50 protein-coding genes, 2 pseudogenes and 1 riboswitch (1 of these 53 running past the window's edge) are annotated in these 56363 nt (G+C 73.7%); of the genes and pseudogenes, 27 read left to right on the top strand and 25 right to left on the bottom strand.

The genetic code is table 11. The annotated features are described in order from the left end of the window. Positions 1-805 carry the 3' portion of a formate dehydrogenase accessory sulfurtransferase FdhD gene (gene fdhD, locus AC6CKD_RS35085; RefSeq protein ID WP_498333044.1) on the top strand. It extends 29 nt beyond the left edge of the window, so the window shows 805 of its 834 coding nt (coding positions 30-834); the start codon falls outside the window, past its left edge; its stop codon occupies positions 803-805. Between the two features lie 147 nt (positions 806-952). Here fdhD and AC6CKD_RS35080 read toward each other — a convergent pair whose 3' ends face one another. After that, positions 953-1384, bottom strand: coding sequence for a (2Fe-2S) ferredoxin domain-containing protein (locus AC6CKD_RS35080; protein ID WP_498333042.1), 432 nt, complete (start codon positions 1382-1384; stop codon positions 953-955). A 9-nt stretch (positions 1385-1393) separates the two neighbouring features. Continuing rightward, complete coding sequence (locus AC6CKD_RS35075; RefSeq protein ID WP_498333039.1) at positions 1394-2491, bottom strand: bile acid:sodium symporter family protein; 1098 nt, start codon at positions 2489-2491, stop codon at positions 1394-1396. A 172-nt stretch (positions 2492-2663) separates the two neighbouring features. On the opposite strand from AC6CKD_RS35075, the gene AC6CKD_RS35070 reads away from it, so the two are divergent. The 8 genes and pseudogenes from AC6CKD_RS35070 to AC6CKD_RS35035 all read left to right on the top strand — a co-directional run bounded on the left by AC6CKD_RS35070 (position 2664) and on the right by AC6CKD_RS35035 (position 12205). Further along, complete coding sequence (locus AC6CKD_RS35070; RefSeq protein ID WP_498333036.1) at positions 2664-3515, top strand: LysR substrate-binding domain-containing protein; 852 nt, start codon at positions 2664-2666, stop codon at positions 3513-3515. A gap of 321 nt (positions 3516-3836) precedes the next feature. After that, entirely contained in the window at positions 3837-5660 is a 1824-nt protein-coding gene (locus AC6CKD_RS35065) for an AMP-dependent synthetase/ligase (RefSeq protein WP_498333034.1), read from the top strand. 135 nt (positions 5661-5795) lie between these two features. After that, the gene (locus tag AC6CKD_RS35060; protein WP_498333032.1) at positions 5796-7058 is read left to right on the top strand and encodes an ABC transporter substrate-binding protein; all 1263 of its coding nucleotides are present in this window, start codon (positions 5796-5798) and stop codon (positions 7056-7058) included. Positions 7059-7074: 16 nt separating this feature from the next. Next, positions 7075-9987, top strand: coding sequence for an ABC transporter permease subunit (locus tag AC6CKD_RS35055; protein WP_498333031.1), 2913 nt, complete (start codon positions 7075-7077; stop codon positions 9985-9987). Beyond that, a pseudogene (locus AC6CKD_RS35050) lies at positions 9984-10523 on the top strand (ATP-binding cassette domain-containing protein); the annotation flags it as partial. The gene AC6CKD_RS35055 and the pseudogene AC6CKD_RS35050, both read left to right, overlap by 4 nt. A gap of 18 nt (positions 10524-10541) precedes the next feature. Beyond that, a complete protein-coding gene (locus AC6CKD_RS35045; protein WP_498333074.1) occupies positions 10542-10757 on the top strand; it encodes an ABC transporter ATP-binding protein C-terminal domain-containing protein in 216 nt (71 codons plus the stop codon). 163 nt (positions 10758-10920) lie between these two features. After that, positions 10921-11769, top strand: a complete 849-nt coding sequence (locus AC6CKD_RS35040) for an aldo/keto reductase (protein ID WP_498333029.1) — start codon at positions 10921-10923, stop codon at positions 11767-11769. A gap of 7 nt (positions 11770-11776) precedes the next feature. Then, complete coding sequence (locus AC6CKD_RS35035; protein ID WP_498333028.1) at positions 11777-12205, top strand: RICIN domain-containing protein; 429 nt, start codon at positions 11777-11779, stop codon at positions 12203-12205. A gap of 92 nt (positions 12206-12297) precedes the next feature. On the opposite strand, the gene AC6CKD_RS35030 is transcribed toward AC6CKD_RS35035, so the two are convergent. Together AC6CKD_RS35030 and AC6CKD_RS35025 are read right to left on the bottom strand one after the other, a co-directional pair. Continuing rightward, positions 12298-13062: a class I SAM-dependent methyltransferase gene (locus tag AC6CKD_RS35030; RefSeq protein WP_498333026.1), complete on the bottom strand. Its 765-nt coding sequence runs from the start codon at positions 13060-13062 to the stop codon at positions 12298-12300. A 17-nt stretch (positions 13063-13079) separates the two neighbouring features. Then, positions 13080-13385, bottom strand: a complete 306-nt coding sequence (locus AC6CKD_RS35025) for a 4a-hydroxytetrahydrobiopterin dehydratase (protein WP_498333025.1) — start codon at positions 13383-13385, stop codon at positions 13080-13082. Between the two features lie 254 nt (positions 13386-13639). Between AC6CKD_RS35025 and AC6CKD_RS35020 the strand changes: the two genes are divergently transcribed. Together AC6CKD_RS35020 and AC6CKD_RS35015 are read left to right on the top strand one after the other, a co-directional pair. Further along, positions 13640-15436 carry a hydroxysqualene dehydroxylase gene (locus tag AC6CKD_RS35020; RefSeq protein ID WP_498333023.1) on the top strand — a complete coding sequence of 599 codons (1797 nt, stop codon included), beginning with the start codon at positions 13640-13642 and terminating at the stop codon, positions 15434-15436. 35 nt (positions 15437-15471) lie between these two features. Continuing rightward, entirely contained in the window at positions 15472-16278 is an 807-nt protein-coding gene (locus tag AC6CKD_RS35015) for a helix-turn-helix domain-containing protein (protein WP_498333022.1), read from the top strand. On the opposite strand, the gene AC6CKD_RS35010 is transcribed toward AC6CKD_RS35015, so the two are convergent. Next, positions 16264-16686 carry a hypothetical protein gene (locus tag AC6CKD_RS35010; protein ID WP_498333020.1) on the bottom strand — a complete coding sequence of 141 codons (423 nt, stop codon included), beginning with the start codon at positions 16684-16686 and terminating at the stop codon, positions 16264-16266. The two genes, AC6CKD_RS35015 and AC6CKD_RS35010, sit on opposite strands and share 15 nt — an antisense overlap. Positions 16687-16993: 307 nt before the next feature. Here AC6CKD_RS35010 and AC6CKD_RS35005 point away from each other — a divergent pair, with 307 nt between their 5' ends. From AC6CKD_RS35005 to AC6CKD_RS34990, 4 genes are all read left to right on the top strand, one after another. Beyond that, positions 16994-18034, top strand: a complete 1041-nt coding sequence (locus AC6CKD_RS35005) for a hypothetical protein (RefSeq protein WP_498333018.1) — start codon at positions 16994-16996, stop codon at positions 18032-18034. Then, positions 18031-18591 (top strand): toxin-antitoxin system, toxin component, encoded by a 561-nt coding sequence (locus AC6CKD_RS35000; protein ID WP_498333016.1) that lies wholly within the window; start codon positions 18031-18033, stop codon positions 18589-18591. The genes AC6CKD_RS35005 and AC6CKD_RS35000 overlap by 4 nt, the downstream gene beginning before the upstream one ends. Before the next feature lie 104 nt (positions 18592-18695). Next, positions 18696-20117 carry an NAD(P)/FAD-dependent oxidoreductase gene (locus tag AC6CKD_RS34995; protein WP_498333014.1) on the top strand — a complete coding sequence of 474 codons (1422 nt, stop codon included), beginning with the start codon at positions 18696-18698 and terminating at the stop codon, positions 20115-20117. Between the two features lie 7 nt (positions 20118-20124). After that, positions 20125-21303 (top strand): MAB_1171c family putative transporter, encoded by a 1179-nt coding sequence (locus AC6CKD_RS34990; protein ID WP_498333013.1) that lies wholly within the window; start codon positions 20125-20127, stop codon positions 21301-21303. 18 nt (positions 21304-21321) lie between these two features. On the opposite strand, the gene AC6CKD_RS34985 is transcribed toward AC6CKD_RS34990, so the two are convergent. Together AC6CKD_RS34985 and AC6CKD_RS34980 are read right to left on the bottom strand one after the other, a co-directional pair. Beyond that, the gene (locus AC6CKD_RS34985) at positions 21322-22848 is read right to left on the bottom strand and encodes a peptide MFS transporter (RefSeq protein ID WP_498333011.1); all 1527 of its coding nucleotides are present in this window, start codon (positions 22846-22848) and stop codon (positions 21322-21324) included. A gap of 136 nt (positions 22849-22984) precedes the next feature. Then, on the bottom strand, positions 22985-23830 hold the full coding sequence (locus AC6CKD_RS34980; RefSeq protein ID WP_498333072.1) for a bifunctional 5,10-methylenetetrahydrofolate dehydrogenase/5,10-methenyltetrahydrofolate cyclohydrolase: 846 nt from the start codon (positions 23828-23830) through the stop codon (positions 22985-22987). A gap of 109 nt (positions 23831-23939) precedes the next feature. Further along, positions 23940-24039, bottom strand: a riboswitch (ZMP/ZTP riboswitch). A gap of 101 nt (positions 24040-24140) precedes the next feature. Between AC6CKD_RS34980 and AC6CKD_RS34975 the strand changes: the two genes are divergently transcribed. Next, entirely contained in the window at positions 24141-24902 is a 762-nt protein-coding gene (locus AC6CKD_RS34975) for a class I SAM-dependent methyltransferase (RefSeq protein WP_498333009.1), read from the top strand. Between the two features lie 213 nt (positions 24903-25115). Continuing rightward, positions 25116-26690, top strand: coding sequence for an RNA polymerase sigma factor (locus tag AC6CKD_RS34970; protein ID WP_498333008.1), 1575 nt, complete (start codon positions 25116-25118; stop codon positions 26688-26690). Between the two features lie 19 nt (positions 26691-26709). Here AC6CKD_RS34970 and AC6CKD_RS34965 read toward each other — a convergent pair whose 3' ends face one another. From AC6CKD_RS34965 to AC6CKD_RS34945, 5 genes are all read right to left on the bottom strand, one after another. Then, the gene (locus AC6CKD_RS34965; RefSeq protein WP_498333006.1) at positions 26710-28494 is read right to left on the bottom strand and encodes a vWA domain-containing protein; all 1785 of its coding nucleotides are present in this window, start codon (positions 28492-28494) and stop codon (positions 26710-26712) included. Continuing rightward, complete coding sequence (locus AC6CKD_RS34960; RefSeq protein ID WP_498333004.1) at positions 28491-29552, bottom strand: ATP-binding protein; 1062 nt, start codon at positions 29550-29552, stop codon at positions 28491-28493. Before AC6CKD_RS34960 ends, AC6CKD_RS34965 begins: the two co-directional genes overlap by 4 nt. Before the next feature lie 118 nt (positions 29553-29670). Further along, positions 29671-30120, bottom strand: a complete 450-nt coding sequence (locus AC6CKD_RS34955; protein ID WP_498333002.1) for an SRPBCC family protein — start codon at positions 30118-30120, stop codon at positions 29671-29673. Positions 30121-30264: 144 nt separating this feature from the next. Continuing rightward, positions 30265-32355: a phage holin family protein gene (locus AC6CKD_RS34950; protein ID WP_498333001.1), complete on the bottom strand. Its 2091-nt coding sequence runs from the start codon at positions 32353-32355 to the stop codon at positions 30265-30267. 192 nt (positions 32356-32547) lie between these two features. Then, a complete protein-coding gene (locus AC6CKD_RS34945; protein ID WP_498332999.1) occupies positions 32548-32952 on the bottom strand; it encodes a hypothetical protein in 405 nt (134 codons plus the stop codon). A gap of 142 nt (positions 32953-33094) precedes the next feature. Between AC6CKD_RS34945 and AC6CKD_RS34940 the strand changes: the two genes are divergently transcribed. After that, positions 33095-33865, top strand: a complete 771-nt coding sequence (locus AC6CKD_RS34940) for an MBL fold metallo-hydrolase (RefSeq protein WP_498332997.1) — start codon at positions 33095-33097, stop codon at positions 33863-33865. Continuing rightward, entirely contained in the window at positions 33862-34488 is a 627-nt protein-coding gene (locus AC6CKD_RS34935) for a DedA family protein (RefSeq protein WP_498332995.1), read from the top strand. Before AC6CKD_RS34940 ends, AC6CKD_RS34935 begins: the two co-directional genes overlap by 4 nt. Positions 34489-34555: 67 nt before the next feature. Here the strand turns inward: AC6CKD_RS34935 and AC6CKD_RS34930 are convergent, their stop codons facing one another. The 3 genes from AC6CKD_RS34930 to AC6CKD_RS34920 all read right to left on the bottom strand — a co-directional run bounded on the left by AC6CKD_RS34930 (position 34556) and on the right by AC6CKD_RS34920 (position 37824). Continuing rightward, positions 34556-35623 (bottom strand): MBL fold metallo-hydrolase, encoded by a 1068-nt coding sequence (locus AC6CKD_RS34930; protein ID WP_498332994.1) that lies wholly within the window; start codon positions 35621-35623, stop codon positions 34556-34558. Between the two features lie 179 nt (positions 35624-35802). Continuing rightward, positions 35803-37092, bottom strand: a complete 1290-nt coding sequence (locus tag AC6CKD_RS34925; protein ID WP_498333071.1) for an aminotransferase class I/II-fold pyridoxal phosphate-dependent enzyme — start codon at positions 37090-37092, stop codon at positions 35803-35805. Positions 37093-37251: 159 nt separating this feature from the next. Next, a complete protein-coding gene (locus tag AC6CKD_RS34920; protein ID WP_498332992.1) occupies positions 37252-37824 on the bottom strand; it encodes a TIGR03086 family metal-binding protein in 573 nt (190 codons plus the stop codon). Positions 37825-38017: 193 nt separating this feature from the next. On the opposite strand from AC6CKD_RS34920, the gene AC6CKD_RS34915 reads away from it, so the two are divergent. Beyond that, on the top strand, positions 38018-38854 hold the full coding sequence (locus AC6CKD_RS34915) for a class I SAM-dependent methyltransferase (protein WP_498332990.1): 837 nt from the start codon (positions 38018-38020) through the stop codon (positions 38852-38854). Between the two features lie 20 nt (positions 38855-38874). On the opposite strand, the gene AC6CKD_RS34910 is transcribed toward AC6CKD_RS34915, so the two are convergent. Both AC6CKD_RS34910 and AC6CKD_RS34905 read right to left on the bottom strand, forming a co-directional pair. Then, positions 38875-39672, bottom strand: coding sequence for an SGNH/GDSL hydrolase family protein (locus AC6CKD_RS34910; protein ID WP_498332989.1), 798 nt, complete (start codon positions 39670-39672; stop codon positions 38875-38877). Continuing rightward, entirely contained in the window at positions 39659-40228 is a 570-nt protein-coding gene (locus AC6CKD_RS34905) for a PadR family transcriptional regulator (protein ID WP_498332987.1), read from the bottom strand. Before AC6CKD_RS34905 ends, AC6CKD_RS34910 begins: the two co-directional genes overlap by 14 nt. Before the next feature lie 106 nt (positions 40229-40334). Here AC6CKD_RS34905 and AC6CKD_RS34900 point away from each other — a divergent pair, with 106 nt between their 5' ends. From AC6CKD_RS34900 to AC6CKD_RS34890, 3 genes are all read left to right on the top strand, one after another. Next, positions 40335-40790, top strand: coding sequence for a nuclear transport factor 2 family protein (locus tag AC6CKD_RS34900; protein ID WP_498332986.1), 456 nt, complete (start codon positions 40335-40337; stop codon positions 40788-40790). A gap of 72 nt (positions 40791-40862) precedes the next feature. Continuing rightward, entirely contained in the window at positions 40863-41660 is a 798-nt protein-coding gene (locus AC6CKD_RS34895; protein ID WP_498332984.1) for a thymidylate synthase, read from the top strand. Positions 41661-41722: 62 nt separating this feature from the next. Next, positions 41723-42247 carry a dihydrofolate reductase gene (locus AC6CKD_RS34890; protein WP_498333069.1) on the top strand — a complete coding sequence of 175 codons (525 nt, stop codon included), beginning with the start codon at positions 41723-41725 and terminating at the stop codon, positions 42245-42247. A 22-nt stretch (positions 42248-42269) separates the two neighbouring features. On the opposite strand, the gene AC6CKD_RS34885 is transcribed toward AC6CKD_RS34890, so the two are convergent. Beyond that, positions 42270-44240: a DUF5107 domain-containing protein gene (locus tag AC6CKD_RS34885; protein WP_498332983.1), complete on the bottom strand. Its 1971-nt coding sequence runs from the start codon at positions 44238-44240 to the stop codon at positions 42270-42272. 113 nt (positions 44241-44353) lie between these two features. On the opposite strand from AC6CKD_RS34885, the gene AC6CKD_RS34880 reads away from it, so the two are divergent. Then, positions 44354-44905, top strand: coding sequence for a DinB family protein (locus AC6CKD_RS34880; RefSeq protein ID WP_498332981.1), 552 nt, complete (start codon positions 44354-44356; stop codon positions 44903-44905). 96 nt (positions 44906-45001) lie between these two features. Here the strand turns inward: AC6CKD_RS34880 and AC6CKD_RS34875 are convergent, their stop codons facing one another. Both AC6CKD_RS34875 and AC6CKD_RS34870 read right to left on the bottom strand, forming a co-directional pair. After that, positions 45002-45901 (bottom strand): arginase family protein, encoded by a 900-nt coding sequence (locus tag AC6CKD_RS34875; RefSeq protein WP_498332979.1) that lies wholly within the window; start codon positions 45899-45901, stop codon positions 45002-45004. Positions 45902-45905: 4 nt separating this feature from the next. Continuing rightward, positions 45906-46374, bottom strand: a pseudogene (locus AC6CKD_RS34870) (GNAT family N-acetyltransferase). Positions 46375-46383: 9 nt separating this feature from the next. On the opposite strand from AC6CKD_RS34870, the gene AC6CKD_RS34865 reads away from it, so the two are divergent. Further along, positions 46384-47127 carry a hypothetical protein gene (locus AC6CKD_RS34865; protein WP_498332977.1) on the top strand — a complete coding sequence of 248 codons (744 nt, stop codon included), beginning with the start codon at positions 46384-46386 and terminating at the stop codon, positions 47125-47127. 27 nt (positions 47128-47154) lie between these two features. Here the strand turns inward: AC6CKD_RS34865 and AC6CKD_RS34860 are convergent, their stop codons facing one another. The 5 genes from AC6CKD_RS34860 to AC6CKD_RS34840 form a co-directional block, all read right to left on the bottom strand. Then, on the bottom strand, positions 47155-47388 hold the full coding sequence (locus tag AC6CKD_RS34860) for a LapA family protein (protein WP_498332976.1): 234 nt from the start codon (positions 47386-47388) through the stop codon (positions 47155-47157). A gap of 33 nt (positions 47389-47421) precedes the next feature. Then, positions 47422-49491, bottom strand: coding sequence for a prolyl oligopeptidase family serine peptidase (locus tag AC6CKD_RS34855; protein WP_498332974.1), 2070 nt, complete (start codon positions 49489-49491; stop codon positions 47422-47424). Beyond that, the gene (locus AC6CKD_RS34850; protein WP_498333067.1) at positions 49488-50858 is read right to left on the bottom strand and encodes a M20/M25/M40 family metallo-hydrolase; all 1371 of its coding nucleotides are present in this window, start codon (positions 50856-50858) and stop codon (positions 49488-49490) included. Before AC6CKD_RS34850 ends, AC6CKD_RS34855 begins: the two co-directional genes overlap by 4 nt. A gap of 1 nt (position 50859) precedes the next feature. Beyond that, entirely contained in the window at positions 50860-51693 is an 834-nt protein-coding gene (locus tag AC6CKD_RS34845; protein ID WP_478685400.1) for a M55 family metallopeptidase, read from the bottom strand. A 172-nt stretch (positions 51694-51865) separates the two neighbouring features. Continuing rightward, positions 51866-52309, bottom strand: a complete 444-nt coding sequence (locus tag AC6CKD_RS34840; protein WP_478685399.1) for an SRPBCC family protein — start codon at positions 52307-52309, stop codon at positions 51866-51868. Between the two features lie 291 nt (positions 52310-52600). On the opposite strand from AC6CKD_RS34840, the gene AC6CKD_RS34835 reads away from it, so the two are divergent. Beyond that, entirely contained in the window at positions 52601-54862 is a 2262-nt protein-coding gene (locus AC6CKD_RS34835; protein WP_498332971.1) for an MMPL family transporter, read from the top strand. Between the two features lie 94 nt (positions 54863-54956). Continuing rightward, the coding region (locus AC6CKD_RS34830; protein WP_498332970.1) for a beta-ketoacyl [acyl carrier protein] synthase domain-containing protein at positions 54957-56363 on the top strand (1407 nt) is incomplete at its 3' end.

The following is a 56363-nucleotide window of genomic DNA, read 5'->3' as shown; positions in this document are numbered from 1 at the left end:
CGTCCGGATCCGGAACGGCGTCGTGGGGGCCCGGGCGGACACGCTTGTGGCCGAAGAACCGCTGGAGATACGGCTGAACGGCAAGCCGCTGGCCATCACGATGCGCACCCCGGGTGACGATTTCGCGCTGGCCGTGGGCTTCCTGGCCAGCGAGGGAGTGCTCGCCTCGGCGTCGGACGTCCGGGCCGTGACCTACTGCGAGGGCGCCGCCGAGGACGGAACGAACACCTACAACGTAGTGAACGTGCAGCTCGCCGCGGGAGTTCCGGTGCCGGACATCACGCTGGAGCGGAACGTCTACACCACCTCCTCGTGCGGCCTGTGCGGGAAGGCCAGCCTGGACGCGGTCCGCACGGCGACCCGGTTCCCGGGGCTCGCGGACCATCCCGTACGGGTGAGCGCGCGGCTCCTCGGAGAGCTGCCGGACAGGCTGCGCGCGGAGCAGAAGGTCTTCGAGCGCACGGGCGCCCTGCACGGCGCCGGGCTGTTCTCGGCGGGGGGCGAGCTGATCGACGTACGGGAGGACGTGGGCCGGCACAACGCGGTGGACAAGATCGTCGGGCGGGCGCTGCAAGCCGGGCGGCTGCCGCTGGCCGGCGCGGTCCTGCTGGTGTCGGGGCGGGCTTCCTTCGAGCTGGCGCAGAAGGCCGTGATGGCGGGCATCCCCGTGCTGGCGGCCGTATCCGCTCCGTCCTCGCTCGCGGTGGACCTGGCGCTGGAGTCGGGGCTGACCCTGGTCGGGTTCCTGCGGGGCGGGGACATGAACATCTACGCGGGCGAGGAGCGGATCGATCTGACGGCGTGAGCCGCGGGGCGTGAACCGCCGTCCGGCAGCCGCGGGAGGGGCGGGGGCCGTGGTGCGGGTCCCCGCCCCTCCCCCGCACGGGTCACTCGTCGGCCATGACCGCGGCGCCGGTGTGCTCGGTGCCCGGCGGGGCTTCGATGGCCCCGATCAGCGCTTGCGGCGGCCGCGGCGGGAGACGGGCTCGGCCGGCTTCGGCTCCGGGGGGTCGATGCGGTGCAGGTCGAGCGTCGCCGGGAGCGGGGTGGCCCCGGGGCCGCCCTCTTCGGCCCAGGCGATGACCTCGTCGGTGGCGGTGTCGTCCAGGGCCCAGCCGAACCAGACTGCTCGGGCGCCCCGGCGGCGGGCCTCCGTGGTGGGCTGGACCACGATGACGTTGGCCTGCGCGCACGGGCCGAGGCAGTCGCTCGTACGGACGGCCAGGCGCCCGCCGGAGGCCGCCGCGGCCTCGCGCAGCCGGGCCAGCTGTCCCGCGTGGTCGGTGCCGGGGTTCTTGCGGGGGTCGCCGCAACAGCAGCCCCGGCAGACCACCAGGGTGCAGGGGCGCGGGGCATGGGCGGAGAGCGGGCGTATCCAGGTCACCGCCGCACGTTACCGGGCCTGCGGGACCGGGTGTTGGGGGGTGTGCGAGACCTCCGCCACATGCCCGGCGGCGAGTTCCGGCTGCTCCGTGGCCTGCGGGGCGTGCGGGGCGTGCGGGGCGTGCTGGTCCTGGGGAGCCTGCGGGTCCCGCGCGCGGCGGCGCGCCAGTACCGCGCAGACCATCAGCTGCATCTGGTGGAAGAGCATCAGCGGCAGCACGGCGAGGCTCGCCTGGGCACCGAACAGCACGCTGGCCATGGGGAGTCCGGCGGCCAGGCTCTTCTTCGACCCGGCGAACTGGATGGCGATCCGGTCCTCGCGGGTGAAGCCGAGGCGCTTGGCCCCGTACCAGGTGGCCGCCAGCATCAGCGCGAGGACGACCGCCTCCACGGCCATCAGACCGCCGAGGCGCGGGAGGCTGACCTGGCGCCAGATCCCGGCGACCATGCCCGCGCTGAAGGCGGTGTAGACGACGAGCAGGATCGAGCCGCGGTCGACGCGGCCGAGGACCTTCTTGTTGCGGACGAGGAAGCCGCCGGCCCAGGGGCGCAGGGCCTGGCCGAGGACGAAGGGCAGGAGGAGCTGCAGGACGATCTTCACCAGCGAGTCGGGGGAGAAGCCGCCCGCGCTGTTGCCGAGCAGGCCGGCCGCGAGGAGGGGGGTCAGGAAGATGCCGACGAGGCTGGAGAAGGAGCCCGCGCAGATCGCGGCGGGGACGTTGCCGCGGGCGATCGAGGTGAAGGCGATGGAGGACTGGATGGTGGAGGGGACCAGGCAGAGGAAGAGCAGGCCGCTGTAGAGGGGCGGCGTGAGGACGGTCGGGACCAGCGCGTGCGCGGCGAAGCCCAGGAGGGGGAAGAGCAGGAAGGTGGCGGCGAGCACGGTGAGGTGGAGCCGCCAGTGGCGCATGCCGTCGAGGGCCTCGCGGGTGGAGAGCCGGGCGCCGTAGAGGAAGAAGAGCAGGGCCACTGCCGCGGTGGAGGCGGCCTCGGCCACGGAGGCGGCCGCGCCGCGGGCGGGCAGCAGGGCGGCGAGGCCGACGGTGGCGAGCAGACCCATGATGAACGGGTCCACCGGGAGCCGGGCGGGGAGGTGCGGGCGGCGCATGGGGTGCTCACTTGCCGGGTCGGCGGGAGGCAGGGCGGGAGGGGGCGAGGCCTGACGGGATGGGACGGATTTCCCTTCATTTTGATTCTCGGGGGCGGGGCGGTGATCGGGAAACCCGCACACCGCTCTGACTGTCATCACGGAATGTGATGACAGGGGTAGGCTGGGCGGTGTGTACGACCCCGTTCAGCTGCGCACCTTCCTCACCGTCGCCCAGACCCTGAGCTTCACGCAGGCCGCCGCCCGGCTCGGCGTCCGCCAGTCCACGGTCAGCCAGCACGTGCGCCGGCTGGAGGAGGCCACCGGCCGGCCCCTCTTCCTCCGCGACACGCACAGCGTGGAACTCACGGAGGACGGTGAGGCGCTGCTCGGCTTCGCCCGCTCGATCCTGGAGGCGCACGAGCGCGCGACGGCCTTCTTCGCGGGGCCCCGGATCCGGGGCCGGCTGCGCTTCGGCGCCTCGGAGGACTTCGTGCTGACCCGGCTGCCGGAGATCCTGGAGGCGTTCCGGCACGAGCACCCCGAAGTGGAACTGGAGCTGTCCGTGGAGCTCTCGGGGACCCTGCACGAACGGCTGGACGCGGGACGGCTGGACCTCGTACTCGCCAAACGGCGCGGGGACGGGGACGAACGGGGCCGGCTGGTGTGGCGGGACCGGATGGTGTGGATCGGGGCGGAGGGGCTGCGGGTGGACCCGGACCGGCCCGTTCCGCTGATCGTCTTCCCGCCGCCGGGGATCACGCGGGCGCGGGCGCTCGACGTGTTGCAGGCGGACGGGCGGCCGTGGCGGATCGCCTGTACGAGCGGCAGCCTGAGCGGTCTGATCGCGGCGGCGCGGGCGGGGCTGGGCGTGATGGCCCATACCCGGGGGCTGATCCCGCCGGGACTGGTCCGGGTGGGCGGCCTGCCGGAGCTCGGGACGGTGGAGTTCGCGCTGTTGCGGGGATCCCGCGGTTCCGCTGCCGCGGAGGCACTGGCCGCGGCGATCCTCTCGGGGGCGGACCGGCTGACGCGGGCCGCGTAGCCGTAGTACGGGCCCGCTCCCCGCTCCCCCGCTCCCCCGCCGGGCCGCCTCGCCAGGTGGCCGCGGCTCGCCTCCCGCTCGCGCTCCGCCCCGGGAGCGGCTGCGGGATGCCGCTGCGGGGTGCCGCCGCGCGGGCGGAGCCCCCTGCCCGTCCTTCCGCCGTTCCCCGAGCGCGGCCCGGACCCGGTCCCCTCACCCCGGACGGCTGAAACGGTCGGCCCGGACACGCCGCTGGGGAGGTCTTGTGGAGGTCTCCCTTCCGTGATCACGTGCGGGGAGGGTTGGGATAGCGTCTCCGCGCCGTACGGAGAGGAGCGGGCCTTGCACGAGATCACCGTCGCACCGGTCGTCACGGGCTCACCCGTCGGAGGTCTGGCCGACGCCGTCTTCCTGCACGCACGCGAGGACCCAGGCCGGGTCGTGCTCGGCCGCAAGTCGGGCGGGGTCTGGGGGGACGTGACCTCCGGCGAGCTGGCCTCCGAGGTGCTGGGGCTGGCCAAGGGCCTGCTGGCGCAGGGCATCCGCTTCGGGGACCGGGTCGCGATCATGTCCCGTACCCGGTACGAGTGGACGCTCTTCGACTTCGCCCTGTGGGCGATCGGCGCCCAGCCGGTTCCCGTCTACCCCTCGTCCTCCGCCGAGCAGGTGCACTGGATCCTCTACGACTCCGAGTGCACGGCCTGCGTGGTGGAGGACGAGGACCAGGCCATGACCGTCGGGTCGGTGATCGAGCGGCTGCCGAGGCTGCGCCTGCTGTGGCAGCTGGACGCGGGCGCCGTGGACGGGCTCGTGCGGGACGGCCTCCGGGTCGCCGAGGACGTCGTGCACCGCCACCGCAGCGCCGTGACGCCCGACGCGACGGCCACCGTCATCTACACCTCGGGGACCACCGGCCGCCCCAAGGGCTGTGTGCTGACCCACGGCAATTTCATGTTCGAGGCCGACACGATGGTGACCCGCTGGGAGCCCGTCTTCCGGGCCGGGCCCGGCGAGCAGCCCTCGACCCTGCTGTTCCTGCCGCTCGCCCACGTCTTCGGGCGGATGGTGGAGGTGGCGGCCGTCCGCGCCCGGGTCAAGCTCGGGCACCAGCCGGTGCTGGCGGCGGCCGAACTGCTCCCGGACCTCGCCGCGTTCCGGCCGACGTTCGTGCTCGGGGTGCCGTACGTCTTCGAGAAGGTCTTCGCCGCCGCCCGCCGCAAGGCGGAGACCGAGGGCCGGTCGGGGCCCTTCGACCGGGCGGTGGAAACGGCCGTACGGTACGCGGAGGCGCGCGAGGAGAAGGCGTTCGGTACCGGGCCGGGACCCTCGGCGAAGCTGCGCGTGGAGCACCAGCTCTTCGAGAAGCTGGTGTACGGGAAGGTCCGCGAGGCGCTGGGCGGCCGGGTGCGGTACGCCATGTCGGGCGGCTCCGCGATGTCGCGCCGGCTGGGGCTGTTCTTCGACGGCGCCGGGGTCACGGTCTTCGAGGGCTACGGGCTCACCGAGTCCTGCGCGGCGGCCACCGCGAACCCGCCCGGGGCCACCAAGTACGGCACCGTCGGGCGGCCGATCCCGGGCGGTACGGTGCACATCGCCGAGGACGGGGAGATCTGGCTGTACGGCGCCCACGTCTTCTCCGGGTACCTGAACGATGCGCCGGCCACCGAGGCCGTCCTGCGGGACGGCTGGCTGGCGACGGGGGACCTCGGGCGCCTCGACCCGGACGGGTACCTCACGCTCACCGGGCGCAAGAAGGAGATCCTGGTGACCTCCAACGGCAAGAGCGTCGCCCCGGCCGCCCTGGAGGAGCGGGTCCGCTCGCACCCGCTCGTCTCGCAGTGCGTCCTGGTGGGCAACGACCGGCCGTACATCGCGGCCCTGCTCACCCTGGACCCCGAGGGGGTCGCGCACTGGATGGCGATGCGCGGCCGGCCACAGCTCCCGGCGTCGGACCTGGTGCTCGATCCCGATCTGACGGCGGAGGTCCGGCGGGCGGTGGTGGCGGCCAACACCCTGGTCTCGCAGGCCGAGTCGATCCGCACGTTCCGCGTCCTGGCCGAGCAGTTCACCGAGGAGCGGGGGCTGCTGACGCCTTCGCTGAAGCTGAAGCGGCGGGCCATAGAGAAGGCCTACGCCAAGGAGGTGGCAGACCTCTACCCGTCCTGACGGGCGCGCTGCGCCGCGATCGCATCAACGGTCCGAACCGTTACCTGACGGGCCGTCACTTTACTTGTCGTCGATATTGACGATGCGTCAGGTCGCGCACAGAATGCGGGGATTCCGACCGGAGGGGATCCACACATGTTGCGACCGATCCGCACCCTGGCCGCCGCGGCGGCGGCGCTCGCGCTCGTCTCCGCCTGCAACTCCGCCTCCAACAGCGCCTCCCCCGACAAGCCGGGAACCGCCGGCAACTCCCGCGGGGTGAGCGCCGACTCGATCAAGGTCGGCGGCATCGTGTCGATGACCAGCGCCAGCGGCTACAGCAAGAAGGCCACCGACCTCGGGGCGAAGGCCCGCTACCTGAGAGCCAACGCCGAGGGCGGGATCAACGGGCGCAAGATCGACTACATCGGTGCCGAGGACGACGGGCAGGACCCCGCCAAGAACCTGGCCGCCGCCCGCAAACTCGTCCAGCAGGACAAGGTCTTCGCGGTCTCCCCCATGAGCTCGGTCACCTTCACCGGCGCCGACTTCCTGGAGCAGGAGAAGGTGCCCACCTTCGGCTGGGGCACGCTGCCCTCCTTCTGCGGACCCAAGTACATCTACGGGTTCAACGGCTGCCTCGTCCCCACCCCCGGCGGCACCATCAACCAGACCTGGCCCGAAGGCATCGGCCAGATCCTCGGCGGCGCCGCGGGCAAGTCGGTCGCGATCATCGCCAACGACAGCGACGCCGGAAAGTTCGGTGTGCGCACCTTCCAGCAGGGCTTCACCAGCGCCGGGTTCAAGGTCGCCTACGCCAAGGCCTCGGTGCCCGGCACCGCCGTACCGAGCGACTGGTCGGCGTACGTCAAGGAGATCCTGGAGAGCAACGGCGGCAAGGCCCCGGACGCGGTCGTCTCCGTCATGCAGACCCCCAACAACATCGGGCTGTTCACCTCGCTCAAGCGCAGCGGGTACAAGGGGCTGCTCTCCGACCCGACCGACTACGACCCGGGTCTGCTCGCCCAGGACGCCACCAAGCAGGCCCTCGACGGCGTGCACGTCCTGCTGCAGTTCGAGCCGTTCGAGTCGACGAACCCGAAGATGGCCCAGTTCAAGGCCGACATCAAGACCGCGTCGGGCGGGCTGGAGGTGCCGCTCAACATGCACATGTTGACCGGGTACATGTCGGCCGACCTGTTCGTGTCCATCGCGCAGAAGGCCGGCAAGGACCTGACCGTCGAGTCCTTCCAGGCCGCCGCGCAGGGCTTCTCCGACACCGACACCCTCGTCGGCAACCGCGCGGAGCCCAAGGGGCAGAAGGACAGCTTCGGCTGCGGGGCGCTCGTCCAGCTGAAGAACGGCGCGTACGAGGTCTCCGTACCGTTCAAGTGCTACGAGCCCATCCCCTTCAAGTAGGGGTGCGGGAAACAGCATGGGAGATCTGCTCGCCTTCGTACTGAGCGGTCTGGTGTCCGGCGCCCTGTACGCACTGCTCGCCACCGGGCTGGTGCTGTCGTACTCGGCGTCCGGGCTGTTCAACTTCGCGCACGGGGCCACCGCCTACCTGTCCGCGCTCACCTTCTACGAACTGCACTCCGGGCTCGGCTGGCCGGCCGTCCCGGCGGCGCTGCTGGTGGTGCTCGTCCTCGCGCCCGGGCTCGGCTGGGCGCTGGACCGGCTGATGTTCAGGCGGCTCGCGCAGGTCGGCGAGACGGCGCAGATCGTGGCCACCATCGGGCTGCTGGTGGCCCTGCCGGCGGCCGGGCTGTGGACGGTGGAGCTCCTGACGGACGCGGGAGCACCGCTCAAGCCGGCGGAGAACCAGTTCGGGCTGCCGGGGGTCGGCCCGAGCCCCGCGACGTCCTGGCAGCTCACCGCCGACGTGGGCATCGACTCCGACCAGTTGATCACCTGGGTGGCCACGGCCCTGGTCGCGGTGGCCCTGTGGGTGCTGATGCGGCACACGCGGCTGGGGCTGCGGCTGCGGGCCGCCGTCGACAACCGCTCGCTCACCGAGCTGCGCGGGATCGACGCCGACCGGCTGTCCTCGGTGGCGTGGATGATCGCCTCCGGGCTGGCCGGGCTGGCGGGGGTGCTGGCCACTCCGCTGCTGGGGCTGTCCGCGCACGATTTCACCCTGTTCCTCTTCGTGTCGGCCACCGCGGCCGTGATCGGGCGGTTCGCCTCCGTGCCGCTGGCCTTCGCGGGCGGGCTGGGGCTCGGGGTACTGCAGAACCTCGTCGTCGGCTACGCGTCCTTCGCCGACTCCATCACCGGGTTCAGGACGGCCGTGCCCTTCCTGATCCTCTTCGGCGGGCTGCTCGTGCTCACCCGACGGGCCCGGGCCGCCGGGACCGCCGCCGTCGACGTGGCCTCGCCGGACCATCTGGCCGGGGCCGCGTGGGGAAGGCGGTGGGGCGTGTGGGCCGCGGGCTCGGTTCTGCTGGGCACGGCCTTCTACACCGTGACCACCCCCTTCTGGAGCGGGCTCCTCGCCCAAGGGCTCGCGCTGGCCCTGGTCTTCATGTCCTTCACCGTGGTCACCGGGCTCGGCGCGATGGTGTCCCTGGCCCAGGGCACCTTCGTGACCGGGGCCGCGCTGGTGGCCGGACTGCTGATGAGCCGCGGGTGGCCGTTCTTCGCGGCGCTGGTGGTCGGCACGTGCGCGGCCGCCGTCCTGGGAGCCCTGGTCGCCCTGCCCGCGCTACGGCTCGGCGGGCGCTCCCTGGCCCTGGCGACGCTGGCCCTGGCCTTCCTGGCGGACCAGGTGCTCTTCCAGATGCGGTGGCTGCGCAACGGGGACTCGGGGTGGTCGATCCCGCGTCCGGTCGTCGGGCCGGTGGACCTCTCCGACGACCGGGCGCTGGGGGTGGCACTGGTCGTCCTGGTCGCGGCGGTCGCCGCCGGGCTGAGCGCCCTGCGGAACTCCCCCTCGGGCCGGGCGATGCTCGCCGTACGGTCGGCTCCCGCGGCCGCGATGGCCTCCGGGGTGTCCGTGCTGCGGACGAAACTGCTGCTGTTCACACTGTCGGCGGGGCTGGCCGGCTTCGGGGGCGTGATGTACGCCTCCTACAACACCCGCATCACCGCTACGGACTTCACGGCGATGACCGGGCTGGTGTGGCTGGCGGTGGTCGTGGCGGCGGGTGTGCGGCGGCCGCAGTACGCGGTGGTGGCGGGGCTGGTCTTCGCGGTCGCTCCGCGGCTGATGGCGGACTACGTGACGGAGTCGGCGCACCTGCCGGTGATCCTGTTCGGCCTGGCGGGATTGGCCTTGGCCAACGATCCCGACGGGTACTGCGCGGCGGTGCCGGTACGGCTCGCACGGCGGCGGGCGGCTTCCCCGGGCGGGGCCGTCGCCTTGGCCGGAGCCGCAGCCGTTCCCGCGGCACGGGTCAGTGGCGGAGCCGGGGCGGGCCCTGCGGGGCCTTCCCCCGCCCCGCCCCTTCCCGGAACCGGGGCTGCGCCCCGGACCCCTTCGGGGGCTCCGCTCCCGGACCCCCGCTCCTCGAACGCCGGAGGGGCTCCTCTCGCCGGGGGCTGGGGCAGCGCCCCGGTTTCGGGAAAGGGCGGGGTGGGGGACCTGCCGCCCGCCGGGCAGGCACGCGCGGACGGCCACGACCCGGCGCCACCGGCGGAGCCGTCCGCGGAGCCCCCCGCACTGGAACTGCGCGGGGTGACCGCCGGGTACGACGGCGGGCTCGTGCTGCACGGGGTCGACCTCGTCGTCCGGAAGGGCGAGATCCTCGCCGTGCTCGGGCCCAACGGGGCCGGGAAGAGCACCGCCTGCCGGGTGGCGGCCGGAGCGCTGGCCGTCGTCGGCGGGACCGTCCACGTGGGCGGGCGGGACGCCACCCGCGACGGCGCCGTGGGCCGCTCCCGGGCCGGGGTGCTGCTCGCGCCCGAGGGGCGGGGGATCTTCCCCTCGCTCAGCATCGACGAGAACCTCGCCCTCTACCTCAGGGACGCCGGGGAACGGGACGCCGTCTACGACCGGTTCCCCCGGCTGCGCGATCGACGCTCGGTCGCCGCCGGGTCAGTGTCCGGCGGGGAACAGCAAATGCTGGCCCTCGCCCCCCTGTTGCAGCGGCCGCCCGCGGTGCTGATCGCGGACGAGCCCTCGCTCGGGCTCGCCCCGCGCGTGGTGGACGAGGTGTACGGGCTGCTCATGGAGCTCCGCGCAGCCGGGACCGCGCTGCTGCTGGTGGAGGAGAAGGCGGCCGAGATCCTCGGGATCGCCGACACCGTCGCCTACCTCTCGCAAGGCCGGGTCTCCTGGTGCGGCCCGCGCTCCGAGGTGGAGGCGGACCGGTTGACCGAGGCCTACCTGGGGATGGCGACATGAGCACGGGCGAGTACGTCTTGGAGGCCCGCGGCGTCAGTGTCCGGTTCGGCGGGGTGAAGGCGCTGACGGGCGTGGACCTCGGGATCCGGGCCGGCGAGGTGTGCGGGCTGATCGGGCCGAACGGGGCGGGGAAGACCACCCTGTTCGACGTCCTGTCCGGGATCCGGCGGCCGGACCAGGGCCGGATGCTGCTCGACGGGGTGGACGTCACGCGACGCTCGCCCGTCTGGCTGGCCCGGCACGGGATGCGCCGGACCTTCCAGCGCCAGCAGTTGTTCGGGCAGCTCAGCGTGGCCGACAACGTCCTCGTCGCACAGGAGTGGCGGGGCGGGGGCGGCGGTTTCGCCGCCGATCTGGTCGCCTCGCCCACCCGGCGCCGCCGGGAGCGCGAGCGGCGGGAGCGGGCCGCCCGGGTGCTGGCCGACTGCGGCATCGGCGCGCTCGGGAACTCGTACGCCGGCGGTCTGCCGGTGGGCCGGGCCCGGATGGTGGAGCTGGCCCGCGCCGTGGCCGATCCGCCCCGGGTGCTGCTCCTGGACGAGCCGGCGTCGGGCATGTCGGCGCCCGAACGCGAGCAGCTCGCGGCGGTCGTGCGCCGGCTCGCCGAGGAGGAGGGCTGCGCGGTGCTGCTCGTCGAGCACAACGTCGCCTTCGTGATGGACCTCTGCACCCGGGTGGTCGTCCTGGACCTGGGCACCGTGCTCGCCGAGGGCACGGCCGCCGAGGTACGGGCCAACGCGCTGGTCCGGGAGGCCTACCTCGGGGCGTAGCGCCGCGTGCCTCTTCCCGCCGTGCGGATTCACCCGTACGGCGGGAATAGGCCACGCCGGGGCCCGGTTGACGCCGGTCGTACGGGCCTGCGTCCCAGCATCCGTACCGCCCGCCGGCAGCCGCCAGCACCCGCACCAGCGACGACCAGAGGGAACGACCGACGTGAACCAGGTCCCCGGCATCAAGCTCAACAACGGCACGCTCATGCCCCAGCTCGGCTTCGGCGTCTGGCAGGTTCCGGACGCCGAGGCGGAGCAGGCCGTCCGTACCGCACTGGAGGCGGGCTACCGGAGCATCGACACGGCAGCCGTCTACGGCAACGAGGAGGGCACCGGCAAGGCCATCGCCTCCGCCGGGGTGCCGCGCGAGGAGCTCTTCGTCACCACCAAGCTGTGGAACGGGAAGTCCGAGACCTGGGGCCGGGACAACGTGCTGCGCGAGTTCGACGCCTCGCTCGCCAAGCTGGGCCTCGACGAGATCGACCTGTACCTGATCCACTGGCCGCGCCCGATGCGCGACGACTTCCTCGCCATCTGGAAGACCTTCGAGGAGATCGCGCGGAGCGGCCGCGCCAAGGCCGTCGGCGTGTCCAACTTCCGCCCCGCGGACCTGGAGCGGCTCGGCGCGGAGAGCTCCCTGGTCCCGGCCGTGAACCAGATCGAGCTGCACCCGCTGCTCCCCCAGGCCGAACTGCGCGCCCTGCACGCGCGCTTGGGCATCGCCACCGAGGCCTGGTCCCCGCTCGGCCAGGGCAAGGGCCTGCTCACCCTGCCCGCCATCACCACGATCGCCGCCAAGCACGGCCGCTCGGCCGCGCAGGTGGTCCTGCGCTGGCACCTGCAGCTGGGCAACGTCGTGATCCCGAAGTCCGTGACCCCGGCGCGGATCCGGGAGAACCTGGACGTCTTCGGCTTCGAGCTGGACGCCGACGACGTGGCCGTACTGGACGCGCTCGGCGCGGGTGGGGCGGGCCGCCGGATCGGTCCCGACCCGGCCTCGTTCGACTACTGAGCGGCCGGTGAGAGAGACGAGGGCACCCGACGGCGTGTACCTGATCCGCAATGCCGCGAGCGGGCTGCTGCTCCAGGTCGAGAGCGGCAACCGGGTCCGCGTCGGGCCGGACGGCGAACCGGCCGCGGCCCGGCGGTGGGAGATCACCCCGGTGCACAGCGGCGGCGGGATCTTCCACCTGGTCAGCGTTCACAACGGCAAGCGGCTCGATGTCGCGAACGCGTCGACCGAGAGCGGCACCCGGGTCCAGGTGTGGAAGGCGAACGCGTTCGGGGCACAGGAGTGGGTCGTGGAGGAGCACCTCGACGACCCCGGCGTGGTCTCGCTGATCGCCGCCATCAGCGGTCTGCCGCTGGAGGCGGACGCGGAGGGCCGGGCCCGGCAGTGCGAGGACACCGACTCCCCGGCGCAGTGGTGGCGGCTGGAGCCCGTCTGAGGGCGGGGCGGGGGCAGGGGCAGAGGCGCTCGCCCCGGCCGCCCCTGCCCCACCCGTCAGTGCCGTCAGTCCCGTCAGCCCCGCTAGTCCCGTCAGCGCCGTACGAAGCCGCGCAGCCGGTACGTCGGCTCCGCGCGCGGGGTGTCCGGTCCGGGCAGGAGTTCCAGCCGGTCCGCGAGCTCGCGCGGGGTGATCCCGCGCGGGTGGACCCGGGAGGCGTACCGCCCGGCGAGCAGCGCGGTGGCGGCCCCGCGCGGGGTGCGGCCCTGGCCGTGGCCGGTGAAGAGGGCTTCGCCGGCGGAGTGCAGGCCCGCCGCCGCCGCGTGGCCGGTCACGGCCTGGGCGGAGTCGGCGGGGGTGGCGGTGAGGTGCTCGGCGAGCACCGCGTCGATGTCGCTGCCCACGTCGTGGGCGGAGTCCTTGTCGACCGTGGTGACGAACACCCCGCCGGGCCGCAGCACCCGCCCGGCCTCGGCGATCACGGCGGCCACCAGGCCCGGTGAGCGCAGCAGGTGCAGGAGCCAGACCGCACCGACCGCGTCGAGCGAACCCGAGCGGAAGGGGAGCCGGGTCCCGGAGGCGAGGACCACCGGGGTCCCCCGGGAGCGCGCCATGGCGGCCATCCCGTACGAGGTGTCCGCGCCGAGCACGCGCAGCCCCGGGCGGGCGGCGGCGATGCGGGTGCTGACGATGCCCGTGCCGCAGCCGAGGTCGAGGAGGGTGGCGGTGGCCGGCGGGAGCAGGCCGAGGACCGCCGCGGCGGCCGCCTCGGCGCGCGGTGCCCCGCCGCGGGTGGCGTCGTAGGCCTCGGCTTCGGCGTCGTAGTCGAGGAGCGGTCTCGGCAGGGGCACGCGCATCGGCGGCGCTCCCGGCATCAGGCGGCGCCGTGGGCGGGGGCCAGGGATTCGACGCGCTCGGCGAGGGTGAAGTCGGCGTCGGTGACGGCGTCCCCGGCGTCGTGCGTGTTCACGGCGAGGCGGACGGTGTTGTAGCCGAGGGTGAGGTCGGAGTGGTGATTCAACTCCTCCTGGACGCTGGCGATATGGCTGACCAGCGCGCTCGCCGCGAAGTGGCTGCCCAGCCGGTAGGTACGGATGATCCGGTCGTCCTCGAAGGCCCAGCCGGGGAGTTCCCGCAGCCGGTCCTCGATCTCCTTCTGCGAAAGCGGCTCTCTCGACACCCGCAGACTCCTTCCCCGTTCACGACGTGCACGACGTGCACGCCGCACACGACGGCCCGATTGACCTGACGTGGAGTCAAGGTTCCCACAGCCTGGGCCGGAGGGAAGGTTTCGCGCCATAGTGCGTGCGGGTGCTTCCGTGCCTTCCGTGACCACCCCGTCACCCCTATGCTCCTGCGCCGGACGTGACTGTTACCACCGGTAATACCACCCGGTGACACGCCGGACGCCGACGGCATCGAGGGAGCATCATTGTGACGCGCACAGGGAATTCCAGGCGCACCTTCATCGCGGGGGCCGCCGCCACCGCGGGCGCGTTATCGGCCGCCGGGAGCCTCCCGGCCCGGGCCGCGACCGGACCCGCCGCCACCGATCCCGCCGCGGCGGCGGACGCGCGCCGCGTGGCCGTCCTCGGCGGCGGGGTCGCCGGCCTCACCGCCGCGCACGAACTGGCCGAACGCGGCTACGCCGTCACCGTGTACGAGCGCCGGGCGCTCGGCGGCAAGGCCCGCAGCATGGACGTCCCCGGCAGCGCGCGGGGCGGCCGCCGCCCGCTCCCCGCCGAGCACGGCTTCCGCTTCATCCCGGGGATCTATCACAACCTGCCGGACACGATGCGGCGCATCCCCTTCCCCGGCAACGCGAACGGGGTCTGGGACAACCTGGTCGCCCCGAGCGAGATGATGTTCGCCCGGGCGGCCGGCCGCGAGGACCTGCGCGCACCCATCCCCTGGCCGGAGCACTCCCCCGCCGAGCTGACCCCCGAGGAGCTGCGCCGGGCCCTCACCGGCATCCTCCAGTCGCTGGTCCGCCTCCCGCTCCACGAGACCGCCTACTTCGTCGACCGCGCCCTGGTCTTCCTCACGAGCTGCGACGAGCGGCGCGACGGACAGTGGGAGCGCACCCCGTGGTGGGAGTTCACCCGGGCCGCGCGGATGTCGAGCGAGTACCAGCGGATCCTCGCCATCGGCGTCACCCGCAACATCGTGGCCACCAAGGCCGAGGAGGCCTCGACCCGTACCGTCGGCACGCTCGGCGAGGCCTTCGTCTTCAACCTGCTGGGCCGCGGCGCCGACGGCCCGCCGGACCGGATCCTGAACCTGCCCACCAACGAGGCGTGGATCGACCCCTGGGGGACCCATCTGCGCGCGCTGGGCGTCGAGTTCAAGATCGGGTGGACGGTGCGCGAAGTCCGGTACGGGGACGGCCGCGTGAGCGGGGTCCTCGTCGAGGATCCCACCGGAGCGGTGCGGACCGTCACGGCCGACCACTACGTCAGCGCGCTCCCCGTAGAACACGCCCGCCCCACCTGGACTCCGGCGCTGCGCGCGGCCGATCCGATGCTCGGGCGGTGCGACCTGCTGCGGACCGACTGGATGACCGGCATCCAGTTCTACCTCACCGAGCGCGCGCCGCTCGTCCACGGCCACCTCAACTGCATCGACTCCCCTTGGTCGTTGACGGCGATCCAGCAGGCCGAGCACTGGCCGTCGCGCGACTTCCCCGCCGACTACGGGGACGGCGCGGCCGTGGACTGCCTGTCGGTGGACATCTCCGAGTGGGACAAGCCGGGGATCCTCTACGGGAAGACGGCCAAGCAGTGCACCCGCGAGGAGGTCGCCCGCGAGGTGTGGGCGCAGCTGAAGGCCTCGCTCAACGACACCGGGAAGACCCTGCTGTCGGACGGAAAGCTGCACTCGTGGTTCCTGGACCCGGGGGTGGACGGGATCGGCACCCCGCATCCGACCAACCAGGACGAGCTGCTGATCCACCCGACCGGGACCTTCCACAACCGGCCGAGCGCGGGCACCCGGATCCCGAACTTCTTCCTCAGCGGGGACTACGTGTCCGTCGACATCGACCTGGCGACGATGGAGGGGGCCAACGCGTCGGCCCGGGCAGCGGTCAACTCACTGCTGGACAGGGATGGTTCACCGTCTCCCAGGTGCACGGTGCGGAAGCTGTACCGGGCCCCGGAGCTGGAGTCCCTGAAGCGGCACGACCAGTGGCGCTACCGTCTCGGCCTGCGGAACGTCTTCGACCTGGGGTGACCCGGCCGCGGTCCCGGCTGGGCTAACGTCGGGGCATGACGACCGCTGCGCCCTTGACGGTAGGCGCCCTGCTGCGCACCTGGCGGGAGCGGCGCGGACTCAGCCAGTTGGAGCTGGCGGGCCGCGCCGACTCCTCCTCCCGGCACATCAGCTTCGTGGAGACGGGCCGGTCCCGGCCGAGCGAGGAGATGGTGCTGCGGCTCGCCGACCGGCTGGACGTCCCGGTACGGGACCGCAACGCCCTCCTGGTGGCGGCGGGTTACGCGCCCCGGTACGCCCACACCCCGCTGGACGACCCCTCCATGGCGGTGCTGCGCGAGGGGCTGGAGCGGCTGCTGACCGGCTACGAACCGTACCCGGCGCTGGTCGTGGACGCCGCGTACGACGTGGTGGCCGCCAACCGGGGCATCCTGATGCTGATGGAGGGACTGCCGGAGCACCTGCTGGCCGGCCCCCTCAACGCGATGCGGCTGACCCTGCACCCGGAGGGCCTCGCCCCGCGGATCCACAACTTCCGCCAGTGGCGCGGGCATCTGCTGGCCCAGATGGAGCGGCAGATCGCACTGGCCCGTTCGGCGCCGCTGCACGCGCTGTACGAGGAGGTGGCGGCCTATCCGGTGCCCGCGGGGGCGGAAGGGCCGGGCGAGGACGGGCCGGACGGGATCGTCGCGTACCTCGCGCTCCCCCTGCGGATCGAACACGACGGGCACCTGCTCTCCTTCGTGTCCTCCATCTCCACCTTCAACACCCCCATGGACGTGACGGTCGCCGAGCTGGCCATCGAGACCCTCCTGCCGGCCGATCCGGCGACGGTGAAGTACCTGCGGTCACTGTCGCCCTGAGCTCGCGCGCAGCGCGAGCTGCTGGAAGAGGGCGAAGGAGACGACGGTGAGCGCCTGCGCCGGGATCCACACCGCCCCGGCGGTGGTGGGCGTGAACCAGACGACGAGGGCGACGAGACTGAGCGCCGCCCAGGCGTAGTTGGTTTCGATGACGAGCCGGACGGGGAAGACCGGGGGCTGCCGGCGCGAGGCCAGCAGGCCGACGCCGGCCCCGTAGAGCACCAGGAGCGCCCCCAGTCCCAGCAGCAGCCCCTGTCCGACGCCGAGCAGCCGGCCGAGGGGTGCGGAGAAGGCGACGTAGGCGAGTCCGTTGCCGGTGGTGACGACGGAGTCGAGGGCGAGGAACCGGCGCAGCGCGTCCTGGGGGACGGCGGTACGGGCTACGGCGGTGAGCAGGGTTGCGGACATGGTGGATCAGCCTCCGTCGAGGGTCGAATGCGCTGGTGGAGTACGGATGACCCGGGCCCCGGAGCCGAGTGCGCGGCCCCGGAACCCGATGGCTCCACTGTGCCGCCGGAGCCACCGCCCGGTCGATTACCTCCCAGGTCATGGCCGTACGGCCGTCCGGGGTTCCGGGCGGCGCGCCGTCCCCACCTTTTTTGAGCTGAACGGAAGGAAAGGTTGGGGGCCGCCCTGTTCTGCCACGGAACCGGGGGTTAGGCTTCACGCAGAGCAACCAGTTCGAACCTTCTCTCTACTGACGGAGAAATACCCGGTGCGAGCCGCCGACCGACCCGATCTCCGCGCGGTCCGGGCCCGAGTCGTGGCACTGGCGGAGCGGTGCGGCCAGGACCCGGCGCAGGTGCTCGCCGTGGAGCGGCTCAGCCGGCTGTCCGGGGTCGACCCGGCCCGGGTGCCCCGGATACTGGACGGCACCGCCGCCGAGCTGCCGCTGTGCGAGCGGGTGCACCGGCGCTTCCTGCGGCTGCGCGCCACCCGCCTCGACAAGCACGGCCGGGAGTGGTCGCTCGCGGCCATAGCCGAGGACTTCGACGCCCCCGGCGCCTCCCTCGGCCCGCTCAACGCGGGCACCGGACTGCCCCGGCTCGGCCACGCGGCGGGCGTGCAGCGGTTCTTCGGGGTGTACGCCGGCTTCCTGCTCGCCGACTGCAAGAGCGCGGTGGAGCGTGCCCTGGCCGGCGCCGGGTCCGGGGGCCGGGCGGAAGGCGCCGCGGACGACCTCGAACGCCTCTCGTACCTCACCGGCATCACCCCGGACGACATCCGGCTCACGCTCGACGGCACACCGCCCCGGCTCCCGCTGAAGGAGCAGGTGCGGCGCCGCTTCGAGCACCTGCGCCGCACCCGTCCCCGGGAGGACGGGCAGGCCCACTCCCTCTCCGCCATCGCCGGCTCCTTCGCCGCCTCGGGCCAGTCGCTGACCCGGCTCACCCAGGGCGAGGGGCTCCCCAACCTCGCGGCGGCCGCCGGGATCCAGCGCTTCTACGGGGTCGAGAGCGGCTTCCTGCTGGCCGACGACGCCGAGGCGCTGGCCGAGGCGCTCACCGGGATCGCGCGCGAGCTCCAGTCCCCGGAACGGCCCGCCGAGAACCCGATGCTCGCCGTGATGCGGGCGCACGACGTGCGCAGCATCGTCACCCGGGCCGGCCGGCTCTCCCCGGGCGGCTGGAAGTCGCTGGCGGACTACCTGGACGATCTGCTCGCGCGGGAAGGACAGCTGGGCCGCCCGGCCGTCCCGCGCCCGCCGCGCGGCGCCGACGACACCGACCGCAGGGCCGAAGGGGGAGCGCGATGAGGACCACACGTGCCATGCGGAAACTCGGCGACGACCTGCTGGCGGCGGCGCGCCTGACGCCGAACACGGACGCCCCCGGCATCATCGGGAGCCTGTGCACCGCCTACGGGCGCGGCCGCGACCGGCCCGTGCTGTTCCGGTTCGCCACCTTCCCGCCCGACACGGCCAGCGGACTGTGGCTGGAGATGGAGGACCGCGACCTCCTCGTCATCGAGGAGCGCACCCGGCCCGAGCACCAGCTCGTCATCGCCTGCCACGAGCTGTGGCACCTGGACGAGGGCACCTGCGACCAGCACGGCCCGGGCATGGCGGTGGCCGCCCGGCTGACCGGCCGGGGCGGCGGCCTGGCGGAGCTGCTGCGCTCCGAAGACGGGCTGAGCGGTGTGCTGCGGCAGGTGGCCGCCCGGGCCGACCGCAGCGATCCCGCGGAGATCCGGGCGGAGACCTTCGGCCTGCACCTCGGAAAGGTCCTCAAGGCCTTCCTGCCGCCGCCCCGGGAAGAGCAGGTGCCCGAGGCGATCGAGCGCATCAAGACCTCGTTCGGCTGTGGACGTTGAGCGGGCCCCGGCCCACACCCCCCGGCGGCTGACCACCGCCTTCCCGCCGACGCACCTACTCCGCCGATGCGCACGCGCACGGCCCTGACAGAGAGCACCACACGATGACCCAGTCTTCTCCGCCCCGCCACGCCGTCGTCATCGGGGGCAGCATGGCCGGCCTCCTGGCGGCCGCCGTCCTCGCCGAGCACGCGGCGGTCACCATCATCGACGCCGACACCCTGCCCGAGCTCCCCGAGCCCCGGCGCGGACTGCCGCAGGCCCGCCACGTCCACGTCATGTGGTCGGGTGGCGCCCGCGCCATCGAGGACATCCTGCCGGGCATCATGGAGGACTGGACGGAAGCGGGCGCGATCCGCCGCAGCCTGCCCACCGACCTGGTCACCAAGACCGCCCAGGGCTGGATCCCCCGGTGCGGGGAGAAGCAGTTCAACATCTCCTGCAGCCGCGACCTCCTCGACTCGGTGGTCCGCGCCCGGGTGATCGCCCTGGAAGGGGTCACCACCCTCCAGCGCAGCCGGGTCCGCTCCCTGGAGGGGACCGCCGCGCGGATCACCGGCGTCCGTGTCGACACCCCGGAGGAAGAGGACCGGCTGGTCCCCGCCGACCTCGTGGTCGACGCGAGCGGCCGCGGCTCCCGGGCCCGCGTCTGGCTGCAGGCGCTCGGCGTGGACGGCATCCGGCAGGCGGAGGTCGACTCGGGCCTGGTCTACGCGACCAGGATCTTCGAAGCCCCCGCCGGAGCCCACGAGATGGGCTTCCCCATCGTGAACGTCCAGTCCGACCCCCGGGTCGCGGTCCCCGGCCAGACCGCGACGATCGTCCCCATCGAGAACGGGCAGTGGCAGGCCACCCTCTCCGGGACCCGGGGCGGCCAGCCCACCGGCGACCCCGACGAGTTCATCCCGTTCGCCAAGGGCATCCGCGACCCGATCGTCGGCGAGCTCCTGGAGGGCAAGAAACCGCTGTCCGACGTCGCCGTCACCCAGGGCACCACCAACCGCCGGGTCTTCTTCGAGAAGGCCGAGCTGCCGGACGGCTTCTTCGCGGTCGGCGACTCGGTCGCCACCTTCAACCCGCTCTACGGCCAGGGCATGACCGTCGCGGCCCAGGGCCTGCTCGCCGTCCGCGCCCTGCTGCGCTCCAAGGGACCGGCCCACCCCGGCATCGGCATGGAGGCGCAGCGCGCCCTCGCCCCGCAGGTGGCCACCGCCTGGGAGCTCGCCACCTCGCAGGACATCCTGTACCCGGGCGCCACCGGTATGAAGCCGCGCGCCGGCTCCGGCCTGCTCAACTCCTACGTCTCCCGGCTGATGACCGGGGCCACCACCCGGGAGGAGCTGACCTCCGCCTTCCTGGAGGTCATCACCATGAGCAGCCCGCCCACCCACTGGGTCAAGCCGTTGGTGGTCTGGCAGGTGCTGCGCGCCTCGGACCGGGGTGCGCTCAAGGCCCCGCCGCTGACCGCCGCCGAGCGGACCGTCGCGGGACTCGACCAAGGGGCCGACCCCGTCGAAGCCCGCTAGGCGTCCGGTGACGGACGGGCTCATCCTCTACGTTCCGGGGTTCGTGATCGTCCTGGCCCTGGTCATCAAGGCTCCGACGCTGCGCCGCGGCTGGGACCAGCCGCTGATGCGCGCCGTGTGCACGCTGCTGGTCGTCGGTTCCCTCGCCATGTTCCTGTCCGGTCCGCCGACGATCGCCGCGGTCAACCGCCTGACCGGCGTCGTCAACTTCTCCGCGCCCCTGGTCTACAGCGTGCTGACCGCGTTCTCGGCGTCGTGCATCGTGCTGATCCTGCACTGGGGCGGCGGCCCGACCCCGGGCGTCCTGCGGGCCACCCGGATCACGGTGGTCGCGTACGGCGCCGTCGTGGTCACGATCGTCTTCCTGTTCGTGAAGGGGGACGCGCCGGTGGAGCGGCTGCGGGACCTGGACACGTACTACGCCACCACCCCGTGGATCCGCGAGATGATCGCGCTCTACCTGACCGCCCACGCCGTGGGCAGCACGGCGCTGAGCCTGTTGTGCTGGAAGTGGCTGCGGCGCGTGGACCCGGCCCTGCGGGCGCTGCGCACCGGGTTGGCGCTGCTGATGCTCGGCATGGTGATGGACGTGGGCTATCTCGTCGCGAAGTGGGCCGCGGTCGGAGCCCGCTGGTCCGGCCGCGACTGGGACGGGCTGTCCACGTACCTCGCGCCGCCCCTCGCCTCCGCGGCGGCCCTGCTGGTCGGGATCGGGTTCATCGTGCCCCTGGTCGGCGAATCGGCGGCCTGGCAGGAGTTCAGCCAGTACCGCCGGCTGCGTCCGCTGTGGAAGGCCCTGCACGGATTCGCCGCCTCCAGCGTGATGACGGTGCCGCTGACCTGGTGGTCCCCGGTCGGCATCCGGCTGATCCACCGCGAATCGGTGATCGACGACGGGCTGCTGGCGCTCGCCCCCTGGTTCGACCCCGCCGTCCGGAGCGAGGCCTACGAGGCCGCGCGCGCCCAGGGCCGGTGCGAGCGGGGCGCCGCGCTGGTGGCGGACGCGGCCGTACTCGCGGCCGCGTGCCAGCGCCGGGCCGCCGCCGACCGGGTGGAACCCGGCCCGGGGTCCGATCCCGCCGAGCCCTGGCTCCTGGGCGCCCAGCCGCTGACGGAGCTGGCCCGGGAGTTCCACGCCTCGCCCATCGTGGCGGAGGCCCGCCGCCGGGCCGCGGCCCCGCACTGAGGCCGGGCCGCCCCCCGGTCAGGCCGTGGCCGGCCCCGCTTCGCGAGCGGCGGCCGCCTCGCCCGTCAGGACCTTGAGCCGCTTGGTGAAGAAGACCATCACCGCGCCGGCCGCGATCACCAGGGCGCCCTGCCACAGGAAGTTCCGGCTCTGGCCGATGACCGCGTCGAGCCGCGGAAGCTGCGCGCCGATCGCGTCTCCGGTGGCGGCGGCGAGGAACCACACACCCATCATCTGGTTGGTGAAGGCCCGCGGGGCGAGCTTCGTGGTGACCGAGAGGCCGACCGGGCTCAGGCACATCTCGCCCATCACCTGGATCACGTACACGCCCACCAGCCACATCAGCGAGACCTTCACCCCGCTGGAGGCGATGGCCGCCGCGCCCGACATGACCACGAAGGAGGCGCCGGTCAGCAGCAGGGCCATGCCGAACTTGAACGGGGTGCTCATGTGCTTGCCCCGGCGCACCCAGAAGGCGGCGAAGACGGGGGCCAGGATGATCACGAACAGCGAGGGCAGCGACTGCGTCCAGCTCGCCGGGATGTGCCACCCGAGCAGGGACAGGTCGGTCTTCTGGGCGGCGAAGAGGTTCAGCTCGTTGCCCATCTGGTCGTAGACCAGCCAGAACAGCGTGGCGGCCAGGAAGAGCCAGACGTAGGCCCGCAGACGGGTCTTCTCGACCCGGTCGATCTTGGGGCTGCGGTACATCGAGAGCAGCACGCCGGCCGGAACGACCACGGCGACGACCGTGAGGACGAAGGTGACGTTGTCGATGCTCAGCGCGTGCGAGGCGGCCAGCAGGGTGACCAGTACGGCGGTGAAGACCAGGCCGTACGAGGAGGACCTGCGCAGCTTGGCCCGCTCGGCGGGGGTGAGCCGGACCACGGGCTCGGCGCGGAGCTGCTCCGACAGGCGGCGGCCGCCGAGGACGTACTGGACCAGGCCGAGGGCCATGCCGACGGCGGCGGCGCCGAAGCCGAGGTGCCAGTTGACCTCCTCGCCGAGGTAGCCGACGACGAGCGGGGCGATGACGGCGCCGAGGTTGATGCCCATGTAGAAGATCGAGTAGCCGGCGTCGCGCCGCTGGTCGTCGTCGGCGGCGTACAGCCGCCCGACCAGTGCGGAGATGTTCGGCTTGAGCAGGCCGGTGCCGATGACGATGAGGACCAGGCCGGGCCAGACGAAGACCGGGTTCGGGACGGCCATCAGGACGTGGCCGGCCATGATGACCACCCCGCCCCACAGGACGGCCCGGCGGGCGCCGAGGAACCGGTCGGCGATCCAGCCGCCGGGCAGCGCCAGCAGCGAGATCATGGCCATGTAGACGCCTTCCACGGCCTCCGCGGTGCCCTCGTGGAGCCCCATGCCCCCGTGGCCGCGGGAGGCGGCGAGGAAGTGCACGAGGATGGCGACCATGCCGTAGAGGCTGAAGCGCTCCCACAGCTCGGCGAGGACGAGGGTGGCGAGCCCGCGCGGGTGGCGCTTCCCGCCCACCGCCGCCGCGATCGGTGCTGCGCCCGACGCCGGGGGCTTCTGCATGTCCATCGAAGGCTTCACATACTCAGTGGAGCCCTCCCGCCCCGGCGACGGATCGTCCTTCCGGCCCGTTACCGGGGGAAGCGGAACGCCCCGGACCGAAGGGCCCGGGGCGTTCGTCGTACCGGATCGGCGCCGGCGCGGGTCAGAGGTCCGCGAGGGCCAGACCGGCCTGCGCGGCCGCGGCCTGGACGGTCTGCTCCAGCAGCACCGCGATGGTCATCGGGCCGACGCCGCCCGGTACCGGGGTGATCAGCGAGGCGCGGGCGGCGGCCGACTCGAAGTGGACGTCGCCGACGTTGCCCTCGTTGTAGCCGGCGTCCAGGACCACGGCGCCCGGCTTGATGTCCTCGCCGCGGATGAACTCGGCCTTGCCGACGGCGGCGACCAGCACGTCCGCCTGGCGCACGAGGGACGGCAGGTCCACGGTGCGGGAGTGGCAGTAGGTGACGGTGGCGTTCTGCTCCAGCAGCAGCATCCCGGCGGGCTTGCCCAGGATCGCGCTGCGGCCGACGACCACGGCGTGCTTGCCGGTCAGGTCCACGTCGTAGGCCTCCAGCAGCCGCATGATGCCGCCGGGGGTGCAGGAGACGAAGCCGGGCAGTCCGAAGCCCATGGCGGCGAAGGAGTGCATGGTGACCCCGTCGACGTCCTTGCCCGGGGCGATGGCCTCGAAGGCGGCGCGCTCGTCGATGTGGTGCGGGACGGGGTGCTGGAGCAGGATGCCGCTGATCTCCGGGTCCTCGGAGAGCGCGGTCAGGGTGGCGACGAGCTCCTCGGTGGTGGTCTCGGCCGGCAGCTCCACGTGGCGGGAGGTGATCCCGGCCTTGGCGCAGCGGTTCTGCTTCATGCGGACGTAGGTGACGGACGCGGGGTCCTCGCCGACGAGCACGGTCGCCAGACAGGGCGCGGTGCCCGTGCGCTCGGTGATCTTCGCGGCGTACTCGGCGGTCTGCTCCGAGATGCGGCGGGCGAGGGCGGTGCCGTCCATCAGCGTGGCGGTCTGTGTCGGCTCAACGGCCTGGGCCTGCTGAACGGTCTGTGCCTGCTGAACGGTCTGGGCGGTCGTCATGGGGTCTCCTGGGCGTCGCTGCGGGATCGCGGTTCGCCCAGGCGCGCGGCAGTCGACGTACGGATACGGGAGTACGCCGGGCCGCTCCCCGGTGGTGATCCACCCGAACGCCAGTCACGGCCCGCCGCCCAGTGTAGGCGACCCCTCCCGGCGGGTCCGACGGGTCCGGGGCGGGCCCCGGCCCGGCAATCCGGTGGATGACCGGCGCCGGACCTGGGACGATCGAGACATGACGCGCACTTTCGACCATCTCGTCGCGGAAGCGGAATCCGTCTCCGTGGACGGCTGGGACTTCTCCTGGCTCGACGGCCGCGCCACCGAGCAGCGTCCCTCGTGGGGCTACCAGCGGCTCCTGGCGAACCACCTGGCCCGGGTCGGCTCCGCCCTGGACATCCAGACCGGCGGCGGGGAAGTGCTCGCCGGAGCCGGGCCGCTGCCCCGGCTGACGGTGGCCACCGAATCGTGGCCGCCGAACATCGACAAGGCGACAAGGCTGCTGCACCCGCTCGGCGCGGTGGTGGTCGCGGACTCCGACGAGCCGCCGCTGCCGTTCGGCGACGCGTCCTTCGATTTCGTCGCCAGCCGGCATCCGGTCACGATCTGGTGGGAGGAGATCGCGCGGGTGCTGAAGCCCGGTGGCACGTACCTCTCCCAGCAGGTCGGTCCGGCAAGTGTTTTCGAACTCGTGGAGTACTTCCTGGGCCCGCAGCCGGAGGAGGTCCGGCGGGCCCGGCACCCCGACGACGCGGTCGCCGAGGCCACGAAGGCGGGGCTGGAGGTGGTCGATCTGCGCTCCGAGCGGCTGCGGACGGAGTTCCACGACATCGGAGCCGTGATCTACTTTCTACGGAAGGTGATCTGGATGGTGCCGGGCTTCACGGTCGGGCAGCATCGGGACCGGTTGCGCGAGCTGTACGAACAGATCGAGCACGAAGGCCCGTTCGTCGCACACACCGCCCGTTTTCTCATCGAGGCCCGCAAAACGGGCTGACAAAACGGGCGGACGCGACCACCCGCGACCGGTTCCCCGGTCACAGCGTGGCGCAGGTCACTCAATTCAGCGCGTAACGAATCTACTCGGGCATGCGATGAACCGACAGGTGTCCTCGTGCGGCCCGGAATACAGACCCCCGTCGGGTCTGTTTCCCGAGTTCGCGCGATGATGTCCCGCCACCCCTTATCTGTTCGCAACGAGAGGCTCCTTGTGTCGCTCAGCCCGTCCCGTACGTTCCCCACGGAGATCGCCGAATCCGAGGCCCTGGTCGCGCTTGTCGAGCGTGGCCGCGAGCAGGGTCACATCAACGGTGATGACGTGCGCCAGGCCTTCGAGGCCGGCCGCATCCCGGTGGACCAGTGGAAGCGGGTCCTGCGCAGCCTGAACCAGGTCCTGGACGAGGAGGGCGTCGCGCTGCACGTGAGCGCCGCCCCCGCCACGAAGGCTCCCGCCAAGAAGGCGCGCAAGGCGGCCGCCGCCCCGGCGCGCACCGTCGCCAAGAAGGCCGCCGCCCCGCCGCGCCTCATCGGTGCGCGCAAGACGGCCGCCCCCGCCACCGCCGCGGCGATATCCGACCCGTCGGCCTCCGGCACCGAGGAGGAGGTGGCGGCCGAGGCCGCCGCCGCGCCGAAGAAGCGTGCGGTCAAGAAGACCGCCGTGAAGAAGACCGCCGTGAAGAAGACGGCCGCCACGAAGAAGACCGCCAAGGACGGCGACGAGGGCGACGCCCCCGTGGCCCTGGGCGAGGACTGGGCGGCCGAGGACCTGGACGAGGGCGACGAGAAGGAGACGCCCAAGACGGGCGGCAGCGCCGGCTTCGTCCTGTCCGACGACGACGAGGACGACGCCCCGGCCCAGACCGTCATGGTCGCCGGTGCCACCGCCGACCCCGTCAAGGACTACCTCAAGCTCATCGGCAAGGTGCCGCTGCTCAACGCCGAGCAGGAAGTCGAGCTCGCCAAGCGCATCGAGGCCGGACTCTTCTCCGAGTACAAGCTCGAAGAGGAGGAGGACCACAAGCCCGCGTTCAAGCGCGAGCTGGAGATCCTCGTCGAGGACGGCCGCCGCGCGAAGAACCACCTGCTGGAGGCCAACCTCCGCCTCGTGGTCTCCCTCGCCAAGCGCTACACCGGCCGCGGCATGCTCTTCCTGGACCTGATCCAGGAGGGCAACGTCGGTCTGATCCGCGCCGTGGAGAAGTTCGACTACACCAAGGGCTTCAAGTTCTCCACGTACGCGACCTGGTGGATCCGGCAGGCGATCACGCGTGCCATGGCCGACCAGTCGCGCACCATCCGCATCCCCGTCCACATGGTCGAGATCATCAACAAGCTGGCCCGCGTCCAGCGCCAGATGCTCCAGGACCTCGGCCGGGAGCCCACTCCGGAGGAGCTGGGCAAGGAACTCGACATGACCCCCGAGAAGGTCATCGAGGTCCAGAAGTACGGCCGCGAGCCGATCTCCCTGCACACCCCGCTGGGTGAGGAGGGCGACAGCGAGTTCGGTGACCTCATCGAGGACTCCGAGGCGGTCGTACCGGCCGACGCGGTCTCCTTCACCTTCCTCCAGGAGCAGCTCCAGTCCATCCTGGGCACGCTCTCGGAGCGCGAGGCGGGCGTGGTGTCCATGCGCTACGGCCTCAACGACGGCCAGCCGAAGACCCTCGACGAGATCGGCCGCGTCTACGGGGTCACCCGTGAGCGCATCCGCCAGATCGAGTCGAAGACCATGTCGAAGCTGCGTCACCCGTCGCGCTCGCAGGTGCTGCGCGACTACCTCGACTAAAAGTCGGGCCCCGCGCCCCTCAGGCCAGTCGGAAGACCGGCCCGCGGGGCGTGAACGGCAGGGAGGCGCCCTGCGGAACCAGGAAGGCGTGCTCGCGCCGGATCCGCAGGGTGTCGGTCCAGCCGTCCGTGATCACCAGGACCGGCGCCCCGGGCGGGAAGTCCTCCGCCCGCAGCAGCAGGTCGATGCCCGGCTGCAGCACGGTTCCGCCCCGGCCGCGCACCTTCACCCGGCCCGCGATCTCGCTCGGGGGCAGATAGCCCGCGTCGTACGGCGCCGCGTCGCAGAACACGACGCGGGCGGCCGGCACGTCGCGGGCTTCCGCGTACGAGGCGATGGCGCCGAGCGCCTTGCCGAGCAGGGCGGTGTCCATCGATCCCGAGGTGTCGAGGACCACGCCGAAGGTGCAGCGGGCGGTCTCCTCGTGCGGGAAGTACCGGCCCGGGCGCGGGATGTCCGGGGTGGAGGCCTGGCGGCGGGCCGGGCGCGCGAAGCCGCGTACCGGCTCCGGACGGGGCACGTACTCGTCGAACCAGCGTGCCAGGCGCGCGTCCCAGGGCACCGGCGGGTGGGCCAGCGCCCGGATCTCCTGCACCAGCCCGGCGGGCAGCAGCCCGCGCTCCCCGTACCCGTGCAGGTCGAAGCCCTGGACCAGGCCGCGCCGGTAGAACTCGTCCAGGTCCGTGTACGGGCCGCTTCCCGGATGCGGCAGCGGCTCGCCCAGGATGTCCCCGCGGCCCTTGCCGCGCAGGGTGGCGAGCCGGCGCATCCGGCGCAGGTCGCCGGTGATCCGGTCGTAGACCTCCTCCACGGAGAGGTCCCGCAGCTCCGCGTCGTACAGCAGCCCCTCGGGCATCTCCCCGACGTCCATCTCCACGAGCCAGCCGTTGACCACGTAGTCGGCGGCCACGTTGTGCAGGTACGGGTCGCGGGCGCCGCGGCGCTCCCCGTGGCGCAGGGCGGCGTGCAGCATCTCGTGGGCCAGGATGAACCGCCACTCCCCGTCGGTGAAGCCGCGCAGCGGGTTGACGTAGATCTCCCCGGCGCTCGCGCTGACGGCGGCGATGTCGATGCCCTGGGCCCGGGCCAGCTCGGCGTCGGCGACGAGCCGCAGGCCCGCCGCGAGGCCGCCGAGCAGCGGGTAGGAGGAGACGAACCAGTTCAGGGCCCGCTCCCACGGCTGCGGGCGGTGGCCCTCGCGGCCGGCGGCGAGGTCCATGGTGGCGGACACGGACCGGGTGAGGGCGTGCGCGAAGCCGGTCTGCCAGTCCGGGACGGAGCTCCAGTGCCGCCAGGACTCCAGGATCTGGTCGGGGGCGCCGGGGGCGCTCGTGCCGCAGTCCGCGTAGCGCGCCGGGACGCCGTCCCGGCGCCAGGCGCCGGCGAGCTGCTCCTCGTCGCCGCCCGGGTACTGCTCGGGCAGCCGGTCGGGGGCGCGGCCCACGGGGAAGGTCAGCAGGAAGCGGTTGACGACCACGCAGCGGGCGGCGAGCTCGGCGCGGTCGGGCTGCGGCCGGTCGTCCTCCTTGGCGGCGGGCACGTGTCCGAAGCCGAGGTGGAGCAGGCAGTGCGCCAGGGCCCAGGCCCACTCGGCGGGCTCGGCGCGGCGGGTGGGGTGGGCGTGGATCACCCCGTTGGAGGTGACCACGGCGAGCCCGGCGGTGTTGCAGGCCGTGCACTGGCTGCTGCGGCAGTGGGTGGCGGAGACCGCGTTCAGGGCGGGGTTCTGCCGGACGGCGGCGCGCCCGGCCTCGTAGGCGAGCGCGGCCGGATCGGGCTTGGGCTGCTTGGCCTTGCGGGTCACCGGCGGGCCTCGACCAGCCGGGGCAGGTCGCGGGCGGCTTCGATCAGGAACCAGGCGGGCAGCACGGGATGGCCGTCCGCGTCGTCGGCGATGACGGTCTGGGCCACCTCGACGGAGATCTCGGCAAGCTGGACGAGCAGGGACTTCGCGCGGTAGGCGGTCTGCCGGACGCCGGGCGAGACGTGTTCCTTGCGGGCCGGGAGCTCCTTGACCAGGCGGCCCCGGAAGGCCTCGGCGAGGTAGTAGAGCAGATCGCGGTCCTCCACCCGGGCGGGCCAGGAGGCGTCGCCCTTGATGACCGCGTCGATGCCGAAGGTGTGGCGGACGATCTTGGCGTAGCCGCGGAAGGAGACCGCGTGCGCGGGGGTGAGGGTGCCGTGCGCGAGCACGCCGAGCGTCTGCTCGTCGAGGTCCCGCCCGAAGGAGTGCAGGGCGTCGGAGAGCATGTGCCAGGACCGGGGCGTGGAGAACGGCTCCTCCGTCTTGGGGGGCTGCGACCACAGGTGGTCGGGCCGGTCGGTGAGGTAGTCCGTGACCCACGGGTGGATGTCGTGCTCCCCGGCCCAGACCAGCCAGTCCCCGGCGGAGGCCCGGAGGTGGACGTGGGTGAGCCGGTTGACGAGCGCGGAGGCGATGGGGCGAGCCAGGGCGTTGTCGGTGGCCCGGTTGCCCGCGCCGATGACGATGGAGCCCGCGGGCAGCTCGTAGGAGCCGATCCGCCGGTCGAGGATCAGCGAGTAGAAGGCCTTCTGCACGTCCGGGCCCGCGGCGTTGAGCTCGTCGAGGAACAGACAGTACGGCTCCTCGCGGGCGATGGCCTCGGGCGGGCAGAACACGGAACGCCCGTCACGGATCTGCGGTACGCCGATCAGGTCCTCGGGCGCGAGCTGCGTACCGAGCAGGCTGACGCACTCCAGCCCCAGCGAGTCGGCGAACTTCCGCACGAGCGAGGACTTGCCGATGCCGGGGGCGCCCCAGAGGAACACGGGCCGCACGGTGGCGAGCCCGAGGAGCAGTTCGGGGAGCTGGGCGGGGGTGACGGTGACGGCGGCCTGCACGGGTGGGGATGTCCTTAAAGTCCGGGGTCCGGGTACGCGGTGCGCCCAGTGTGGGTGCACCGCGTGTCCCCGAGCACCCGGTTTTTCCCCCGGTGCCCTTGCGGAACCCTTCCCGGGCTCAGGCGGCGGAGTGCTCCAGCAGGTGCTTCAGCTTCTCCTCGCTCCGGGGCATCTCCTTGCGGACCATGGGCTTGACCGCGAGCGGTACGAGCGCCCTGCCCATGCCGTGGCTCTCGAAGTCGACGGCGAGGGTCACCCGCGAGCGGGTCCCGCCGTCGAGCGGTTCGATGCGGCCCCGCACGTCCGGCCGTACCGGCCCGTCGACGCCGTGGAAGTGCCAGCTCCTGGGCGGGTCGAGCTCCATGACCTGCATGGTCGTGGGGATCCGCCGCTTGCCGATCTGCCGGGTGATGAGGATCTTCGAGCCGACGTGGACGGGGAGGTCCCCCATCGGCACGGCCGAGACGGCGCTGTCCTGCCACTCCGGCAGGTGCGTGGGGTCCGTCACGTAGGTGAAGACGTCCTCGGGACTGCGGTCTATGTCGATGCTGTTGCTGATCGCTGACATGGCGACCCCTCGGAGCCCCCCTGGTGGACTCTGCTTCCAAAGTACGCCCCGGGCGGGCGGCCGCGCGATGCCTCCGGAGGGGGGCGGTCCGCGGGCGCGCCCGGACCGCCGGTGCCTGCACCGTCGGTGCCAGGCCGTCGGCGCCTAGGCCGCGGGCGCCGGGTCCGTGCCCGGGGCGACGGAGACCTCCGGGGGGACCGGGACCTGCGGTCCGTCCGCCTCGGTGAGCCAGCGGCGCAGGACCTCGTGGACCGCCTCGGCGCCCACCAGTTCCCCGTCCGGCCGGTACACCGGCTCGGAGAGCTCCACCGGCCACATCAGGAACGGGTGGCCCTGCTCACCGCCCAGCCCGCCGTGCGAGCCGATCTGCTCCTCGAAGGCGTGCACCGATCCCGTCTGAGGGTCGTAGGCCGAGTTCACCATCACGTCGGCCACGTGCGGGAAGGTGTCGGTCCGCCGGACCGCCTGCGCCGCGCCCGGGCCGTAGGCGGCCAGCAGTTCCTCCGCCGCGCCCGGCTCGTCCAGCCGGGCTTCGGCCCCGTTCGCGGCCAGGACGGTCCCGTCGACGAGCAGGAACCCGACCCCGGGGTGGTTCGCCAGGGTGGGGAGCAGCGCCGGGTGCGCGCGCTCGATCCGCTCCCTGGACGCCCGGCCGGGCAGGTCGGGGAAGGAGATCAGCCCGAGGTTGCCCGAGGCCAGGACCACCGGGCCCGGACCCGCGCCGGGACGCACCTCCTCGTCGGTCTCCTCCACCGGCCGGTGGAGTGCGGCCAGTACGGCGGCCCGTGCCTCGGCGCCACTGTGGGTACGGCCGGCCTTGCGGGACACCGGGAGCCCGCAGCCCGCGCGGACCAGGTCCTTCAGGGTGAGCCCGTACCGGGCCAGGAAGGTCTCCCCCGGGCTCTGGCCGTGGTCCGAGAGCAGCACGATCCGGTACTCCCGGGGCGCGTGCTCGGCGACCCGGGCGATGAGCGCGAGGCTGCGGTCGAGCCGGGCGAGCACCTGCTCGGTGTCCCGGGAGCGCGGGCCCGAGTGGTGGGCGACCTCGTCGTAGGAGACCAGGTCGGCGTAGACCGCGGCGCGCCCCGCCAGCATGTCGCCGATCACCGCGGCGACCACGACGTCGCGCTCCACCACCGTCGCGAAGGCCCGGATCAGCGGGTACAGGCCGCCGCGGGCGACCCGTGGCCGCTCCCCGCGCAGGCGGCCGCGCACCGACTGGGTGATCTCGCGGGCCACTTCGGCGACGAAGGAGAGAGCCGTGCGGACCGCGTTGGCCGGGTCGGAGAAGTACGCGAAGTAGCCCGCGCGGGAGCGGTTGTGCGGGCTCCGCCGGGCGGAGACGGACAGGACGAGCGCCAGTTGGCCGGCGCCGCCGCTGAAGAGGTTGCCGCGGCTGGCCCCGTCGAGGGTGAGCAGGCCCCCGTGCCCGGCGCGTTCGACGGCCCGTCGCTGGAGCTCGGCGGCGCTGGTGGGCCGGTTGCAGACGACCACCTCGCCGGTGTCCTTCTCGTACCAGCGGAAGGCCGGGACGTCGAAGTTGGAGCCGTGCAGGATGCCGAGCTGGCTGGCGCCGGTCTGGCTGGACCAGTCGGTGCGCCAGGAGGTGATGCGGTGGCTGCGGTCGAGCCAGTCGGCCACCGTCGGCATCAGGCCGCTGCCGGCCGCGCGGCGCAGCACCTCGTACCCGACCCCGTCGAGTTGGAGGAACACCACGGCGGGGGCGCGTTCGTCGGCCCCGGGCATTCCCTCGCGGCGCTGACGGCGCCGGCGGCGGTCGGCGAGCCGGTAGAGCCGGCGCCGGTAGGCCTCGTCGTCCCGGACGGCGAGGGCGGTCGAGGTGGCGGAGGCCACGGCGGACATCACGGCCGCGACCACCACGGCCGTCTCGGGGTCCGCCTCGCCGCGGCCGGCCGGGATCAGGCTGAGCGCGATCAGCAGCAGCGAGCCGTTGAGGAAGAAGACGAGCAGGCCGAGCACCAGGGCCGGCACGAGCAGCAGGGCGCGTACGAGAACCGGCCACACCAGCGCGCTCAGCAGACCGAACGCCCCGGCGCCGAGGGCGGCCGTCAGACCTATCTGCGTGATGCTGTCGCGCTCGCCGCCCGCGTCCGCCTGGAGCCGGAAGTCGGGGAGGATGCCGGCCAGGGCGAGCATGGTGAGGGTCGACACCGCCCAGACGACGGCCACCCGCACCAGGGCGCCGCCCGTACTCCGCCACCGGCCTCGCAACACGCCGAACCCACCTCACCACCGTGGCCCGCACCGCGCCGACGGGCCCCCGTCCCCACGCTGTCCAGGCTCGCACAGCGGCGCCCGACCGGCCGGGTGACACGGGCGGCGGATGTGCGTACGGGGGGCGCGGCGGGGCGGCGGCGGGGTGCGGTGCCGGGCGGCGCGGGCCGGGCACGATCCGAAGGGGACGGCCTAGGTGCCGTCGTATCCGGCGGTCGGCATGGAGAGCCGGCGGTGCACCTCGGCCTTCATCGCGGAGGTGTAGCGCGGCTCTTCGAAACCGGCGGTTTCCAGCCGTACGCCGCGCCGTGCGCACTCGGCGGTGAACTCCCCCACGGAGCGCAGCGCACGGGTCAGCACCCGGTGGTTCGCGGTGACGAACAGGTCGACGCGCCCCGCGTCGACGTCGCTCCACAACCCGCAGTGGTCGGCGCGCAGCCCGTAGACGAACAGCTGGCGGGTCACGACGTAGCCCCGGTCGGCCGCCCAGCGGGCGCACATGGCGTGCTGGCCCCGGGTGTCGACGGCGAAGGGATCCGCGTCCAGATCCTCCAGCGGGGCCAGGCTGGCGATCGCGGCCACGCGCAGCTCATCCATGCCGCCCGACCCTACTCCGATCCGCCGCCGGGGAGGAGGGGGCGTCTGAGCCGTCTTCCCGGTTCCGGGCGGTTCGGGCGGGCAGCCCTTAGGCTCGGACGGGACCCGGTGACAGCGGGACGAGGGAGGGGATCAGGGGCCGGTGGAGATCACTTGGTGGGGCCACGCCACGTGCACGGTCGAGGACTCCGGTGTCCGGCTGCTCACGGACCCGCTCTTCACACGCCGTCTGGCGCACCTGCGGCGCCGGCGCGGGGCGGTGCCCCCGCCGGAGGCGGCGGTCGCCGACGCGGTGCTCGTCTCGCATCTGCACGCCGACCACCTGCACCTGCCCTCGCTGGCGCGCCTCGCGCGCGGGACCCGGCTGCTGGTGCCGCGCGGGGCCCCGGGCGCGGTGCCGGGGCTGGCGCGGATGGCCGGGGTGCGGGAGCTGGCGGTCACGGAGGTGGTGCCGGGCGACACGGTGGCCGTGCGGGACGGCGTACGGGTCCGGGTGGTCGGCGCGCGGCACGACGGGCGGCGGCTGCCGTTCGGACCGCGGCTCGCTCCCGCGCTCGGGTACGTGATCGAGGGCTCGTCGCGGACCTACTTCGCCGGGGACACGGGCCTGTTCGACTCGATGGCCGACGAGGTCGGGCCGGTGGACGTGGCCCTGCTGCCGGTGGGCGGCTGGGGACCCTACCTGGGTCCCGGGCACATGGACGCGGCGGGTGCGGCGCGGGCGCTGGCCCTGCTGGCGCCGGCGGCGGCGGTCCCGGTGCACTGGGGTACGTACTGGCCGATCGGGATGGACGCGGTGCGGCCGCACGAGTTCCACGCGCCGGGCGAGGAGTTCGTGCGGTGTGCGCGGCGGGAGGCGCCCAAGGTGACGGTCCGGGTGCCCGCGCACGGTGAGCGGGTGCGGCTGCCGTGAGGGCCCTGTACCAGCTCGCGGAGGCGGCCGCGCAGGTCCCGCCGGAATCCACCCAGCAGGCGATCGGCTATCCGACCCTCTTCGTGCTGGTGGCGCTGGGCGCGCTGGTGCCGGTGATTCCGACGGGCGCGCTGGTCAGTACGGCGGCGGTGGTGGCGTTCCACCAGGACTCCCTGCCCTTCGGGCTGTTGCTGGTGTTCGGGGTGTCCTCGCTGGCCGCCTTCACCGGGGACCTGGCGCTGTACTGGCTGGGCCGGCGGGGGGTGCACTCGCGGAACGGATCGCGCTGGCTGGAAGCGCTGCGCCGGCGGGCCACCCCGGAACGCCTCGCCCAGGCGCAGCGCAAGCTCGACGAGCACGGCGTACTGGTCCTGGTGGTCTCCCGCCTGTTGCCCGGCGGCCGCATCCCGGTGATGCTGGCCTGCCTCCTCGCGGAGCTCCCCCTGCGCCGGTTCGCCCGCGGCGACGGCCCCGCCTGCCTGGCCTGGGCGGCGACCTACGGCCTGATCGGCATCGTGGGCGGCTCCCTCTTCGCGGAGCCCTGGAAGGGCGTGGCCCTGGCGGTGGCCCTCACCGTGCTCATCAGCGCGGCCCCGGCCCTGTGGCGCCGGCTCCGCGGCTGACCCGGCCGGTCCTGGAACCCGTCCCCCGTGCGGCACCGCTGCTTTCAGCCGTCGCGGCCGTCGGCGGCTAGAAGGCCCGCGACGCCCCGACCGGGAGGTCCCACAGGTGCTCCCGGGGCAGCCCGGTACGGGCCCAAGCGGCACGCACCCGCTGCAAGGGCTCCATCACCGGCTCCGAGGAGAGCACGAAGGTCCCCCAGTGCATCGGAGCCATCCGCCGCGCCCCCAGGTCCACGAAGGCCCGCACGGCCTCCTCCGGGTCCGCGTGGACGTCCCGCAGCCACCACCGCGGGGCGTACGCCCCGATCGGGAGCAGCGCGAGATCGATGCCGGGGTGCCGGCGCCCGATCTCGCCGAACCAGTGCCCGTAGCCCGTGTCACCCGCGAAGTAGACCTTCTTCGCCGGCCCGGCCCGCCCCTCGGCGGCGCTGAGCATCCAGCCGCCCCACAAGGTCCGGCACGCGTCCATCAGCGACCGCTTCGACCAGTGGTGTGCCGGCACGAACTCGAGCCGTACGCCGCCCAGTTCGGCCGACTCCCACCAGTCGAGTTCGGTGACCCGGGTGAACCCCCGGCGGCGGCACCAGCGCGCGAGTCCGGCCGGGACGAAGAGCGGCGTCGCGCGCGGGAGGCGCTTGAGGGTGGGGGCGTCGAGGTGGTCGTAGTGGTTGTGGCTGATCACCACGGCGTCGACCGGCGGCAGTTCCTCCCACCGCACCCCGACGGGGGTCATCCGGGCCGGGGTGCCGAGGATCCGCCGGGACCAGACGGGATCGGTCAGTACGGTCAGCCCACCGATCCGCAGGATCCAACTGGCGTGCCCCGCCCAGGTCACGGACACGCTCCCGGCGGCCACGGCGGGCAGCGGGGCGGGCGCGTACGGCAGGTCCGGGATGCCGCTCAGCCCCTCGGGGCCGGGCCGGAAGGCCCCCTCGCGGGCGAGCCGGGCGAACGCCCGCAGCCCCGGCAGCGGGGTGGTCAGCCGGTCCGCGAACGAGCGCGGCCACAGCCGGTGCTCGCCCAGCGGCCGCGGCCGCGCGTGCCGGGTGCCGGCACCGCCCCGCGCGGCCGCCGGGGGGACGTCCGGGCCGGCTTCGGCCCGGGAGGCCGAGGGGGCGTCCGTCTGATCCCTCATCGCGAAGTCTCCGTTCACCGGCGGGAGTCGGGGGTTCCAGGGCGGGGGTTCCAGGGCGGGGGTTCCAGAGCGGGGGTTCCAGGGCGGGGGTTCCAGAGCGGGGGTTCCAGAGCGGGGAGTCGAAGGCAAGGAGTCGAGGGCGGGTGCGAGGCGGGGGTTCAGGTGGACCCGCGCGGGGCTCAGTCGGACAGCCCGGCCAGGACCGACCGGAGCCGGGCCAGGGAGTCCCGTACGTGGGGCAGGGCGAGGGGATCGGTCGCGGTGAGCGCCGCGAGCCGCTCCTCCGGGGTGGCGCCCAGCAGCGGTCCGGTCGACAGCCGGACCCGCGGGGCGACGGGCTCGTCCGCGAACCGCTGCCCGCCGGGCGTCGGCGCGCCGAGCCGTCCGCCCAGCCAGTCCTCCAGTTCCATCGCGTCGCCGATGCCCTGCCGGGCGAGCCCCGCGCGCAGCGGAGTCAGATCGGCGTACAGGTGCCGGCCGGCCTGCGGAGGCCGGGCCAGCGCGCCGGCGGCCAGTAGTTCCCGGTGCGCGGCCCGGGCCACGGCGCCGTGCAGGGAGGCGGCCGCGGCGGTGCGTCCGGCGACGGCGGCGGGCTCGTCGAGGGCGTGCGCGGCCGCCCCGGCGACGGGGCCCGCGACGAGCCCGCCGGTGGCGGTCAGCACGTCCAGGGTCCGGGCCCGCAGCCAGGCGCCGTGCGGGGTGCCGGGGAACCGGACGACGGCGGCGGGCCAGCCGGCGGGCAGCAGCGCGCCGGAGAGGTCGAGGAGCACCGCGGTGTCGTCCGGCAGCATTTCGGCGGGGCTGAGCACGACGAGCCTGTCGTGGGAGCCCCGGAGTCCGCCGGGGCCGGCTGCGCCCGGCTCGCCGGGCCCGCCCGGGCCTCCGCGGGCCGGCCGGTGGACGGTGTCGCGCCAGGTCTCGTCGCTGACGACGAACAGCCCGGCCGACTCGGCGGCCTCGCAGGCCTCCCGGAGCAGTTCGGGCGGCGCAACGGTCGCCGTCGGGTCGTCGGCGACGGACAGCAGGAGCACCCGCGGATCGCCGCCCTCGGCGCGCACCCGGCGCACGGTCTCCAGCAGGGCGTAGGGGTCGGGCACGCCGCCGCACTCGGCCGGGGTGGGTACGTGATAGGCGCGCCGTCCCAGCAGCCGGACCTGCGGCGTCCACCAGGCGGGACACGGCCGGGGGAGCATGACGTCGCCGCCGTACGCGCCGAGCAGCGCCAGCAGCAGGGCGGGAGCGCCGGGTCCGGCGGCCACGTGGTCGGGGTCCGTGGGCAGCCCGCGCCGTCCCCAGTGCCGGGCGGCGGCGGCCCGTACGGGGACGCCCCCGCCGGCCGGTTCGGGGGCCGAGCGCCAGGCGGCCGAAGCGAGGACGGCCGTGAGCTCGGGCAGGACGGGCAGGCCGGGCTGGGGGGTGGGCGGACCGTAGCGGACCTGCCCCCGGCCCTCGGCCGTCGTGCGCTGGATCCCCGACACCGCGCGCCACCTCTCCCTGCCGTCCCCGCGCCTCCCGACCATGCCTTTATACGGTCATTCGTCCACGATCGCCCGTTGTGGGCCCCCGGCCGCCACGGGGCCGGGGGCCGGCAGCGGAGCCGTCGCGCCCGGTCCGGCCGCCGGATTCCCTCAGCCGCTCCTCCCCAGCAGCGCGAGCAGCCGGGTCTGGGCGTCCGCTCCGGCCGGGATCTCCAGCGGAGCCGCGTACATCCCGCTCGCGGCCAGTCCCCCGGCGTAGGGCATGACCTCCTTGAGGGAGAACTCGACGAGGCCGTCCGGCAGCCGGTCGTCGGCGCCGATGCCCCGAGCGAGGTCCCAGGCGTGGACGACGCAGTCCGCGGTCAGCTCCGAGCAGTACGCCGACCCGAGCGCGGGCCCGTAGGAGAGCCGGACCGTGCGGTCCAGCGCTCCGGGGATCTCGAAGGCCGTGTGCGCGGCGGCGGAGGCCTCGTCCCAGGCCGCGCCGGGGTCCGTGCCGAGGACGTCGCCGTTGAAGGTGCTGCCGATGTCCTCGACGGTGCGGCCGTCGGTGACCAGGGGCGGTATCCACAGCTGTTCGGCGGTGACGTGGTTGACCAGGTCGCGCACGCTCCATTCGCTACAGGGCGTCGGCGCGTCCCACTGGGCGTCCGAGACCGCGTGGACGTACCGGCCGAAGAGCCGCAGCGCTTCGGCGTGCCGGTCGAGCAGCGGGTCCGGCATGGATCTCACCGTCCTTCGTTCCCCCGGATTCACTGTCCTCGCCCCTGCCGCCACCTGCCACCCGCCCGCCCAACCCCCTTGGCGCACACGGGTGCTGTCCACATGTCAAAACACGTATCTCACCTACCGAACTGATCCCTTACGGTGAGGCCAACGCCTCGACAGCACTTCGACGACGAAGGAGCCAGGTCCCATGAACACCACGGAAGCCACGGAGCCCGCGCACGAGACCGCGGTCTACACCCACGGCCACCACGAGTCGGTGCTGCGCTCGCACCGCTGGCGCACCGCCGAGAACTCCGCCGCGTACCTGATCGGCGAGCTGCGCCCCGGTATGACCGTCCTGGACGTGGGCTGCGGTCCGGGCACGATCACGGCGGACCTGGCGGAGCTGGTCGGACCGCGGGGCCGGGTCGTGGCGGTGGACGCGGCGCGGGACGTGGTCGAGCAGGCCGCCGCGTACGCGGAGGAACGCGGGCTGACCGGCATCGAGTTCGCCACGGCGGACGTCCACGCCCTGGACTTCCCCGACGACTCCTTCGACGTGGTCCACGCCCACCAGGTCCTGCAGCACGTGGGCGATCCGGTGCGGGCGCTGCGCGAGATGCGCAGGGTGTGCCGGCCGGGCGGGATCGTCGCGGCGCGGGACGCGGACTACGCGGCGATGGCCTGGTACCCCGCGACTCCGGGGCTGGAGGAATGGCTGGACCTGTACCGGCGGGTCGCGCGCGCCAACGGCGGCGAGCCGGACGCCGGGCGCCGCCTGCGCGCGTGGGCGCGGGCGGCCGGCTTCACGGACGTGACCTGCACGGCGACCTCGTGGTGCTTCGCGACCGAGGAGGAGGCCGCCTGGTGGTCGACGCTGTGGGCGGACCGCACGACGGCCTCGGGATACGCGGGGATCGCGACCGACGGCGGACACGCGACGGAGGCGGAGCTGGCGGCCGTGGCGGACGCCTGGCACGCCTGGGGCGCGGCCCCGGACGCCTGGTTCTCGGTCCTGAACGGCGAGATCATCTGCCGCGCCTGACGCAAGGGGCCGCGCCCGGCTCAGGCAGCCAGGCGTACGGGGAGCAGTTCGGGCCGCTTGGCCGTGCGGCCGTCTCCGGAGGAGCGCCCGCGCAGCCGCCGCCCGATCCAGGGCCCGGCGAAGCCCACGGCCCACCGCAGCTCCCCGGCGACGCCCCGCAGGCCCGCCGGGGCGGCGGGCGGCGGGCCGGGCAGCGGGCGGGTCCACGCCTCGTCGCTGCCGGGCAGGCCCAGGGCGTGCGCGACCCCGGCGGCGATCATGGCGTGGCCGGACGGCGTCGCGTGCAGCCGGTCCGCGCTCCACATCCGGGGGTCCGTGGAGGCCTCGTGGCGGGCGAAGTCGGCGACGGCCACCCCGTGCCGCTCCGCCGCCCGGCGTATCCGCTCGTTGAGCGCGGTGACGCGCGGGGCCGCCCCCTTGGCGAGCGGGACGAGCTTCGCGATGTCGGGGAAGGTGACGGTGGCGACGCGGGCGCCCTGCGCGGTGAGCGCGGCGAACATCGCCTCCAGGTGCCCGGCGACCTCGTCGGCGTCGAACCGGGGCCGCAGCACGTCGTTGACCCCGGCGACCACGGTGGCCAGGTCGGGACGGAGCGCGAGGGCCGGCCCGAGCTGCCCTTCGCGGACCCCGGCGGCGAGGCGGCCCCGCACGGCCAGGTTGGCGTAGAGCACATCGGGCTCGCGCACCGCGATCATCTCGGCGAGCCGGTCGGCGCACCCGCGCAGTCCGGTGCGGTCGTCCCCGTCGCCCACACCCTCGCTCTGGCTGTCGCCGAGCGCCACGTACCGGGTCGGCCGCCGCCGCTCACTGCTCTCCACGGGTTGCCCGCCTCTCGTTCAGAATGATCGTGGTGCGCTCGTACCAGGCCCGGTTGGCCCGCTCGAACTCCAAGCCGCGCAGGCAGGTGAGGTAGGGGCCGATCCGTGCGCCGTGGCGCAGGAACTCCTCCTCCGTGCGCTCGCCGCGCATCGAGCGCAGGAGCTTCTCGAACAGCTCCTCCTTGGCCGTCGCGAACGCGGTCCGCCGCGCGAGCTGCGCGATCAGTGCCTCCGTGTCCACGTACTCGGCCGCCTGGACCTTCACGAGCAGGTCGTCGCGGATGACGCAGGGCTTGGTCTCGGCGGCGGTGAAGCGCTCCAGCTCGGCCAGTCCGGCGTCGGTGACCTGGAACAGCCGCTTGTTGGGCCGGGTGTCCTGGACCACCTCGCGGCCCGCGATGAACCCTTCCCGTTCCAGCCTGGCCAGCTCGGCGTAGAGCTGCTGGGGCAGGGCGTGCCAGAAGTTGGCCACGCCCGTGCCGAAAGCCTTGGCCAGCTGGTAGCCGCTCAGCTCCTCGTCGAGCAGCGCCGCCAGTACGGCGTGGCGCAGAGCCATAGGTCGGTCTCCTCGGGATCGTGCGCGGCAGCGTCTTCTCAAGGACGCCCGGGCCATGATAGTCAAGAAAATGACTAATCACATCGGTGACCATCAAGGAGTCCTCATGACCACGGACACGAGCACGGCCGACCGGTTCCGCGCCGCCGTCGACAGTCAGGACCTGGCCGCACTGGACGCGCTGTTCACCGGGGACGTCCGGCTCAACAGCCCGGTGAAGTCGAAGCCGTTCGAGGGCAAGCCCGCCGTGCTGGCCCTCTTCCGCGTCCTCCTGCGCACCTTCGAGGACTTCCGCTACGTCGGCCGCTTCGAGGGCGGCGTCCAGTCCGGGGCGGACGCGTCCGACGGGCCGGAGGGACCGGCGACCGTGCTGCCGTTCCGGACCACCGTGAACGGCCGGCAGGTGCACGGCATCGACATGCTGCACCTCGCGCCCGGTGGCCTGATCAGCGAGATCACCGTGATGATCCGCCCCCAGACGGCGGTCCTGGCCGTCGGTGAGGCGGTCCTCGCCGGGCTGATCGCCGACGGCCTGGTCGAGGCGGCTCCGGCGGCCGGCTGAGGCGGGGCTGAGGCGGAGGCCGAGGCGGCCGGCTGACCGAGCTCCGGCGGCGGCCCAGTAGACTCGGTGCCCGTGGCGGATACCCAGTACGAAGACCTGTTGAAGCTGGTGCTCACCTCCGGGACGGCGAAGGCCGACCGGACGGGCACCGGCACCCGGAGTGTCTTCGGGCACCAACTGCGTTACGACCTCTCGCAGGGGTTCCCCCTGGTGACCACCAAGAAGGTGCACCTCAAGTCGATCGTGTACGAGCTGCTGTGGTTCCTGCGCGGCGAGTCGAACGTCGGCTGGCTGCGCGAGCACGGCGTCACGATCTGGGACGAGTGGGCCGACGAGAACGGCGACCTCGGCCCGGTATACGGCGCCCAGTGGCGCTCCTGGCCCACCCCGGACGGCCTGCACATCGACCAGATCACCGATGTCCTCGACACGCTGCGCCGCGACCCGGACTCGCGCCGGATGATCGTCTCGGCCTGGAACGTCTCCGAGCTGTCCAAGATGGCGCTCGCGCCGTGCCACGCCTTCTTCCAGTTCTACGTGGCCGACGGCAAGCTCTCCTGCCAGCTGTACCAGCGCAGCGCGGACCTGTTCCTCGGCGTGCCGTTCAACATCGCCAGCTACGCCCTGCTCACCCACATGGTGGCGCAGCAGACCGGTCTGGAGCCGGGCGACTTCATCTGGACCGGCGGCGACTGCCACATCTACGACAACCACGTCGAGCAGGTGACCGAGCAGATCTCGCGCACCCCGTTCGAGTTCCCCGAGCTGGAGCTGCGCCGGGCCGACTCGCTCTTCGACTACGCCTACGGCGACGTGAAGGTGGTCGGCTACCAGCACCACCCGGCCATCAAGGCCCCGGTCGCGGTATGAGCGGCAGCACGGACACCGGCACGGACACGGGCACCGGCACGGACACCGGAATGGACGTCGGCATGAACGTCGGGCTGATCTGGGCGCAGAGCGCCGACGGCGTGATCGGCGCGGACAACGGGATTCCCTGGCGGCTACCCGAGGACATGGCCCACTTCAAGGCCACCACCCTCGGCCATCCGGTGGTGATGGGCCGCAAGACGTGGGATTCGCTGCCCGCGCGGTTCCGCCCGCTGTCCGGGCGGCGCAACATCGTGGTGACGCGCGATCCCGAGTGGGCCGCCGAGGGCGCGGAGCGCGCCGGATCCATCCCCGAGGCCCTGGAGATCGCGGCCGGGCAGGACGGACGGGCCGGAGGGCCCCGGCCCGCCGTCCCCGCCGCCGCGTGCTGGGTGATCGGCGGCGGAGAGGTCTACCGTGCCGCGCTGGCCCACGCCGTGACGCTCTCGGTGACCGAGGTCGACGCGTCGGTGGTCGGCGACACCCACGCCCCGGAGCTCGACCCGGCGTGGACCGTCGCCGGGGACGGGGGCTGGCAGTCCTCGGTGACCGGCCTGCGCTACCGCATCCGCACCTACACCCGGTAGCGCGGGCGCGGCCCCTACTCTCCTACTCGCCCGGCGGGCGCATCCGGAAGTTGTACGCGGCCGGCAGCGAGCGGTCGGTGAGGGTGGCCCACACCTCGGAGAGGGTCTCCTCGCCCTCGCGGAGGTCGGGCAGTTCGAAGCCCTCTTCGAAGACCCGTCGGGCCGCGCCCACATGGCCCTCCGCCGCGAGCAGCCGGGCCGCCGCCAGCCGGAAGCGGCCCTCCTCGCGCAGGGCGGGGCGCAGCCGGTCCCACACCGAGCGGGCCTCCGCCGGCAGCCCCGCCGCCAGCAGGCACCCCAGCGCCTCCCGGCCCAGGGCCGATTCGGCGGCCAGCCAGGCCGTGCCGCCCCGGCTCTCCTGCGTCAGGTCCTCGAAGGCCTCGGCGTACCAGCGGGCCGCCCGGGCCGGGTCGCCGGCCAGGTCGTCGGCGACCGCCAGGCACCTCAGCAGCGGCCACCGCGAGGGGGCCAGTGCCAGCCCGCGCTCCCAGCTCCGTACCGCCTGGGCGATGTCCCCGGCGTGCCACTGGGCGACCCCGAGGTGGTACTCGGTCAGCGGGTCGGCCGCGGCCGTCTCCAGCATGTCCCGCCAGTGCGGGGCGACCAGGCTCGGGCCGGGCGGCGCCACCCGCCGCGGGGCGGGGAAGACCCCGGTGCGCCACAGCTCCAGCCAGGGGGCCTGGTCCTCGTCGAGGGTGTCCTCGGTGAAGGGGGTGCCGGGCAGCTTGTGGCCCCCGCACAGCACCTCCAGCGCGCCCCAGCCGGAGCCGGCCGCCAGCCGCTCCCCCGGTTCGGTGTCGGCGCACCCGCGCCACGCCTCGTACGCCGCGTCCACGGCCGGCCCGGGCAGCGCGGACTCCAGCGCCGCCCCGGCCGCGGCGCGGGCCGCCGTCCAGTCGTCCCCGTGCACGGCGAGCGGGTCCGCGGACAGGGCTCCGTAGGCCTCCAGCCAGCTGAACTCCGCGCCCGCCTCCAGCCGTACGTGCTCCAGCTGGGTCCGGGCGAGCCCGGCCTGGATCTCCGCGTACCCGCCCGTGCCGGGCTCCGTCAGCCACTCCTGCCAGCGCCGGCCGCCCTCGCCCGCACCCCAGACGAAGAGCTTGCGGCCGCGCAGCCGGGCCGTCGAGGTCTGGACGAGTCCGCGCCCGTCGGCGTCGAGGGAGGCGATCCAGGGCCGGGTCCCGGCTTCGACCTCGTAGAAGAAGTCGGCGGGGTACGTGCTGCGCAGCGGGTACGTCCGGTCCGCGCCCTCCCATCCGGGTACGGGGATGCGCCGGAGGGAGCGCTCGTACCCGAAGTGCCAGGCCTCGTCGGCCGGGGCCAGGACGCGGGTGCCGGGCTCCTCGGGCACGGCGATGTTGGACCACCAGTACACGGGCGCGGGCCGCTCGTGCGGATTGCGGACGCGGACGCCGACGTAGAGGAACTCCGAGTCCTCGGGCAGCCACAGGTCCACCTGGAAGGGCAGGTCGCGCAGCCGCTCCCACTCCCAGAGCCGCACCATGACTCCGCCGTCGGGCGCCGGGACGAGCGCGGCGTGCAACGGGGCGCAGGAGAGCGTGGTGTGGCCGGTGGCGCCGAGGTTCCACTCGATGCCGCCGGAGAACCAGGCGCCGTTCAGTGCGAAGTTGGCGGGCTGGAACACCGGGTTGCGGTAGAGCAGTTCACGTCCCGAGGGGAGGTGGACGAGCGAATGGATCCGGCCACCGAGCCCGGGCAGGACGGTGGCGCGCAGATGTGCGTTCTCGATGACGACCGTCTCGAAGTCCCGCTCGGCGCGCTGCCGTTGGTAGCCGTCCCGGACCCGGACGGGGAGCAGCGAGCGCAGCGGCTCGTACCCGATCTGGCGTGCCATGTCGCGCGGCAGACCTTCGCGTGAGCGCTCGTCCAGTGTGTGCACCCCGTCGGACCCGCGGAGGGCGGGCAGCGGGTTCTCGGGGCCCAACGGGGCTGCGGGAAGGGTCAGTACGGAACGGCGGACGGTGGTGGCCATGAGGGAAATGGAACACGCCACGGCCGTCCGTGCACAGGGATTCGGCGGATCGCCACCGGTCAGGATTACGCAAAACCTTTCGCCGTACGGACCGGTGGCCGATCATGGAGGGCATGAGCGGTGCGAGCAGAAGAGGCGCGTTCTTCCCCGGGGACGTGTCCGGAACCCGGTTCACCGGACCGGCGACCGGCGACGAGCGGCGGATGCTCGTCGGCATGCTGGGTGCCCAGCGCGCGACGCTGCGGCTCAAGTGCGCCGGCCTGGACGCGGAGTTGGCCGCCCGGTCGGTGGAGCCGTCCACCCTGTCGCTGCTGGGCCTGGTCCGCCACCTCGCGGACGTGGAGCGCCGCTGGTTCCGGCAGGTGCTGGCCGGGCTGGAGGCCCCCGCCCTGTTCTCCTCCCCGGCCGACCCCGACGGGGACTTCGACGGCGCGGTGTCCGCGCCGGGGGCGGCCGAGCGCGCGTGGGAGGCGTGGCGCGCGGAGGTGGAGTTCGCGGAGGGTTTCACCGAGCGGGCTCCCGATCTGGAGGTCTCCGGGAAGGACGGCTGGCGGGGCGAGGTCTCGCTGCGCTGGGTGCTGATCCACATGATCGAGGAGTACGCCCGGCACAACGGCCACGCCGACCTGCTGCGCGAGCGCATCGACGGCGCGATCGGGTTCTGAGCGGGGCGGCCCGCCGGACGGGTGCCCGGCCGCCACCGATCCGAAGGACCCGCCCCGCCCTACGGCCCGTCGCGGACGGGACGTGGGCGACGGGCCCTACGCGAACGCGCCCGCCACCAGGTCCGCGAGCAGGGCTCCGGCGCGCCCGTCCGGGTCCAGGTCCGGGTCGTAGATGGTGACGTTGAGCCCGACGCAGCGCGGGGAGCTGATCAACACGCCGAGCAGTTCCGCGAGTTCGTCGGGGATCAGGCCGCCCGGGTCCGGGCTGTCGACGGCCGGCATCACGGACGGGTCCAGTACGTCGGCGTCCAGGTGGACCCAGAACCCTGCGGTGGCCGGGGGCTGGAGCCCCGTCAGGGCGGTACGGGCCACCGGCCCGGCGCCCCGGTCGCGGATCGCCCCCACGGTGGCGGCGAAGATCCCGGCGGCGCGCAACTCGGGGAGGTCCGGGTCCCCGTCGCGCAGTCCGAAGAGCCGTACGTCCTCGTCGCGCACGTAGGGCCCGAGGCCCTCCAGGTCCGCGAGGTCCGGCCGGCCGCGCCCGGTGGCGAGGGCCAGCTCCTCGCCGCCGGCCGCGCCGACGGGCCCGTTGACGGCCTCGTTGCCGGGGTGGCGGAAATCGGCGGAGCCGTCGATCGCGGCGATGCCGTACCGCCCGAGGCGCCGCATGGCCAGGGAGGCGCCGAGCTGGATGGAGCAGTCGCCGCCGAGCACGACGGGGAACTCCCCGGCGCGCAGGTGGTCCTCGATCCGGTCGGCGAGGGCGACGGTGTACGCGGCGAGGGGTCCGGCGTGGAACACCCCGTCGCCCTCCTTCCAGTCGCCCCGGTCGTAGCGCGGCGGGACGACCACCCCGCCCTCGCGCGCGCCGAGGCGGGCCAGCAGACCCTGTTCGCGCAGGGCCCCTGCCAGTTTGTACACACCGGGCACGGCGCCCGGGGCCGGGGGGCGGAGCCCGAGGTTGGACGGTGCGTCGAGGAGCACGAGGGTTCGCATGGACTCATCCTGTGCGATGCGCGGACCCGGGGCATGGCATTTCGGCCGTGATCGCCCAGCGTTCGTGGTCCCGCCGGGCCCCGTCGACGTGGAGGAAGTCCGGCGACAGCCCCTCCCGCCGGAAGCCGAGCCCGCGGACGAGGGCGACCGAAGCGGTGTTACCCGGCTGAATATCGGCCTCCAGCCGGTGCGATCGCGCCCGACTCCCGCTCGCACAGGAGGAATCCGGCCCTGCCCGCCGCGGCGGCCCCGGACGCGCCCCCGGTCGCACCGGCGATCAGCTGGGCGGCGTACGCCTCGTAAGCCTCCTCGGTCGCGGGCGGCGACGGCCACGGGCGGTGGAGCGCGCGGCTCTCGGGCACCCCGGCGGTGAACTCGGCCGCGTCAGTGGGCCGGTAGGGCCGCAGCCCGACCCGGCCGCCCTCGGCGAGGTCCGGAAAAACGGCATCGCCCCAGGCTAGGGGCTGTGGCAGGATCCCGGGGTGATCATCACCCCGAACACCGAAGAACTCCTCCTCGCGGCCGCGTACAACAACGCCGCGTGGTGCGCGGCGGTCTGCCGCGACGGCGGTTTCACCGCCGAGGCCTGGAGCAGCCCGCGCCCGACCCCGCTCTACTACCCGGACGCCGTGACCCTCACCCGGGACACCGACACGGCCGCGCTGCTCGCCGGGATCGACACCGGTGCGCCGCACGCCTCGGTCAAGGACAGCTTCGCCGTGCTCGACCTGGCTCCGGCCGGCTTCGAGGTCCTCTTCGGCGCCGAGTGGATCCACCGCCCGCCCTCCGCTCCCGAGGCCGCCCCGTCCCTGGCGTGGAGCCGGATCTCCGGCCCCGAGGAGCTGACGGCGTGGGAGACGGCCTGGGACGGCGAGGAGAGCACCGGCCTGTTCCACCCGGGGCTCCTCACGGGGGATTCGGAGGAGGACGCGCACGGCGCCGGGCACACCGGGGACATCGCCTTCCTCGCGGGGCGGGATCCCGAGGGGCGGATCCTCGCCGGGGCCGCCGCCAACCGCACCGGCGAGGTGGTCGGCATCTCCAACGTGTTCAGCGCCGACGGAACCCCGGACGACGAGGCCTGGACGGGCGCGCTGACCCTGGCCGGCTCGCTCTGGCCCGGCCTGGGGCTCGTCGGCTACGAGTCGGGGGACGACCTCGACACGGCGCTGCGCCACGGCTTCACCGCCATCGGCCCGCTCCGCGTCTGGGTCCACCCGGGCTGACCGCAGGCGCGCGCCGCGGCTCCCCTCCTACTTGCGCCGCCGGGCGAAGTAGGCCCCGCACAGCCCGCCCAGCACCGCCGCGATCAGCAGGGCGACGTACAGCGGCATCGTCACCTGCGGGATCAGCAGCCGGATCTTGGTGGGGGCGGTGTTCTCGAAGATGAACACCAGAGTGAGCACCGCGAGCGCGATGATGCCCGCCCGGCCCGGGGTGATCGACCCGCGACCCTTGCCGCGGTTCTTGGACGTGTGGGAGCTCATGGCCCCATCGTCTGCTCACGGCGGGCCGGGGGCTCAGTCGGACAGGGCCAAACGGGGGATGTCCGCCCGCTCGAATCCGAACACCTGCGCGTACAGGGACAGCTCCGCCTCCAGGGCCCGGACCATCGTGTCCGCGCGCCGGAAGCCGTGCCCCTCGCCCTCGAAGGCCACGTACGCGTGCGGTACCGACCGCCCGCGCATCGCGGCCAGCAGCCGCTCCGCCTGCGCGGGCGGACAGACCGGGTCGTCCAGGCCCTGGAGCAGGACGAACGGCGCGGTGATCCGGTCGGCGCGGGCCACCGGGGAGCGCTCGCGGCTGCGCACGGCCAGGGTCTGCGGGGGTCCGGCGAGGCCGTCGATGTAGCGGGACTCCAGGTCGTGGGTCTCCGCGGCGAAGCCGGCCAGGTCCAGTACGGGGTAGATGATCGCCGCGCACGCGTACAGGCCGGTGGATGCCAGCGAAACGGCCGCCGTCCAGCCGCCCGCGCTGCCGCCACGGATCGCGAGCCGGTCCGGGTCGGCGGTGCCCTCGGCGGCCAGGGCCCGTGCCACGGCGGCGCAGTCCTCCACGTCGACGACGCCCCACTGTTCGCGCAGCCGTTCCCGGTAGGCGCGCCCGTAGCCCGTGGAACCGCCGTAGTCGACCTCGACGACGCCGATGCCGCGCGAGGTGAAGTAGGCGATGTGCAGGTCGAGTACGGGCGGCACGTGGTCGGTGGGGCCGCCGTGCGCCCACACCGCGTAGGGGGGCAGCTCGTCGGCCCGGGCGCGCAGCACGGGGTGGTGCGGCGGGTAGACGTGGGCGTGGATCTCCCGGCCGCCCCGGCCGAAGAAGGTCCGGCTCTGCGGCTCCGGGTAGTACGCGGGGTCCGCCCGGTCGGCCGGCCCCGGTCCTCGGGTCCCGCCCGCCCCGACGGCCGCAGCAGGCCCGCCCGCCCCTTCGGTCCCGCGGTAGCCGCGGCCGCCCACCACCCGGGCGTGCCCGGTGGCCGTGTCCAGCTCCACCACCTCGTAGGCGCTGCGCGGGCTGGCTGCGACCCCGTAGACCCGGCTGCCGCTGACCGCGAGCGTGGGCTGCCAGTTCGTCCACGGCCCGGCCGCGTCGACCAGGTCCCCGCTCTCCGGGTCGAGCACGCCGAGCACCGACGAGCCCTGGCCGTGCAGGACGGCCACCAGTCCGTCGGGGAGCGCCGCGATCCAGCGCAGGCCGGGCTTCCACAGCGGCCCGCCGAACTCCTCTTCCCGGGGGCACAGGTTGACGGCCTCGCCCGACTCCCGGTCCACCCGGTACGGGTTCCACCAGCCGCCCCGGTCGCTCACCGCGAGGAGGCTTCCGCCGGTGGTCCACTCGACCTGCGCGACGGCCTCCTCCGGTCCGCCGAGCACGGTACGGGAATCCGCGAGCCGGCCGTCGGGAGTGACCTCGGCGAGCCGGAGCTCGGTGCCGTCCCACGGCATCCGGGGGTGGTCCCACACCAGCCAGGCCGCCTGCCGCCCGTCCCGAGAGAGCCGGGGCCCGGTACTGAACCGGTACCGGTCGTCGGTCAACTCCCTTACCCGTGAGCGGTCTTCGGCGGCCGACCCGTCCAGCGGTACGGCGGCCAGCACCCGGCGCACCTCGGTCGGCGCGGCTCCGGTGAACTCCTCCAGCACGCACCAGACTTCACCCTCGCGCAGCACCGGGTCGGCCCAGCGCAGCCCGCCGCCGACCGCCGAGACGGGGGTCAGGGCCCACGGGGCGGGACTGCCGGGCGCGTCCGGCTCGTACGCGTACAGCCGCTGGTCGGCGAAGTGGACGAAGACCACCAGCGGTCCGCCCAGGGGCCGTTCGGCGCCCGCCCAGGGCAGGCCGCCGTACTCGGTGACCCTGCTGCGCACGTTCCACGGCGCCGGCAGCGCGCAGACGGCGGGTCCGCCGTCCGCGGGCCGGCGGACCAGGGCGCGGCGGCCGCCTTCGGCCGGCCGGGGCTCCGTCCACCACACCTCGGTGCCGATCGCGCCGAGGTACTCGGGCCTCCCGTCGAGGGAGGCGGCGAGCGCGGCTCCGATGGGCGAGGGCCAGCTGCCGTAGGGGGCGGTGCCGTCGCCCCGCGCGGTGATCACAGGGCGCGCAGGGCGCGATCGAGGACGCGGACCCCGAAGTGCAGGGCGTCGACGGGCACCCGCTCGTCCACTCCGTGGAAGAGGGCCCAGTAGTCGAAGCCGGGCGGCAGCTTGAGCGGGGAGAAGCCGTAGCCGGTGATGCCGAGCCGGGAGAACTGCTTGGCGTCGGTGCCGCCCGCCATGCAGAAGGGCACCACGTGCCCTTCGGGGTCGAAGGCCTCGACGGACTCGCGCAGGATCCCGTACGTCCGCCCGTCCACGGGGGCTTCGAGGGCCACCTCCCGGTGGTGGAACTCCCAGTGCACGTCGGGGCCGGTGAGCTCGTCGAGGGTGGCGGTGAACTCGGCCTCGCCGCCCGGCAGCATCCGGCCGTCCACGTAGGCGGTGGCGGTGCCGGGGATGACGTTGAGCTTGTAACCGGCGCTGAGCATCGTCGGGTTGGCGCTGTTGCGGACGGTCGCGTCGACGAGGGCACCTGCCGGGCCGAGCTTGTTGAGGATCTGGTCGAGCTGGAATCCGGGGCCCCGCGGATCGACCGACATCCCCTGCAGGGCTGCGAGTTCGGTGATGCAGGCGGTGACGGTGTCGGTGAGGCGGACCGGCCAGTCGTGCTCGCCGATGCGGGCGACGGCGGCGGCGAGCCGGCTGACCGCGTTGGCCCGGTTGGGCTTGGAGCCGTGTCCGGCGGTGCCGGTCGCGGTGAGCTTCAGCCAGGCGGTGCCGCGTTCCCCGGCGGCGATCGGATAGAGGGTCTGCCCGGGGGCGGTGTGCACGGTGAAGGCGCCGGATTCGCTGATGCCCTCGGTGCAGCCTTCGAAGAGTTCCGGGTGGTGGTCGGCGAGGAAGCCCGAGCCGTCGATCGCGCTGTCCTCCTCGTCGGCGGTGTAGGCGATCACGATGTCCCGCCGGGGTCGGAAGTCCTGTCCCCTTTTGGCGGCCCGCGCCCAGGCCCGTACGACGGCCAGCACCATCGCGTCCATGTTCTTCATGTCGACGGCGCCGCGGCCCCAGACCACCCCGTCCCGGACCTCGCCGGAGAAGGGGTCCACGCTCCAGTCGGCGGCCTCGGCCGGGACCACGTCGAGGTGGCCGTGGACCAGGAGGGCGGGGGCGGTGGGGTCGGTGCCCGCGATCCGGGCCACCACGTTGGTGCGGCCCGGGGTGCGCTCCAGCAGCGCGGGCTCCAGGCCGATGTCCGCCAGCCGCTCGGCGACGTACTCGGCGGCCGGGCGCTCCCGGCAGTCGCCGCCGCCGCGGTTGGTGGTGTCGATGCGGATCAGGCCGGAGGTGAACTCGACGGCCTCGTCGAGCGCCACCCGGTCGACGGGGGTGCTGCCGACGAGGGCGTCGGCGCCCGGCTCGGACATGTCAGCCATATTGCTCCTCCACCGCTGCCGAGACGATCGTGGTGACCGCCTTGAAGGTCCGGATCCCCTCGTACATCGTCCCGCTGGTGTACCCGACCCTACGCTCACCCGCCCGCTCGACTCCGGGCACCACCGTGGCGGCCATCGCCAGGTGCTCGGCGTCGAACTCCACCTCCACCGTGAACGGCCCCCCGCGCACCGGCTCGTGGCGGACCGCGAGGGCCGCGGCCTCCTTGGCGGCGGCCCGGATGTCGGCGGCCGTACGGGCCGGGGTGCGGCAGACGGCGGCGTAGCGCGACACGTGGTCCTTGACGGCGACGGTCACCGCGTCCGGGGCGTAGCCGGCGGCGTCGGCGCAGGTCAGGTCGTCTCCGGTGACGAGGACCACCGGGACCCCGTACTCGGCGACCACGTGCGCGTTGAGCAGGCCCTCGCTGGCGCGGGTCCCGTTGATCCAGACCCCGGTGATGGAGTTGGCGAGGTAGGTGTGGGCGAGCACGCCCTCGGCTCCGGCGCCGGTGTGGTAGCCGACGAAGGCGATGCCGTCGACGTCCCCGTGCTGGACGCCCTCGACCATGGAGAGGGATTTGTGGCGGCCGGTGAGCATCTCGACGCGCGCGTCGAGCCGCTCCAGCAGCAGGTTGCGCATGGTCCAGTGGGCCTCGTTGACGAGGACCTGGTCGGCGCCCGCGTCGTAGAAGCCGAGGACGGCGGCGTTCACGTCGGAGGTGAACATGGTCCGGCAGCGTTCCCACTGCGGGGTCCCGGGCAGTACGTCGGCGGGCCAGGTGACGCCGGTGGCGCCTTCCATGTCGGCGGAGATGAGGATCTTCATCGGGCCCCCGGGCGGTCGGTAGCGCTGGGGCCCCACCCTAGCCCCGCGGCCCTCGCGGACCCCGGGGCCACGCCCGCGCGGTGGCACGCCTTCACCCTCCGTGCGGCGGGGAGGGGTCGTTTCACCCGATCCGGTGAGGCCCGGTCCGCGGCCTCACCGGCAACGGCCTTGCTCAGCCCTTGACTTCGGCGGCCAGGTTGGCGAGGAAGGTGTCGTAGATGCGGGCCAGGCCCTTGGGCGCGAAGGTGCGCTCGAAGAAGCCGCCGATGCCGCCCGCGCCGTCCCACACGGTGGTGACGACGGCCTTGGACTTGCCCTCGCCCGCCGGGGTGACCGTCCAGGTGGTGACCATGGAGGAGTTGCGGTCCTTCTCCACGAGCTGGCCGTCGGTGGGCTCGGTGACCTCCAGCAGGCAGTCGCGGACCCGCTTGCTCGTGGCCTGGAGCTTCCAGTGGACGAGGGTGCCCTCGCCGTCGCCGCCCTCGCGCACCTCGTACTCGCTGAAGTGCTCGGGCAGCAGCTTGCCCCGGGTCCCGGTGTAGTCGGCCAGCGCGTCGAACACGGTCTCCGCGTCCGCCCCGATGATGCGTTCCGTGGTGGCCTCGACCTGCGCCATGGCTACTCCTCCAACAGTTGTGATTCCAAGCGATTCCAAGCGTGGTGATCGCCCGTCGCGCCAAGCCAACCACCTCCGGCGCGGGCGCCCAAATCCGGGTGACCCGTCGCGAGGAAGGCCGACGGCGCCCAGGGGCAGGGACGTGGAGGGGAACGGCCACGGAGACGCACGGAGGCCTCCTGTCAAGTAACGAACAGCCGGGGCTACGACCCCGTCCCCGACCGGGGCACGGTGGAAATCCACCGTCCCGCACCAGAGCAGGACGTACCCGCACCCGGATCGGAGGCCCCGATGTCCCGTCGCGCAGGCGTCTTCGTGACCCGCCGTCCCGGGCTCGTCCTCTTCGCCGCCCTCGTGTTCCTCGCGCTGTCCGTCGTGTTCGGTGCGGAGGCCACGGGCCGGCTGAAGACGCAGGGGTACGACGACCCCCGGTCGCAGTCCAGCCGCGCCGCCCGCGTGGCCGCCGAGCGCCTGGGGGCCTCCCCGAACCTGGTCGTCGTCGCACAGGCCCGCGACGGTTCCGTCGACGGCCCGGCGGCCCGGAGCGAGGGCGAGGACCTGACCCGCCGGCTCGCCGCCCAGCCGCACGTGAGCGCCGTGACCTCGTACTGGACCGGCGGCGCGGCGGAGCTGCGCAGCCGGGACGGCCACGCGGCCATGCTGGTCGCGCACGTGGACGGGGAGGGCGAACAGCTCGGCGCCCGGGTCGAACGGCTGAGCGGGGAACTGACCGCCCCCGGCGCTCACGGCGCTCCGGTGGAACCGGGCGGCGAGCCGGCCCTGACCGTGCACGTGGGAGGGTCGGCGCTCACCGACGCCGAGCTCCAGGACATCGCGGAGTCCGACCTGAAGCGGGCCGAGGCCGTCGTGCTGCCGGGCACCCTGATCCTGCTGGTCCTGGCGTTCGGCAGCGTCGTGGCCGCCGCGCTGCCGCTGCTGATCGGAGTCCTCGCCATCGCCGGGACCCTGCTGGTCCTGAGCGTCCTCGGCTCCGTCACCGACGTGTCCGTGTTCGCGCTGAACCTCACCACGGCGCTCGGCCTGGGGCTGGGCATCGACTACGGGCTGCTGATCGTCTCGCGGTTCCGCGAGGAGCTCGCCGCCGGGTACCTCCCGCGGACGGCCGCCATCCGGACCGTGCGCACCGCCGGCCACACGATCGCCTTCAGTGCCGCGACGGTCTGCGCCGCGCTCGCGACGCTGCTGGTGTTCCCGCCGTACTTCCTGCGGTCCTTCGCCTACGCGGGCATCGCCGTGGTGGCCATCGCCGCCGTGAGCGCCGTGACCGTCCTGCCCGCTCTGCTCGCCCTGCTCGGCAAGCGCGTGAACGCCTGGCCCGTACCGTGGCGCCGCCGGGCCCGTACGGGCTCCGGATCGCGCTTCTGGGAGGGGCTGGCGCGGATCGTCGTCCGCCGCCCGCTGCTCGCGGCGCTGCCCGTGATCGGCCTGCTGGTGGTCCTCGCCGCGCCGTTCGCGCACGCCGGTTTCGCCACCCCCGACGACCGGGCGCTGCCGACGAGCGCGGCCAGCCGGCAGACCGGTGACCTGGTGCGCGACGCCTTCGACATGAAGGGCGCCGACGCGCTCACCGTCTCCGTGACGGGCACGGCACCCCGGTCGGCGCGGGAGGACTACGTCCGCACGCTGTCCGCGCTCCCCCAGGTCGCTCAGGTCTCCGAGGTCGACCAGGTCTCCCCCGTCGCCGGGCGCGCGGGCGACGGTCCGGCCCAGCTCTCCGTGGTGCCGCGGGTCGACCCCCGCTCGCGGGCGGGCCAGCAGCTCGTGCACGACGTCCGCGCGGTCCCCGCCCCGGCGGGCACCGAGGTCCTGGTCGGCGGCCCGAGCGCGGTACTGGTCGACGCGAAGGCCACGGTCGGGGACCGGATTCCGCTGGCGCTCGCCCTGATCACCGGCACCACGTTCGTGCTGCTCTTCGGCTTCACGCGCAGCCTGCTGCTGCCGCTCAAGGCCATCGCGCTCAACGCCCTGAGCCTGACGGCCGTCATGGGAGCGATGGTGTGGATCTTCCAGACGGGCCATCTGAGCGGCCTCCTCGGCTTCACGCCAGGGCCGCTCAGCACGACCATGCCGGTGCTGCTGTTCTGCATCCTCTTCGGACTCTCGGTGGACTACGAGGTCTTCGTCCTGGCCCGGATCAAGGAGGCGCACGACGCCGGGGCGAACAACACCGACTCGATCGTCAGGGGCATCGCCCGGACGGGAGGCATCGTCACCACGGCCGGCGCCCTGCTCGCGTTCACCCTCCTGAGCTTCGGTACCTCCCAGGTCTCCCTGCTGCAGTTCTTCGGCATCGGCGCGGGTCTGGGCGTCCTCCTCGACGCCACGCTCGTGCGGGGCGTCCTCGTACCGGCGCTCATGCGCCTGGCGGGCGGCCTGAACTGGTGGGCACCGAAGGCGCTGAGGCCCAAAGCGCCGCAGCCGCAGCCGGCGCCCCGGCCGCCACCGGCCGCCGCGAGGCGGTGCGCCCCGGGCCGTTGCTCCCCGAACCGCACCGTCGTCCGTACCCACGCCCACGCCCACGCGCGCCGCTGAGCACCTGGCGCTCCGCCCTCCAGCCCCTCCGTCCCCTCCAGCCCCGCCCAGCCCCGGCCGCCATCCGTCCAGGGCGCTACGACAAGGAAGACCCATGACTGACATCGCCATCGTCGGACTCGGCTGCCGCTTTCCCGCCGCCCCCGACATCCGCACCTACTGGAAGCTCCTGATGAGCGCGGAGCGCCAGTTCTCCGCCGTCCCGAGGGAACGCTGGAACCACGGGACCTTCCACGAGCCGGGAAACCGGTCGGCCCCCAACGCCTCGTACACCGACCAGGTCGCCTTCCTGGAGGACCTGGACCGCTTCGACGCCGCGCACTACGGGGTGCCGCCCGCCCGCGCCCGGGCCATGGACCCGCAGCACCGGCTGATGCTCGACGTCAGCCGCGAGGCGCTCGCCGACGCGGGGATGGGCCGCGGCGACTTCGACCGCGAGAACACCGGGGTGTTCTTCGGAATTTCGGTGTCCGACTACAAGGACCTCATGGCGGCCCCCCTCCGGGCCATCACCCTGGCCGAGGACGCGCACGCGGCGGACGACGGCGACGAGACCGGGGGCGCCGCCGAAGCGGCCAGGGAGCGGGCGCGGCAGCTCGGCACCATCGACGCCTTCACCCTGCCGGGGAGCCTGCTCAACATGGCGGCCGGGACCGTCAGCCGCCACTTCGACCTCGGCGGTCCCAGCTTCGCCGTCGACGCCGCCTGTTCCGGTTCGCTGGTCGCCCTCGACCAGGCCGTCGCCCAGGTGCGGTCCGGCAGCTGCCGGATCGCCCTCGTCGGCGGCGTGTACCTCAACCTCACCCCCGACAGCCTGGTCGGCTTCTCCCGCCTCCGCGCCCTGTCCGCCGCCGGCGTGTGCCGCCCGTTCGACGAGGAGGCCGACGGCTTCGTCCTCGGCGAAGGCGCCGGTGTCGTCGTCATACGGCCCCTCGCCGACGCCCTCGCCGCAGGCGACCGCGTCTACGCGGTGATCAAGGGCATCGGCTCGGCCAACGACGGCGCCTCCCCCGGCCCCCTGGTCCCCACCTCGGAAGGCCAGCTCCGCGCCATGCGCCGGGCCTACGACGACGCGGCGGTCGCCCCGTCCTCCGTGGGGTTCCTGGAGGCCCACGGCACCGGCACCGCCGCCGGCGACCGCGCCGAGGCCGAGGCCATGCGCCGACTGCGCACCGAGTACCCGGACGACGACCCCGCCCTGTGCTACCTCGGCGCGGGCAAGGCCCTCATCGGACACTCCCTCGCCGCGGCCGGCATCGCGGGACTCATCAAGACGGCCCTCGTCGTCCACCACCGCACGATCCTCCCGCAGCCGGCCACCACCCCCCACCCCGACCTGGGCATCTCCGCCGCCGGCCTGCGCTTCGCCGACACCGCACTGCCCTTTCCGGACACCGGCACCCCGCGACGCGCCGCCGTCAGCTCGTTCGGCTTCGGCGGCACCAACGTCCACGTGGTGCTGGAAGAGCGCCCCGAACCGGTCCGCGGCCATCTCCCGGAC

This window comes from Streptomyces sp. GQ60 (assembly GCF_059758875.1).
This window is presented reverse-complemented; position numbering and strand designations above follow the sequence as displayed.

What these genes read in the sequence shown, in the direction of transcription:
- AC6CKD_RS34875 (WP_498332979.1), bottom strand. Translation starts at nt 45,901, where the DNA reads ATGCGAACCCTCGTGCTCCTCGACGCACCGTCCAACCTCGGGCTCCGC.
- AC6CKD_RS34845 (WP_478685400.1), bottom strand. Translation starts at nt 51,693, where the DNA reads ATGAAGATCCTCATCTCCGCCGACATGGAAGGCGCCACCGGCGTCACC.
- AC6CKD_RS35055 (WP_498333031.1), top strand. Translation starts at nt 7,075, where the DNA reads ATGGGAGATCTGCTCGCCTTCGTACTGAGCGGTCTGGTGTCCGGCGCC.
- AC6CKD_RS34850 (WP_498333067.1), bottom strand. Translation starts at nt 50,858, where the DNA reads ATGTCCGAGCCGGGCGCCGACGCCCTCGTCGGCAGCACCCCCGTCGAC.
- AC6CKD_RS34915 (WP_498332990.1), top strand. Translation starts at nt 38,018, where the DNA reads ATGAACACCACGGAAGCCACGGAGCCCGCGCACGAGACCGCGGTCTAC.
- AC6CKD_RS35030 (WP_498333026.1), bottom strand. Translation starts at nt 13,062, where the DNA reads ATGCGCGTGCCCCTGCCGAGACCGCTCCTCGACTACGACGCCGAAGCC.
- AC6CKD_RS35060 (WP_498333032.1), top strand. Translation starts at nt 5,796, where the DNA reads ATGTTGCGACCGATCCGCACCCTGGCCGCCGCGGCGGCGGCGCTCGCG.
- AC6CKD_RS35000 (WP_498333016.1), top strand. Translation starts at nt 18,031, where the DNA reads ATGAGGACCACACGTGCCATGCGGAAACTCGGCGACGACCTGCTGGCG.
- AC6CKD_RS35045 (WP_498333074.1), top strand. Translation starts at nt 10,542, where the DNA reads ATGTCGGCGCCCGAACGCGAGCAGCTCGCGGCGGTCGTGCGCCGGCTC.
- AC6CKD_RS34905 (WP_498332987.1), bottom strand. Translation starts at nt 40,228, where the DNA reads ATGGCTCTGCGCCACGCCGTACTGGCGGCGCTGCTCGACGAGGAGCTG.
- AC6CKD_RS34880 (WP_498332981.1), top strand. Translation starts at nt 44,354, where the DNA reads ATGAGCGGTGCGAGCAGAAGAGGCGCGTTCTTCCCCGGGGACGTGTCC.
- AC6CKD_RS34900 (WP_498332986.1), top strand. Translation starts at nt 40,335, where the DNA reads ATGACCACGGACACGAGCACGGCCGACCGGTTCCGCGCCGCCGTCGAC.
- AC6CKD_RS34890 (WP_498333069.1), top strand. Translation starts at nt 41,723, where the DNA reads ATGAACGTCGGGCTGATCTGGGCGCAGAGCGCCGACGGCGTGATCGGC.
- AC6CKD_RS34980 (WP_498333072.1), bottom strand. Translation starts at nt 23,830, where the DNA reads ATGGACGGCACCGCCCTCGCCCGCCGCATCTCGGAGCAGACCGCCGAG.
- AC6CKD_RS34955 (WP_498333002.1), bottom strand. Translation starts at nt 30,120, where the DNA reads ATGTCAGCGATCAGCAACAGCATCGACATAGACCGCAGTCCCGAGGAC.
- AC6CKD_RS35010 (WP_498333020.1), bottom strand. Translation starts at nt 16,686, where the DNA reads ATGTCCGCAACCCTGCTCACCGCCGTAGCCCGTACCGCCGTCCCCCAG.
- AC6CKD_RS34930 (WP_498332994.1), bottom strand. Translation starts at nt 35,623, where the DNA reads ATGAGGGATCAGACGGACGCCCCCTCGGCCTCCCGGGCCGAAGCCGGC.
- AC6CKD_RS34920 (WP_498332992.1), bottom strand. Translation starts at nt 37,824, where the DNA reads ATGCCGGACCCGCTGCTCGACCGGCACGCCGAAGCGCTGCGGCTCTTC.
- AC6CKD_RS35075 (WP_498333039.1), bottom strand. Translation starts at nt 2,491, where the DNA reads ATGCGCCGCCCGCACCTCCCCGCCCGGCTCCCGGTGGACCCGTTCATC.
- AC6CKD_RS34975 (WP_498333009.1), top strand. Translation starts at nt 24,141, where the DNA reads ATGACGCGCACTTTCGACCATCTCGTCGCGGAAGCGGAATCCGTCTCC.
- AC6CKD_RS35015 (WP_498333022.1), top strand. Translation starts at nt 15,472, where the DNA reads ATGACGACCGCTGCGCCCTTGACGGTAGGCGCCCTGCTGCGCACCTGG.
- AC6CKD_RS34860 (WP_498332976.1), bottom strand. Translation starts at nt 47,388, where the DNA reads ATGAGCTCCCACACGTCCAAGAACCGCGGCAAGGGTCGCGGGTCGATC.
- AC6CKD_RS34885 (WP_498332983.1), bottom strand. Translation starts at nt 44,240, where the DNA reads ATGGCCACCACCGTCCGCCGTTCCGTACTGACCCTTCCCGCAGCCCCG.
- AC6CKD_RS34945 (WP_498332999.1), bottom strand. Translation starts at nt 32,952, where the DNA reads ATGGATGAGCTGCGCGTGGCCGCGATCGCCAGCCTGGCCCCGCTGGAG.
- AC6CKD_RS34835 (WP_498332971.1), top strand. Translation starts at nt 52,601, where the DNA reads ATGTCCCGTCGCGCAGGCGTCTTCGTGACCCGCCGTCCCGGGCTCGTC.
- AC6CKD_RS34840 (WP_478685399.1), bottom strand. Translation starts at nt 52,309, where the DNA reads ATGGCGCAGGTCGAGGCCACCACGGAACGCATCATCGGGGCGGACGCG.
- AC6CKD_RS34995 (WP_498333014.1), top strand. Translation starts at nt 18,696, where the DNA reads ATGACCCAGTCTTCTCCGCCCCGCCACGCCGTCGTCATCGGGGGCAGC.
- AC6CKD_RS34985 (WP_498333011.1), bottom strand. Translation starts at nt 22,848, where the DNA reads ATGGACATGCAGAAGCCCCCGGCGTCGGGCGCAGCACCGATCGCGGCG.